We start from the raw sequence: 54850 nt of genomic DNA, 5'->3' as shown, positions 1-54850 counted from the left end.
CCTGCCCACCGCGGCGAGCGAGGACTGAGACGGCGCACCGTGACCGGACGTACGGCGCTCTGCCGGGCGGCCTTCCGCTCCACCGCGGGAGGCCGCGGTCCGTCAGCGCTGCTCGTGCCGGGCCGTCAGTTCGCCGGCGACGTGCGCCGCCCACTCCTCGATGCGGGCGAAGTCCCGGAAGTCGCCGCCCTTGCCGTTGCGGATGATCATCCGCGCGAGGCGGCCCTTGGCGCCCTCCTCGAGGCAGCCGCCGAAGGTGATGTGCTCGCGGGCGTCGAGCCGGGCCATGGCCCGCCGCACGGCGGGCACCGGCGGGATGTCCCGTTCGGACGCGGAGGCGTCGAGCGGGCCGCTGCTGAACAGCCACAGCGGGCGCTCCGCCAGGGCCCGCCGGTTCCGTTGCAGGAACCGGCGGGCGTCCCGGTGCCAGCGTCCGGCGTACAGTGCGCCGCCGACCACGACGGCGTCGTACGCGGTCACGTCCCGGACGCCGGCGGCGGGCAGCGCCTCGGCTGTCAGGCCCTCCTTGCCGAGCACGTCTGCCACGCTCTCGGCGATCCGCGCGGTCGACCCGTTCTTCGTGCCGTAGGCCACCAGTATGTTCGCGGTCATGGCGGTCCGCCTCCCTCGTATCGCTACAGCCTGCGCAGCCACTGGTCGGCCACGCCGTGCAGGGCTTGCTCCTCCGGCTGGACGCGGGCGTCGTCCAGCCGGTAGGTCAGCTTGTCCACGACGTCGACGACGCCGTCGACCTGCCGGGTCATCGACACGGCGATCTCCTTCTCGCTCCGCCGCTCGAGAATGCCGGAGAGAGTCACCACGCCCTCGGTCACGGCGACGTCGACGCCGCGCGGCGGCAGCCACAGGGCGTGCACCAGCACCTCGTCGACGACCTCGGCGCGGATGTCGGCGTCCGGCCGCAGGAACACCTTCAGCAGGTCGCGGCGGGTGACGATGCCGACCAGCCGGTCCTGTTCGTCGAGGACGGGCAGCCGCTCCACATGACTGCCCGCCATCGTGCGGGCGGCCTCGACGATGGAGTCCTCGGCGTGCGCGGTGACGGGCGGCTCGGTCATCAGCTGGCCGGCCGTGCGGGCACCGGCCTTCGCGGCGCGCCTGCGGGCGGCGGGGGTGAGGTCCGCGATCCGCAGCCGCTTCCTCGGCTCGTACGGGTCGGGGGTGCCGGCCTGCCGGGCCATCAGGTCCGTCTCCGAGACGACACCGATCACCTTGTCGTCCTCGTCGACGACCGGAAGTCCGCTGATGCGGTGCTCACCGAGCAGCCGGGCGACCTCCTTGAACGGGGTACCGTACTCGGCGCGGACGACCTCCGTGGTCATCACGGAGCCGACCTTGTCATGCTTCATCGGGTGTCCTTCCTCGTCCGGGTCCTCAGCGGAGCCGGCGCAGATAGGGGTCCTGGGCCCTGCGCGGCAGCAGGCGGACGTGCGCGTCGAGCACGGTCACGCCGCCCGGTGTCGCGAGGACGGGGTTGAAGTCCGCCTCGGCGAGCTGCGGCAGGTCGGCCGCCATGCGGGACAGCCGCAGCAGCAGTTCCTCCAGACCCTGGAGGTCCACCGGGCCGCCGCCCTCGGCGCCGAACAGCAGCGGTGCGCAGCGCGGTGCGGTGATCAGGTCGTGGACGTCCAGGTCGGTGAGCGGGGCGAGGCGGGCCGCCTGGTCGGCGAGCACGTCGGCCGCGGTGCCGCCGAGCCCGAACAGCACCAGCGGGCCGAAGACCTCGTCCTGGGCGACCCCGGCGAACAGCTCGATGCCTCGGCGCGCCAGCGGCTGGACGACGACACCGGTCAGCAGGCCCGCGAAGCGGGTCTCCAGGTCGCGGAAGGCGGCGCGTACCTGGGCGTCGCCCCGCAGGTCGAGGTGGACGGCGTGCTGGGCGCCCTTGTGCACCAGTCCCGGCCAGTGGCCCTTCAGCACGACCCGGCCGTCGGCGCCGCGCAACCGGTCCGCGGCCAGCACCGCGTCGTCCTCGGTCTCCGCCCAGGCCCAGGGCAGTTGCGGGATGCCGTAGCAGCCGAGGAGTTCGGCGCACACCCGGGGGTCGAGCAGTCCGCCCTCCGGATGGGTGTCGAGGTAGGTGTCGACGACCGTGCGGGCCCGGGCGGTGTCGATCTCGTCGAGGGCGGGGACGGTGCCGGCGGGCCGGGCGAGCCAGGCCGCGCGGTCGGCGGCGTGGGCCAGCGCCCGCGCGGCGGCCTGCGGTTCGGCGTAGGAGGGGACGGCGGTGTCCGCTCCGGCCGGCAGCAGTTCGACCGGCACGGCCTGTTCGAGGCGGACCGCGAGGACCGGTTTGGTCCTCTGGCCGGCCGCGTCGGTGACGGCCCGGACGAGGTCCTCTCCGGTGGCCGCGGCGACGGCTGTGGGCACCAGTGCGACGAGGACGGCGTCCGTGCCGCCGCTGCGGAGCAGCCGGTCCACGCAGGCCCGCAGCCGGTCCTCGGTGACGGCCGCGGTGGTGGTGACCGGGTTGCCGGCCGTGGCGCCCTCGGGCAGCACGGAGAGCAGTTCGTCGGCCAGGTCGGGGGTGGGCGGCGGCAGGGTGAGCCCGGCCTCCGCGCAGGCGTCGGCGGCGAGGACCCCGACGCCGACGGCGTTGGTGACGACGGCGACCCGGGCCCCGGCGGGCAGTGGCTGGGAGTGCAGCAGGGCGGCCGTCCCGGTCAGTTCGCCGCAGGAGCGGGTGGCGGTGATGCCGGCCTGGGTGAACAGTGCCGCCCGGGTCATGGTGCGGGGGGCGCCGGCCGCGGTGTGCGCGGCGGCGGCGCGCCGGCCGGCGTCGGTGCGGCCGGCGTCCACGGTGAGCACCGGCAGGCGTCGGGTCACCCGGCGGGCGGTGCGGGAGAAGGCACGCGGATTGCCGAACGACTCCAGATGCAGCAGGGCGAGGTCGGTACGGCCGTCGCTCTCCCACCACTGGAGCATGTCGTTGCCGCTGACGTCGTACTTGTCGCCGAGCGAGGCGAAGGAGGAGACGCCGATGCCGAGCCGGGACAGCCCCTCCAGCAGTGCGATGCCGACGCCGCCGGACTGCACGGCGACTCCCGCGGTGCCGGGGCGGGTGTGGCCGGCCGCGAAGGTGGCGTTCAGGCGGAGCTCCGGGTCGGTGTTGGCGACGCCGAGGCAGTTGGGTCCGGCCAGGCGCATGCCGTGGGTGCGGCAGGCCGCGAGCAGCGCGCGGGCCTGTTCGGCGTCGAGGCCGGCGGTCACCACCACCAGGGCCCGCACACCCGCCCGGCCGCACTCCTCGGCGGTGGCGGCGACCGAGGGGGCCGGCACGGCCAGCACGGCGAGGTCGGGGGTGCGGGGCAGGGCGGCGACGGAAGGGTAGGACGGCACCCCGAGGAGGGAGGTCACCGCCGGGTTGACGGCGAACAGGCGGCGGGTGAAGCCGCTCGTCCTGAGCTGGTGCAGTACGGCCCGCCCCACCGAGCCGGGTTTGCGGCCGGCGCCCACCACGGCGACCGCCTCGGGCCGCAGCAGGGGGCGCAGGCTGGCGACGTCGGCCGCCCGGCCGCGTGCCTCCACGGCGCTGAGGTAGGTGTCGTCCTGCTCGAGGGCGATGGTGCAGCGCACCTCGGGTCCGTCGAAGCGGCGGGTGACGCGCAGGCCGAGGTCGGTGAAGAGGCCGAGCACCTCGTGGTTCTCGCTCAGCGCGTCGGCCGTGAAGGCGGTGACGCCGTCCGCGCGGGCGGCGGAGATCAGGTGCTCGACGAGCAGGGTTCCGACGCCGCGGTGGTGCAGCCCGTCGGCGACGGCGATGGACATGTCGGCCTTGTCGCCGGTGCCGCCGGTGTCGTACTCCGCGAGTCCGATCACCTGCCCCTGCCGTTCGGCGAGCAGGGCCCGGTAGCCGGGGTGGGGGGCGGCGCAGGCCCGGTCGGCCGCGTCCTGGGCCGAGCGGGTGCTCGCGGAGAAGAACCGCAGCCGCAGGTTCTCCGGGGACATCTCCTCGTACAGGCCCCGGAGCTGCTCGCGGTCGCGCGCCTCCGGGGCGCGGATGCACGCCGTGGTGCCGTCCGCGAGCAGGGCGTGCACCGGTGTGCGGGTGAGCGTGTCGTGGTCCGTCATCGCGGCTTACCTCCGGCTTCTCTACACTTCGAGCGTCCAGCGGAACGCGTGCGGGTCCCATGGGCTGGACGGCGGTGACAGGGGGGCCGGTCGGCCCCCGCGGTCCCGCCTCTCGTCGAGGACGTCGAAGGAAGGGGCCGCATGGCCGGCCAGGGGAAGAAGGCGGCGAGACTGCCGCGCGGGGTCTATGAGGCGGAACTCAGCCGCTTGCAGGGCGAGTTGGTCAAGCTGCAGGAGTGGGTGCGGGCGGAGGGGGTCCGCCTGGTCGTCGTGTTCGAGGGGCGGGACGCGGCGGGCAAGGGCGGAACCATCAAACGGGTGGCCGAGCATCTCAACCCGCGGGTGGCGAGGATCGCGGCGCTGCCGAAGCCGACCGAGCGGGAACGCACGCAGTGGTACTTCCAGCGGTACGTCGAGCATCTTCCGGCCGCCGGGGAGATCGTCCTGTTCGACCGCTCCTGGTACAACCGGGCCGGCGTGGAGCATGTGATGGGCTTCTGCACCAAGGAGGAGCACCAGCTGTTCCTGCGGCAGTGCCCGATCTTCGAGCGGATGCTGGTGGAGGACGGCATCCTGCTGCGCAAGTACTGGTTCTCGGTGAGTGACACCGAGCAGCAGGAGCGTTTCCGGCGCCGGCTGGAGGATCCGCTGCGGCGCTGGAAGCTGTCGCCGATGGACCTGGAGTCGATCACCCGCTGGGAGGCGTACTCGCGGGCCAAGGACGAGATGCAGGTGCACACCGACATCCGGGAGGCTCCCTGGTACGTCGTCGAGAGCGACGACAAGCGCCGGGCCCGGCTGAACATGATCGCCCACCTGCTGGACTCGGTGCCCTACCACGAGGTGTCGCCGGCGGTGCCCGAGTTGCCGCCGCGTCCGCCGTCGACCGGCTACGTGCGCCCGCCGCGCGATCTGCAGACCTACGTCCCCGACCACGCGGCGGACCTGTGAGCGGCGGACCTGTGAGCGGCGGACCTGTGAGCGGCGGCCGGTCGCGGCGGGCCGGCACCGGTGCGGGTGGGGACGGCCACGGGTAGGGGCGGATGGGGGTAGTGGCGGACGGGGGGAGGCCGCCGCGGGCGGCCCGGCGCGACTCCCCCGCCGGGCCGCCCGATGCGGCTCCCCCGCAGGCCTGCACGACGCCGCCCCCGGCGGCCTGCCCGGACGGCCCACCGGTACCGGCCGCCCGTCCCGGCTCCGGTCAGGAGTGCGGTACGACGGCCACGGGGCAGCCGGAGCGGTGCAGCACCCCGTGGGCGACCCGGCCGAGCCGCGACCCGTGGTGGGCGGGCCGCCGCCGGGCTCCGACGACCAGCAGGTCGGCCTCCCACGAGGCGTCGGCCAGCACCCGGAGGGCGTGGCCCTCCACGGTGTGCCGGCGCACCGTCACCTCCTCCGCGACACCGGCGAGCGCGGCCTCCAGTGCGGCGACGGCCCGTTCCTCGTGGGGGCGGGCCGGGTCGCCGGTCAGCAGCGGATGCCCCGAGGCCTCGTGCGCCGGCCGCTTCCAGGCGCTGACCGCGTCCAGGGGCACACCGCGGCGCCGGGCCTCCTCCGCGGCGAACCGGACGACGTCGGTCGCGCCGGGCCCTTCCCCGACGCCGACCACCACCCGGCCGCGGAGAGCGCGTCGCGCCTGGTTGTCGTGGCTGCCGCGGACCACGACGACCGGGCAGTCGGCGTGGCCGGCCGCGGCCAGGCTGACCGAGCCCAGCAGTGCCTCGGCGATGCCGCCGCGACCGCGGGTGCCCAGCACCAGGGCGGCGGCCCGGCGACCTTCGGCCACCAGCGCGTACTCCGGTTCCTCGGGCAGCACGTCCCCGGTGACCTTCAGGTCCGGCTGCCGGTGCTCGGCCCGCCGGACGGCCGCGGCGACGAGATCCCCGGCGGTCACCTCCCGGTCCGGCCCTCCGATGTCACGGGCCAGCGCGTCTCCCTCGTAGCGCTCCCACAGGGAGGCGTACACGACGCGCAGCGGCAGGCCGCGCAGCGCGGCCTCGTCGGCCGCCCAGTCGACGGCCCGCAGACTCGCTTCGGAACCGTCCGTTCCCACGACGACTGGCAGGTCCATCGAGGTCACCTCCTCACGGCCGCCGCGCCACCGGCCCGCCCGGGTGGGTTCCCCCGGTCGCGGTGGGCACGGTGCGGGCTGCGGCGGCGCTCCGTTGATCCGGTTCGGCTGCGCGCCCACCGGCGCCCGGTCAGCCGTGTGCGACGACGGCGACGGGGGCGGTGGCGTGGTGCAGGACGCCGTGGGCGACGGAGCCGATGTGGGCGCCGAACGGGCTCCGGCGGATCCGTCGGCCGACGACGACCAGGGAGGCTTCCCGGGCGGCGTCGATGAGTTGCACGGCGGCGCTGCCGGGGCTGCACTCCTCGACGACCTCGACCGACGGGTGCTTCCGCCGCCAGGGGCGCAGTACCTCGGCGAGTTGCTCGGCCTTGCTCTGGGCGATCTCCTCCTGCAGTCCGGGATCGGCGGACAGGCCGTAGGTGTAGGAGACGGGGAAGTTCCAGCTGTGCAGGACCCGCAGCGTGGTGTCGCGCCGGGCCGCCTCCTCGAACGCGAAGGCGATGACCGCGTCGTCGGGGCTGCCGACGTCGAGCCCCAGCAGCACGGGGCGGAAGGCGGTGGAGGTGGTCGGGACCCCGGCCGGGTCGAGTTCGTGCTCGTCGGCCGCCTGCTCGCCGGCCCGCACCAGCACCACCGGCACCTCGGTGTGCGCGATGACGGCCTGGCTGACGGAGCCCACCAGGAAACCGCCGAACCCGCTCATGCCGCGGGACCCGAGGGCGAGCAGTTCGGCACCGTCCGCGGCGTCGGCGAGGACCTCGGCGGCCCGGCCGCTGTGCTGTTCCACGGTGACGTCGAGGCCGGGGTGGCGCAGGCCGATGCCCTCGGCCGCCTCCCGGGGGATCCGCTCGGTCCAGTGGGCATGGGTCTCGGTGCCGAGCAGCGGCGCCTGCGCCATCGGCTCGGGCACCGGCTCCCAGATGTGGACGATCTTCAAGGGCAGGCCGCGCAGTTCCGCCTCGCGGGCCGCCCATTCGGCAGCCGCGCGGCTTTCGGGTGAGCCGTCCAGACCTGCGACCACTGTGCGGACCATGATGTGTGCCTCCTGATCGGGTGTCTGGCCCCAGCCTCCCGGTGGCGCGGCGGGGGCAGCAGGGGCCGCAGGTCCCCGGCCGGGACCGACCGGCCCAGTGGGCCCGGCGCGCCTCCCCCTGCCGCGCCGGCCGTGTCCGCGGAGGGTTCGGCGGCCCCGCGGCCGGGCCGCCGGTCGGCCCGCCCGCGGGGCCGGGTGGCCCATGGCCGTCGCCGGGGGGCGGCGGCCAGGCTGGAGGTGGTCATCCGGTCGGCCCTTTGGAGGCGTGCCATGAACGCACCCGTCACGACGAGCATGTCGCGGGCGCTGCCCGCCGAACACCGGCAGCGGTTGATGGAGAGCGCCCACGAGGTGGCGTTCCCACAGGGCACACGTCTGTTCGAAGAGGGCGGTCACGCGAACCGGTTCTGGATCGTCAGGACCGGCACGGTCGAACTGGACATGCGGGTGCCGGGCCGCCGGCCCGCGGTCATCGAGTCGCTCGGCCACAACGACCTCGTCGGCTGGTCCTGGCTGTTCCCGCCGCACGTCTGGCACCTGGGCGCGGAGGCGGCGACGCCGCTGCGGGCCTACGAGTTCGACGCGACGGTGGTACGTGAGGAGTGCCGGCGGGACCCGGACTTCGGCCGGAGCGTGGCCGAGTGGGTGGGACGCGTGGTGGCGCACCGGCTGCACGCGGCCCGGACCAGGCTCCTGGACCTGTACGGCCCCTACGGCAGCGGAGGCACCCGGTGAGCGCGACCGGCATCCCGGGCGGTGCGGGGGACGGCGGCACGGCCGCCGCTCCCGGCGCCCCGCACGTCGTGGCCGACGTGATGACGCGTGACGTGGTCACCGTGGAACGCGGTACCGCTTTCAAGGATCTCGTGCTGACGCTCCAGGAGCACCGGGTGAGCGCCCTGCCGGTGGTGGACGGCGCGGGGCGCGTCGTCGGGGTCGTCTCGGAGGCCGACCTGCTGCCCAAGGAGGAGTTCCGGGACAGCGACCCCGACCGGTCCACGCAACTGCGCCGCCTGTCCGACATGGTCAAGGCGGGGTCGGTCACCGCGGAGGAGCTGATGACGTCCCCGGCGCTGACCGTCGGCCCCGACGCCACGCTCGCCCGGGCGGCGCGCGTCATGGCGCGGGCCGGCGTCAAGCGGCTGCCGGTCGTCGGCGAGGACGGCCGGCTCGTCGGCATCGTCAGCCGCGCCGACCTGCTGAAGGTGTTCCTGCGGGACGACGAGGCGATCGCGGAGGAGGTCCGGCGCGAGGTGGTGGCCTACCTGTTCCCCGGGCCGGCGTCGTCGGTGCGGGTGACGGTCCAGGACGGTGTCGTCGTCCTCGCCGGACGGATCCGGGACAGGTCCCTGGTGCCCGCGGCCGCGCGGTTGGTCCGCGGCGTCGAGGGCGTGGTGGACGTGCGGTTCGACCTGGCGGGGGACGCGGCGCCGGCACCGTGACGGGGCACGGGGGCAGGAAGCCCCCGGGGCGTGACGGCTCCGGAGGGGGATGCGGCGGGAGCGGGCCGCGGTGCGAGGCGGCACCGCGGCCCGCTGCGTGCCCGGTGGACGCACGGCGTGCCGGAGGAGTGCTCCCGGGGGCAGGTCCCGGTCCCGCTCTCCCGCGGTGCCGGACCTGCCCCCTTGCCCGGGAGCCGCCGGGCGGCCGGGCCGTCCGGCGCGGCGGCCGGGACCGTACGGCCCCTGCCCCGCCCGGGACCGCGGAGGCACCGTGGTGACCAGCACGCAACTCAGACCCAGCAACTCAGACCCAGCAGCTCAGACCCACATGTCAGCCCGACCGCCGCGACGGCACTGGGCGGGGAGGAGTACCGATGACGACCACCGTGCTCGACGCCGCGACGCTGGAGCGGTTGGTGTCCGCGGCCGTGGCCGCACCCTCGGTGCACAACTCGCAGCCGTGGCGGTTCCGGCTGGACCCGGACACGGTCACCGTCGAAGTGCGCGCCGAGACCCGTCGGGCCCTGCCGCGCCTCGACCCGAGCGGCCGCGCGCTGCACGTGTCGGCCGGGTGCGCGCTGCTCAACCTTCGGGTCGCGGTCGCGCACCTGGGCTGGCAGCCGGTGACACGGCTGCTGCCGCGCCCCGAGGAGCCGGAACTGCTGGCGACGGTCCGGCTGGCCGGAGCCGCCCGGCCCCCTGCCGACGGGGCGCTGCACGACGCGGTGTGGCGCCGGCACAGCAGCCGGATGCCGTTCTCCGCCCATCCGCTGCCCGCCGCGCTGCTGGCGGAACTCGCCGACGCCGCCCACGCCGAGGGAGCGTCGCTGTACCGTCCCGGGACCGCCGGGACGGAGCGGCTGCTGGGACTGACCCGGCAGGCCGAGCGGCGCAGCGCGGCCGACGCCGACCGGGCGGCGGAGAGCCGCCGCTGGGTGCGCCGGCCCGACGAGTCCGGGGTCGGTGTCCCGCCGTCCGCGGTCGGGCCGCAGGACTACCGGGAGCGGATGCCGATGCGGGACTTCGGCGCCCACCGCCACACGTCCCTGCTGCCCGCGCGTCCGTTCGAGGAACGCCCCGTGATCGTCCTGCTGTCCACCGCGCACGACCGGCGGGCCGACTGGCTGCGGGCCGGCCAGGCACTGGAACGGGTGCTGCTGCTGGCGACCGCGCACGGAGTGCGGACCTCGATGCTGCACCAGGCCCTGGAGTGGCCGGACCTGCGCGCGGCTCTCACCGGCGAGGACGCCGAGGGCCGGCGGCACGCGCAGATGCTGCTGCGGCTGGGGTACGGCCCCGAGGGGCCGCGCACGCCGCGCCGTGCGGTGTCCCGGACGCTGGAGGGCGCGACGGAGCCGGTACCGGCCCGCGCCTGACCGGGTGCCGCGGCTCGCACCGGGCCCGGGCGGTCGGACTCCCCGCCGACTCCTCGGACCCGTCGGTAGGGGCGTCTCCCGCCCGGCCCGGTCCGACGGCGCCCGGCCCGGTCCGGTCCCGCCCGGCACTGGGCCGTACGGGCCCAAACCGCACACCGTCCGGCCCTCCCGGGGCGCCGGCGGCGCGCGAACGCTGGAGGTGGGATCGTGCGAACGGCGGTGCTCCAGGCGCCGAGAACGGGAGGTGTGGCATGACCGGACCCGTCGTCGTCGGGCTGGACGGCTCCCCCGAGAGCATGACGGCCGCGTGGTGGGGTGCCCGCGAGGCGAGGGACCGGCATCTGCCGGTGCTGCTGCTGCACTCCTGGACCACCCAGCCGCTGGACGTGCCCGTCGCCCAGGAGGCCCTGAGCAAGCAGCGGTACGGCGCCCGGGTGCTGCAGCGGGCCGAGGCGGAGCTGCTGCACCGTTACGCGGACCTGGATCTGGGCACCGAGCTGGTGTCCGCGCCGGCCGCCGACGCGCTGCTGGAACGCGGGAAGTCCGCGGCGATGCTGGTGCTCGGCTCCCGCGGGCACGGCTCGATCGCCGGCTTCCTGCTCGGTTCCATCAGCCTGCACGTGCTGGGACTGGTGCGCTGCCCGGCGGTCACCGTCCGGTCCGGCGACCCCGCCGTCGAGGAGGGTTGGGGGCGTCCGGCGCCGGACGCCCGCGGGGACGTCGTCGTCGGGGTGCACGAGGTCGGCCCGGCCGCCGAACGGCTGCTGGAGTTCGCGTTCGCCTCGGCCGCGGCGCGGCGGGGCCGGGTGCGCGCGGTGCACGCCCTGCCGCTGTCCGCGCGGGTGTCGCTTTCGCTGCCCGCGCACGGTGCCGACGGCGGCTACGAGGAGGAGGAACGCGCGCGGCTGGCGGAGATGCTCGGGCCGTGGCGGGAGAAGTTCCCCGAGGTGCCGGCCTCCGCGGAGGTCTCCGAGGGGGCGGGGGCACCGGTCCTGCTGGCCGCCTCGGCACGCGGCGGGCTCACCGTCGTCGGGCGTCGCCTCCACCCCTCCCACCTGACGTGGAAGCTCGGCCCCGTGACACACGCGGCCCTGCACCACGCGCCGTGCCCGGTCGCCGTCGTCCCACATGACTGATCCGCTTCCGCCGAGTGGGGGTATGCCATGGACCGAAGCCCTGCGCAGGGACCGTCGCGTGAGGCGGGTACCGCAACGGACCGGCCGGCGCGGATCCTGCTGGTCGTCACCGCCGCCGCCCTGACGGCCGGCGGCATCGCCTGGCTGACGGGGGCGTCCGGGGCCGCCGACCTGTGCTGGGCCGTGGGCACCGTCGCCGCCATCGTGCCCGCCGTCGGGTGGGTGCTGGGCCAGCTGCGACGCGGCCGGGCCGGCGTGGACCTGATCGCGGTGCTGGCCCTCGGCGGCACCCTGGCCGTGGGCGAGTACCTGGCCGGGGCGCTGATCGCGCTGATGCTGGCCACCGGCCGCACTCTGGAGGCCGCCGCACAGCGGCGTGCCTCGCACGATCTGCGGGCGCTGCTGGAGCGGGCGCCGCGCACCGCGCGGCGGCGGCAGGACGGCGAGGTGCTCTCCGTGCCCACGGCGGACGTAGCGGTCGGGGACCTGCTGGTGGTGGGGCCGGGTGAGGTGGTGCCGGTCGACGGCCGGCTGGTCGGGTCCGGCGCCGCACTGGACGAGTCGGCGCTCACCGGGGAACCACCGGCGGTGCGGCGTGCGGAGGGGGAGGCGGTGTGCAGCGGGGTGGTGAACGCCGGCGCCGCCTTCGAGCTGCAGGCCACGGCCGTCGAGGCCGACAGCACCTACGCGGGGATCGTGCGGCTGGCCCGCCGTGCCGGGGCGGAGTCGGCGCCGGTGGTGCGCCTGGCCGACCGCTACGCGGCCTGGTTCCTGCCGGTGTCCGTGGCCGTCGCGGGGCTGGCCTGGCTGGTGAGCGGTTCGGCCGTGCGGGCGGTGGCGGTGCTGGTCGTCGCCACGCCGTGCCCCCTGCTGCTGGCGGCCCCGGTGGCGGTGGTGTCGGGCCTGTCGCGGGCTTCCCGGATGGGCGTGGTGATCCGGGACGGCGGCGCTCTGGAGAACCTGGGCCGGGCCCGCACCCTGCTGCTGGACAAGACCGGCACCCTCACCGGGGGCCGGCCCCGTGTCGTGGACGTGGTCGCCGGACCCGACTGGCGGCCGGACCGGGTGCTGGGGCTGGCGGCCTCCGTCGACCGGTACTCCCCGCACGTTCTGGCGCGCGCGATCGTGGCCGCGGCCCGGGAGCGGGGCCTGCGGCCGGACGAGCCGGAGGACGTGACCGAGCGGCCCGGTCTCGGCGCGGAGGGCACCGTCGCCGGCCACCGGCTGGCGGTGGGCCGCCTCGACCCGGACGTGCCGCCGTCCGCGTGGATGCGGGCCGTCGACAACCGGGCGCTGCTGGACGGGGCGGCGGTCGCCTGGCTGACCGTCGACGGCCGCGCGGTGGGTGCGGTGCTGCTGCGGGACCCGCCGCGCCCCGACGTTCCGCGCACCCTGCGCCGGCTGCGGGCGGCCGGGATCCACCGGCTGGTGATGCTCACCGGGGACCGGGACGAGCCGGCCCGCGAGGTGGGTGCGGTGCTCGGCCTGGACGAGGTGCGTGCGGGTCTGTCGCCCGCCGGCAAGGTGGCCGCGGTGCACGAGGAGCGGGACCGGGCGGTGACCGCCATGCTGGGCGACGGCGTCAACGACGCGCCCGCGCTGGCCGCCGCGGACATCGGCGTGGCGATGGGCGCGCGGGGTGCCACGGCGTCCTCCGAGGCGGCCGACGTGGTGCTGACGACCGACCGGGTGGACCGGCTGGCCGACGCGGTTGTCCTCGCCGTCCGGGTGCGCCGGATCGCGGTGCAGAGCGCGCTCGGCGGGATGCTCCTGTCACTGGCCGCCATGGCGGCGGCCGCCGCGGGCCTGCTGCCGCCGGCCGTCGGCGCGCTGCTGCAGGAGGGCATCGACGTCGCGGTCATCCTCAACGCGTTGCGCGCCCTGCGTGCGGACCGGGGGACGGGTCCGGAACTGCAGCCCGCCGCACGGGACCTGATCCGGCGTTTCGCGGCCGAGCACGACGACCTGCAGGACGTGCTCGAGGCGGTACGCGCCGCGGCCGACCGGCTGTCCGACAGCAGCGGCCCGGAGGCGCTCGCGTCCGTGGCGCAGGTGCACCGGCTGCTCACCGAGCGGCTGCTGCCGCACGAGTACGCCGAGGAGCACCAGTTGTACCCGGCGCTCGCCTCCGTGCTGGGCGGGCCGGAGGCCACGTCGACGATGAGCCGGGCGCACGCCGAGATCGAGCGGCTGGCCCGCCGGATCGCCACGCATCTCGCCCTGGCCGGTTCCTCCGGCTCCGTCGCGGCGGAGCAACTCGACGATCTGCGCGCCTGCCTGTACGGACTGCACTCGGTGCTGCGGCTGCACTTCGTCCAGGAGGAGGAGGCCTACTTCTCGCTCGCCCAGTGACCCTGCGGCGGTTCACCCGGTGGCCCGACCCTGCGGCGGCCGGTGGCCCCGACCCTGCGGCGGCTCACCCGGTGCCCCCGAAACCCTCGCCCGGTCCTGACACGGCAGGTCCCGCGGGGGCGCACCCCGGTGAGGCCTCGGGGTGCGGGACACCCGGGCGGGGTCACCGCACTCCCGGCGGGGTCACGCCATCTCCAGAATCACGCCATCTCCAGAACCTGGTCGACCGGCCTGCGCGGGGTCGCACGGCCGGGGGGACCGTAGCCGAGACGCAGCACCATGTGCACGAAGCCCATGGCGGATTCGGGATCCCGGGCGAGCTCGCGCAGGTCGGGCTGCTCCAGGGAGTGCGAGGTGAGCGAGGTGGCCAGGCCCTGGCGGGTCGCCACCAGCAGGATCCGTTCCAGTCCCTGGCCCGCGCGCAGCCAGTCCACGGGCCGGTCCCGGGCGGTGCCCAGCAGCGCCAGGTTCGGGAACGTCTCGAACACCGCGGCCGGCCGGCCCGGCACGGCGCGGCGTCCGGCGAAGTCCCGTACCGGAGCGCGGCCGCCGCGCCGGGTCGGCCCGAAGGCGTAGTCCGGGATGCCGTCGACGACGGCGGTGCGTACGCCGATCCGGGTCCAGCGGCGCACGTCCTCGAACCGCTCGGGTGCCATCTCGTCCCGGCCCTCCGCGTCGCGGACCTGGTCCAGCAGCGCCTCGACGTGCCACACCTCGGGGAAGACGAGCTGGACCTGCTCTCGGTCGGCGGCCTCGCGCAGTACGAGCTGGACCTCGCTCGGCAGCGGCTTCTGCTCGAAGGGGTGGCGGCTGGTGTGCCGCCGCTCCAGCACCGGGAACAGCCCGGCCAGGTCGGTGTCGGGCGGGGCGGTGGTGTCGTCGAGGTGCACCGTGGCGAGGAACCACCGGTCGTCCGGGTCGGGCAGCAGCCGTACGCGCGCCTGCAGGCCCGCGCGGGCGGCGGCGACACGCAGGTTGAACAGGGCGGCGCCGCAGCCGATGTGCAGCCCCCGGTGCTCGGGGTCCAGTCGCGGGATCGCTCGGTCCGGGTCGGCACGCAACTCGACGGTGCGTCGGTCCGGAAGGCCGCGGAACCGCCAGGGCTGGGCGTTGTGCAGCGACGGAGCGGTCGTGGCGGCGCTCACCAGCGCCCTCACGGTCTCGTGGTCGAGCGGTTGCGCCGGCATCGACGCACCTCCTCCCGCGGGGCTGGGTGGGGTGAGGCGGCACTCGCCTCACCCCCCAGCATCGCCCCGCGGCGGGGGTTCCCGGTAGGGCCTTGAGGGTCCGGCGGGGACCATCCGGCCCAGCCGGGCCCTCAACGCCACGCGGGGCTGGGCGGGGGGGCGGGTGCGCGGGTCAGTCCGGGAGCACCAGGCGGGCCGTCTCCCCCGGCTGGAGGGGGACCGACCGGTCCGGCAGGCGGATCTCGATCGCGGACGCGTCGGAGGACGGCACGGCGACCTCCAGCAGGCCGCGTTCCAGACGCAGCCGCACACCCCAGTGGCCGCGGTAGCGCAGGGAGAAGCCGTACGAGGACAGCTCCGGCAGCGGCACGGGGTCGAGGCACAGCGATCCGCCGTCGGCCTCCAGCCCGGTCAGCCCGCGCTGCACGAGGTCGAGGGTGCCGGCCATGGCGCCCAGGTGGATGCCTTCGCCGGTGGTCCCGCCCTGCACGTCCGCGATGTCGCCCTGGAGTGCTTCCTGGCAGAACTTCCAGGCCTCCCCGCGTCGGGCGCGGGCGAGCACCCAGCCGTGCACGAGACCGCTGAGTGTGGAGCCGTGGCTGGTGCGGCGCAGGTAGTAGTCGACGGTGCGCCGCCAGGTCTCGTCGTCGAGCCGCAGTCCCAGCCGACGGAACAGACCGTGCAGTTCGGCCGGGGAGAACAGGTAGCCGAGCATGAGTACGTCGGCCTGCTTGGACGCCTGGTAGCGGTTGACGCTGTCGCCCTCGGCCTCCAGGATCCGGTCCAGCCGGCGGATGTCGCCGTACCGCCTGCGGTAGCCGTCCCAGTCGAGTTCCGCGAGATCGCGGTAGCCCTGGAACTGGCTGACGACGCCGCGGTGGAAGGGCACGTGGAGGGTTCGGGAGACGTCCTCCCACTGTTCGAGTTCGCCGCCGTCCAGACCGATCTGCTCGACGAGTTCGCGCCGACGCGGCTCGGGCAGCACCTCCAGCAGTTGCAGGGCGCGGGCCAGCGTCCAGGCGGCGGTGACGTTGGTGTAGGCGTTGTCGTCGAGGCCGGGGGACGCGGCGCCGGGATAGGCGTCGTGGTACTCGTCGGGGCCGACCACGCCCCTGATCCGGTGCCGTCCGAGGCTTTCGTCGTAGGTGGCGGCGTCCGCCCAGAACCGGGCGATCTGGAGCATCATCTCCGCGCCCTTGGTGTGCAGGAACTCCGCGTCGCCGGTGGCCCGGTAGTACTGCCACACGTTGTAGGCGACGGCCGACCCGACGTGGTGCTGGAGCCTGGAGTGGTCGGGGAGCCAGCGGCCGGAGCGCGGGTTCAGGTGCAGTTGCTGGGTCTCCTCGCGGCCGTCGCTGCCGCTCTGCCAGGGGTACATGGCGCCTTGGCGGCCCGCCTCCCGGGCGGCGGTGCAGGCCCGTTCCAGCCGCACGTGGCGGTAGCGCAGCAGGGCGCGGGAGACTTCCGGGAAGTGCAGGTTGAGGTAGGGCAGGACGAACAGTTCGTCCCAGAAGACGTGGCCGCGGTAGGCCTCGCCGTGCAGTCCGCGGGCGGGCACTCCGACGTCGAGGTCGGCGGTGTGCGGGGACAGCGTCTGCAGCACGTGGAACAGGTGCAGCCGCAGGATGCGGCCGGACTCGCCGGGCACGTCGACGTCGGCGCGCCGCCACAGCCGGTCCCAGGCGCTCAGATGGGACTCCAGCAGTTCCTCGAAGCCCGGGGCGCGGCCCACCCGGGCCACGGCGGCGTGGAGGGGGTCGCTGATCGCCGGGTCGCGCGAGGTGTGCAGGGCGACCGTCTTGTCGACCGTGCTGGGACGGCCGTCCGTCAGCGGCAGCCGCATCCGCTGCACGGCCCGGCCTTCCTCGTGCCGGACGGTGACGGGCCCGGCGACGGCGAGCCGGGCGGCCATGCCGACCCGGATGTCGGAGGTGCGGGTGCGGCAGCGCAGCCACACCGTGTCGTCGTCCGCCTCTCCGGTGTGGACATGGGTGAGGTGGCGTCCGTCCAGGTCGCGGTAGCGCGCCACGCCCTCGTTGACGACACGGCCGTCGAGGGCCGCCTCCACGTCGAGCGGCCCGGAGAAGCCCTCGGCGGTGAGCTCGGTGCGCTGGGCCGCCAGGTGCGGGTCCGCCATGTGCACCAGGCGCTGCTGGCGCACCGTGAGGGTGCGGCCGTCGCCGAGGCCGTAGCGGGTACGCCGCTCCAGGAGCCCGGAGGACAGGTGCAGCCGCACGCGGTGGTCGAGCACCGGAGCGGTGTCGGGGTGCAGCCACGGTCCGCCGGCGACGCGGAACCGCAGCGGCAGCCAGTTCGGCAGGTTGACCATGTCCTCGTTCTCGACCCGGCGGCCGGCCACCTCGGAGGTGAGCCGGTTGTAGCAGCCCGCCACGTAGGTGCCCGGGTAGTGCACGTCGTCCGCGGCGCACTCGGGGAGCGCCCCGCGTGTGGCGAGGTAGCCGTTGCCCAGTGTGCACAGGGATTCCCGCAGCCGCTCGTCCGCGGGGTCGTAGCCTTCGTACTCCCAGCTCCAGCCCGTCACCTCGGCGCTCCTCACAGCGGCGTGTCTCCTGGTGTGCTCCTGCATGTGCTCCTGATGTGCGGACGTGCGGTTGCCCGGTCGCCCCGGCCCCGCCGCGGGTTCCCCGTCCCGGCCCGGTCCGGTCCGCGCCGGGGACGCGGGCGGCGTGCTCGCGCGGGTCAGGACTGCTGCGGTACGACGGCCACCGGGCAGGGCGCGTGGTGCAGCAGGGTGTGCGCGACACGGCCCAGTTGGAGGCCGAAGCGGCCGGTGCGGCGGCGCGCACCGATGACCACCAGGTCGGCGGCGGCCGCCCGGTTCAGCAGGACGGCGCGGGCCGGGCCCTCGACGGTCGCGGGCCGCACCCGCACCGAAGGGTGCTCGGCCTCCGCCTCGTGCAGGGCCGCGTCCAACAGGGCGCGCGCCTCCTCCTCGTGCCGGTGCGCCGGGTCCCCGGCGAGCATCGGACGGTCGGCCGGCTCGTGCGCGGGGGAGCGCCAGCCGCGTACCGCGTCCAGGGTGCAGCCGCGGGCCTCCGCCTCGCGGAAGGCGAACCGTACGGCGTCGCCCGCTGTCGCGGGTTCGCCGACACCGAGCAGGATCCGCTCGTGGGTGCCGGCCAGGCCGGCCTTGTCGCCGCGGACCACGACGACGGGGCAGTGGGCGCGGGCCGCCACCGCCAGCCCCACCGAGCCGAGGAGCAGACCCGCGACCTGCCCCCGGCCGCGGGAGCCGGTCACCAGCACGGAGGCGTTGCGGCCTTCGTCGAGCAGGACGTCCACGGCTTCGGCGGGGACTGCCTCGGTGGTCAGCTCCACGTCGGGGGCCCGGCGCCGGACGCGTTCGGCGGCCGAGGCGAGCAGGGCGTCCACGGTCACCGCTTCGGGCGGGTGGGCTGCCGGGCCGACCGGGAGGCTGCCCTCGTAGCGCTCCCACAGCGACCCGTAGACCAGCCGCAGCGGCAGACCGCGCCGGACGGCCTCGTCCACCGCCCAGTCGACTGCCGTGAGGCTCGGGTCGGATCCGTCGACGCCCACGACCAGGGGCAACGCCATGTCCCTCACCGCCTTTCCGGGCTGCGCCGCCGTACGGCACGGGACGCAACCCCTCGACCGTCAGCCTCGCATCGGCGGCGGGACCGCAGCAGGGGCGATTCGGCCCCCGCCGGGGACCTTCGGCCCAGCCCGCCCGGCGGGCTGCCGCGGTGCGGCCGGAGCGGGGCGGCGCCCGGACGGGCGAGTGCGGGCCGGTCGGCCCCGGGGCCTGCCCGGTCAGCCCCTGTGCCGCCGCCCGGTCGGGCCGGACGCTGGATTGGTAGGGAGGTGCGCCGTGGCCGTGAACCGGTTCCGGCTCCCGGACGCCGCGTCTGGCGGGGCGTCCGCCTCCCGTTCCGGCACATCGAACCGCGCGAACGAAGGGGTACACGCGATGACGGCTCCGTTCCTGCTGCTCGTGGCTCTGGGGGTGGGCACCTGGCTGGTGTTCCACAGCGGGCTGGTCCTGGGTCTCGTCCTGATGGGCGCCGGTCTGCTCGGGCTGATGCTCTTCATGGCCACCGTGGGCGGCCGGCAGCGGCCCGGTGAGAACGAGACGGTCATCGAGGAGCGGCACTACATCGGCCGCCATGACGACGACCACCAGCACTACCGGCACTGACCGCCCCGGCCGCTGCCTTCACCCCTGTTCGTCCCTGCTCGTGCGAGGGAGCCGCACCGTGTACACCGAAACCGTGAGACCGCCGCAGCCGGCCCGGCTGACGGCGCAGTTGGACGAACCGCTGTCGCGCTGGCTGTGGCTGGTCAAGTGGCTGCTGGCGCTTCCCCACTACATCGTCCTGGCGTTCCTGTGGGTGGCGTTCGTGGCCGTGAGCGTGGTGGCGTTCTTCGCGATCCTGTTCACCGGCCGCTATCCGCGCTCGCTCTTCGACTTCAACGTCGGGGTGCTGCGCTGGAACTGGCGGGTGGCCTACTACGCCTACGGTGCCCTGGGCACCGACCGGTATCCGCCGTTCACGCTCGCGGACGTGCCGGACTATCCGACGCACTTCGACGTCGAGTACCCGGAACAGCTGTCCCGCGGCCTGGTCCTCGTCAAGTGGTGGCTGCTGGCCATCCCGCACTACCTGGTCGTCGGCCTGTTCCTGGGAGGAACACGGGCGCCCTGGGCCGACTTCGGGCTCATCGGGCTGCTGACGCTGGTCGCGGCGGTGGTCCTCGCGTTCAACGGCAGGTATCCGCGGGACCTGTTCGACCTGGTGATCGGGCTGAACCGCTGGGTGCTGCGGGTGGCCGCCTACGCGGCCCTGCTCACCGACGAGTACCCGCCGTTCCGCCTCGACCAGGGCGGCGACGAACCGCCCCGGCCGGCCGGCGGCGCATCGCCGGGGGCGGCGGACGGTCAGCCGCCGAAGGAGGCGTACGACGAGCAGCCCGGAACGGCGGGCGGGGAACCGCCGGCGGCGGGCGGCGACGTGCCCGGGAGGCCGGCGTGAACGCCGGCGCCGGACTCCGCCTTCCGGTTCCCGCACGGCTCGGTGGGCCCTCCGGTGGCCGCCGCCGTGCGGGGACCGTTCGGCGGCGGGGCGGACCGCTCGGCCCACTCGCCGCCGGCCCGGACCGGCGCACGGTGGAACCCTGAGGCAACGGGGAGGCAGCCATGGACGAACAGACCGACGACAAGGGCATCGTGGTGGGCGTCGACGGGTCGGCGGCGTCTGTCGCCGCGCTGCGCTGGGCCGCCCGGCAGGCGCGCGCACTGGACGTGCCGGTGGTGGCTGTGCACGCGTGGGAACCGGCCGCCGAGCCTGCCCCCTACGCACCGGCCTCGGCGCGGCTGTCCGTCGCCGAGCGACGGGAACGGGCCGCCGAGGCGCTCGCCGGGACGGTGAGCGCCGCCTTCGGCCCGCAGGCGGGACCCGGGGTGCGGGCCGTCCTCGCGGAGGGGCCGGCGGCGCGGGTGCTGTTGCGGCAGGCGCAGGGTGCGGTGCTGCTCGCGCTGGGGCGCCGCGCGCACGGGCGGTGGGAGCTGCCCGCGGTGGGCGCGGTGGGCCGCGAGTGCCTGCGGCACGCGCGGGTGCCCGTGGTGACGGTGCCCGTGACCGAGGGTTCGGTCCCGCGGCCCCGGATGGCCGGCACGCCCGCGCTGACCGGCAGCGGTGCGACCTGAGCCGTCGGACGGCCGGGGCGGCACGGCCGCCGGGCGGGGCCCGCACCCGAGTGGGAGCCCGAGCAGGATCGAGGTAGAGGAGATCATGGACGTTCTCGTGGGATACGCCACCGCCCACGGTTCGACGCGCGGGATCGCCGAGCGGCTCGCCGCCCGGCTGGCCGCCGCGGGCCTCACGACGGAGGCGAGGGATGTGCGCGAGGTCGACGACGCCGACGCCTACCGGGCCTTCGTGCTCGGCAGCGCCGTGCACGGGCAGACCTGGCTGGAGCCGGCCAGGGCGTTCCTGCGGGAGAACGCCGACATCCTGGGCGAGCGCCCCGTGTGGATCTTCAGTGTGGGCATGCCGGCCGCGCTGCGCGGTCCGTGGCGGCGGATGGGGCCGCAGGAGATACCGGTGATCGCGCAGAGCCTGCCCAGTGCCCTGCCCTACCGCGATCACCGCCTGTTCTCCGGCGCGGTGCGTCCGGAGCAGCTCCCGCTGCGCGGGCGGTTCGTGTTCCGTCTGCTGGGCGGCCGGTTCGGCGACTACCGGGACTGGGAGGCGATCGACGGGTGGGCCGGCGACATCGCCGGGGCGCTCCGGCACGGCCGGGCGGCAGGGCGGCCGTGAACACGCGGCCCGGCCGGGCAGCCCCGCGGCGGGCCGACCGCCCCTGCACCGGGGCCGGTCGGCCCTGGTGACCGGCCGTCGGGTGTGGTGTCCTGGAATTGACGGGAAGGACCCGACCGAGGCGCGGGGAAGCGGTTGACGGACGCGCACCGCGCAATGAGGATCCGCAAGAAGCGGATGAGTCCTTCCCGCCCCTTTCGTGTCTCCTGACTCTTGTCTCTTGACTCCTGTCGGTGTCGTGCTCGGACCCGCCGGCACGGCCGCACCGCGCTCCGCGGCACCGCCAAGGCCTCGAACGGCGGGCGGCACCCCCGTACCCCTCCCGGTCGCCCTCGGTGGTCCCGCGCAGTGCGGGCGGACGAGTCCGCCGCGTGCCCGGCCGCGGCACGGCGTGCCCGGCGTCCCGGGCCCAAGGGCCCGGCACCGGGACCCGGTAGGCCCGCGCCGGGCGGTCGCACGGGCGGTGCAATGGAAGTACGGCAGGCTGGTATGCGCGCCCACGCGGCGCGCGCGCCGGAGGAGGTGGCCCATGCGGTTCCGGGATCGTACGGATGCGGGTCGTCGTCTCGCCGCGCGACTGGAGCACCTGCGCGGGGCGGACCCGGTGGTGCTGGGTCTGCCGCGCGGCGGTGTGCCGGTGGCCCGGGAGGTCGCCGACGCCCTGGGCGCGCCGCTGGACGTTCTGGTGGTTCGCAAACTGGGTGTGCCGTGGCGGCCGGAGCTGGGCTTCGGCGCCGTCGGCGAGAGCGGGGTACGGGTGCTCAACCGCAGTGTGCTGGCCGAGACCGGGCTGCGGCCGGCGGGGCAGGCGGCCGTCGAGGAGAAGGAGCGGGCCGAACTCGACAGGCGTGTCGCGGCCTACCGCCGGGGCCGCCGGCCGCGTCCCGTGACGGGACGCACGGCGGTCGTCGTGGACGACGGCGTGGCCACCGGCGCCACCGCCGAGGCCGCCTGCCGGATCGTGCGCGGCCAGGGCGCGGCCCGGGTCGTGCTGGCCGTACCGGTCGGCGCGGAGGAAGCCCTGCGGCGGCTGGCGGGGGCGGCGGACGAGGTGGTCTGCCCGGAGCGGGCGCAGCGGCTCGGTTCGGTGGGCGCCTGGTACGACGACTTCACGCAGGTCGACGACAGGGAGGTGACCGTGCTGCTGGCGGAGGCGGGGAACGCGGCGCCCGCGGCGCCCGCCGCACCGGCCGAGCACGGTCGGGTCGTGGTGCCCGCCGGGCGGGTTCGGCTGGCCGCGCGGCTCGACGTACCCGAGTCCGCGCCGGCCGTGGTCGCCTTCGCACGCGCCGCGGACGGCGGTCCGGACGGCGACGGGGCCGCCGACACGTTCGGCCGGGCCGGACTGGGCACGCTGGTCCTCGATCTGCTGACCGAGGACGAGCAGCGCAACCGGCACAACGTCTTCGACATCGTGCTGCTGGCCCGCCGGCTGTCCGCCGCCACGCTGTGGCTGCGCCGGCGCACCGGCCTGCCGGTGGCGTACTTCGCCGAGGGCACCGGCGCCGCGGCGGCACTGGAGGCGGCGGCCGAACCGGCTGCGGACGTCCGGGCGATCGTGAGCGTGGACGGCCGCCCCGACCTGGCCAGGCCGGCGGCTCTCGCCCATGTCCGCGCGCCCACCCTGTTCCTCACCGGCGCGGAGGACGCGCGGCTGCCGGGAATGTGCCGGCTCGCCGGCGACTGGATGGACTGCGAGAACGGGACCGTCGTGCTGTCCGGGGCCGGGGCGTCGGTGGTCGAGTCGGCCCGCGACTGGTTCACCGGGCACCTGCTGGGCGTGGCTTCCTGACGGCTGCGCCGTCCTCGGGCCCCGGCCGACGGGCGCGGGTCGGAGGACGCGGGCCGTGATCGGTGGCCGTCAGGGGTGGCCGGGCCCGGCCGCCCAGCGGCGGCGGACCGCGTCCTCGTGCTCGGCCTGCTCCAGGGCCGCGTCCGCGTCCGCCAGGGCCGCCTCCAGCCGGGGGATCCAGTGGCGGCGCAGCGCCCGGACCCGGCGGCGGGTGCTGCTCATCTCCTCCTCGACTGCGAGGACGGCCGCCCGGGCCGCCGCGTGGTGGCCTGCCGCGCGGAGCGCCTCCGCGTAGGCCGCCGCGGCGTGCAGCAGGGCGGTGTTCGCCGGGTCCGGCAGGTCCGGGTCGCGCTCCCCCGCGGTGCACGCCGCGTCCTGCGGGTGCCGGACGCCCATGGTGGCGGTCCAGGTGACGTCCAGGCGGGCGGGGCTCACGGCGGCGTAGGCGCCGAGGGCGTCCTCGCCGTCGAGCAGCAGTCCGCGTCCGAACCAGCGTTCCGCCCGCCTCAGCCCGGTGTGCCAGCGTTCCCGCTCCGCCTGTTCCGCGCGGACGAGGACCTCGTGCCGGGAGCGCAGGACCCGCAGCTTGCGGTCGAGCAGGTCCGCGCCGCGCCGGGCCGCGGCGAGGCTGCGGTGCGTCCGGGCCCGGCCCGCCCGGCCGGGCGCGGTCCGCGGTTCGGCCATGCGATCACCCCTCCTCCGTCGCGCCGTGGGCGTCCAGGAAGGCCTCGGGCAGCATCGTGAGCTGGCTGCGCGGCAGGGTGAGCAGCACCCGCCAGGCCCGCTCCAGGGTGTCCGCCAGCGGGCGCACCTCGGATCGCCCCTGGTCGACGAGGCCGCGGGCGAACGCGTCGTCGAAGTGCAGGTAGCGCTCGTCAGTCGGGCTGAGCGCGGCCTGTCCGACGAGGTCGGCGAGCTCGCGGACCTGGCGGGCGCGGGCCAGCGCGGACAGCAGTTGCGCGGCGACGTCGAGGTGGTCGTCGCGGGTACGGCCCGGTCCCGCGCCCTTGCGCATCAGCCGGGACAGCGAGGACAGGGCGTCCACGGGAGGGTAGACGCCCTTGGCGTGCAGGGCGCGGGAGAGCACGACCTGCCCTTCGGTGATGTAGCCGGTGAGGTCGGGCACGGGGTGGGTGATGTCCCCCGCGGGCATGGTGAGCACGGGCAGGACGGTGACGGATCCCGGCAGGCCCCGGATGCGGCCGCAGCGCTCGTACAGCGAGGCCAGGTCGCTGTAGAGGTAGCCGGGGTAGGCGCGCCGGGCGGGGACCTCGCCGCGGGCCGCGGAGACCTCCCGCAGCGCCTCGGCGTAGCTGGTCATGTCCGTCATGACGACGAGGACGTGGCGGCCGCCGCCGAAGGCGAGTTCCTCGGCGACGGTGAGGGCGATGCGCGGGGTGAGGATGCGCTCGATGACGGGGTCGTCGGCGGTGTTGAGCAGCAGCACCAGCGCGCCTGCGGCGGACCGTTCGGCGAGGCCGTCGCGGACCAGGGCGGCGTCGGCGTGGGTGACGCCCATGGCGGCGAAGACGACGCTGAACGCCTCGTCGCCCACCGTCGACTGGGCGGCGATCTGCACCGCAAGTTCCAGGTGCGGCAGGCCCGCGGCGGAGAACACCGGGAGCTTCTGCCCGCGTACCAGCGTGGTGAGGGCGTCGACGGCGCTGATCCCGGTCAGGACGGCGTCGGCGGGCGGCTCGCGGCGCACCGGGTTGAGGGGCAGCCCGCCGACGGCGGAGGTGGAGTCGCCGAGGACGGGCGGGCCGCCGTCCAGGGGTTCGCCGCGGCCGTTGCAGACCCTGCCCAGCCAGCCCGCGCCGACCGGCACGCGCAGCGGCGAGCCGGTGAAGGCGGCGCGCAGCCGGGCCGGGTCCAGTCCGGCGGTGCCCTCCATCACCTGGACGACGGCCGTGCCGCGGTCGCTGTCCAGGACGAGTCCGTGCCGTTCTTCCCCGGTGTCGGTGGTGAAGCGTACGAACTCGTCCCAGCCGACGCCGTCGACCTTGTCGACGACGGCGAGGGGCCCGCGCAGTTCCCGTACGGACGTGTACTCGACGCGTCCCCGGTCCACCGGTCCGTTCACTACGCCTCCCCGAGCCGGTTCAGCAGGCTCTCGCAGCGGTCGCGGACCGTGGCCGCGTCGTGCGGCCCGGCCTCCTCGCGGGCGCGCAGGAGGGGGGAGAGGTCCATGGCCTCGATACGGGCCGCGGGCACGCCCCGGGCGACGAGTTCGCGGCAGCGGGACACCACCGCCAGGACGGAGTCGGCGAGCGCGGCGGTCTTCTCCGGCCCGCTGTGGGCGTCCCGTGCGGACAGTGCGCTCTGCTGGAGCAGCGCCTCGCGGGCCAGGCGGCCGCCGAGGACGGTGATGCGTTCCTCGTCGGGCAGGGCCGTGATGCCGAGCAGGTCGACCAGGTCGGCGAGCCGGTCGGCGTCGGCGAGCAGGCCTGCCACCCGGGCGCGCCGCGCGGGGCCCTCCGGGTCGCCGGTCTCAGCCGTCCGGGCGCCGAGCGGCTCGGCGTCGCGGGAGAACGACTCGGCCCAGCCGACGGCCGGGTAGTGGCGGGCGTAGGCGAGTTCCCGGTCGAGCGTCCACAGGCAGCGGACGAAGCGCTGGGTGTGGGCGGTGACCGGTTCGGCCATGTCGCCGCCGGGCGGCGAGACGGCGCCGACGACGGTGACGGAACCGGTGCGTCCGCCGAGGGTGGTCACCGCACCGGCCCTCTCGTAGAAGGCGGCGATCGCGGAGGCGAGGCCGGCGGGGTAGCCCTCCTCGGCGGGCAGGGCGCCGGTGCGGGAGGCGAACTCGCGCAGCGCCTCGGCCCAGCGGGAGGTGGAGTCGGCGATGACGACGACGTCGAGGCCCAGGTCGCGGAAGTACTCGGCGACGGTGACGCCGGTGTGGATGCCGGCCTCGCGGGCCATCATCGGCATGTTGGAGGTGTTCGCGACGATCACCGTCCGGTCGGCGAGCCGCCCGCCGGTGCGCGGGTCGGTCAGCTCGGCGAACTCGTCGATGACGTCGGCCATCTCGTTGCCGCGCTCGCCGCAGCCGATGTAGACGATGGCGTCGGCGTCGCACCACTTGGCGATCTGCTGGAGCAGCATGGTCTTGCCGGTGCCGAAGCCTCCGGGTACGGCGACCGTGCTGCCCAGGGCCACCGGGAAGAGCAGGTCGATGACGCGCTGCCCGGTGTGCAGGGCCCGGAGGTCGTCCCGGCGTTCGCGGATCGGTCGCGGCCTGCGCACGGGCCAGTACTGGGTGAGGCGGATCTCGGTGTCCGCCACGGTCGCGACGACGTCGTCGGCGGCGAGCGGGCCGGGGCCGGCGACCCGCCGTACCGGACCGGCGCAGCCGGGCGGGACGAGGACCGGCAGGGCGAACGGTGCGGCGTCGCGCACCTCGCCGAGGACGTCCCCCGGACCGAGACGCTCGTCGGGGACGGCCCGCGGTGCGAAGTCCCAGCGGCGCGGGTCGTCCCGCGGGCCGCCGACCGCACCGGGTGCCAGCCGGGTGCCCGCCGTCGACAGGGGGCGCAGCAGTCCGTCGAACACGCCGCCGAGCAGGCCGGGGCCGAGCGGCACGGACAGCGGCCGGCCGGACGCCCGGACGGGCATGCCCGGCGCGAGGCCGCCGGTGTACTCGTAGGCCTGCACGGTGACGACGGCGTCGCGGATCGCGACGATCTCCCCGGGCAGCCGGTGCGGGCCGAGCGCGACCAGGTCGTGCATGGCGGTCCCGCCGTCGAGTTCGGCCTCCACGAGCGGGCCGGCGACCCGCAGGATCCGGCCGGCGGCCCGGTCGGGCCGCGTCAGGGGGCCCACAGTTCCTCCACCTCGTGCGCCGGGACCAGGTCGAGGGTGCGTGACGCGAGCGCGGTCAGGCTGCAGTCGATACGGCGGCCGGGGGCCCGGCCGGTCACCCCTCCGCCGGGAGCTTCGCCGATCCGCGCCCCGGGTCCCAGGGCCTGCCGCGCGTGCGCGGCCAGGCGGCGGCGCAGCTCCGGGTAGGCGGGGGTGCCTTGCAGGGCCCGGGCGCCGTCCGCCACCTGGCGCCGCAGTTCCTCCCAGCAGGCGCGCCGGGCGGCGAGGTCCCGGGCGCGGGCGGCCCGTGCGGCGCGGGCTAGCTGCGCGCCGCGTACGGCCTCGGCGTCCGCGGCGCCCTGGCGGCGGGCCTCGGCGAGGATCCCCGCGGCCTGCTCCTCGGCGGCGGCGCGCCGGGCGGCGGCATCGGCGTCCGCGGCGGCCAGCAGCGCCTCGGCGTCGGCCCGGGCGTCCGCGAGCAGGCGTTCGCGGACCGGGGCCAGGGCGGCGTCCGCCCCGGCGGGCAGCGGGGTCCTCATGGGGGCATCACCGCGGTGAGCGGTTCCTTCGCATCGACCCGCGCCGGGCCGAGCGCGGCGGCCGCGGCGGGGGTGACGATCACGAGGCCGACGTCGGCGGGCAGGGTGTCCCAGGCGGCGACCACGCGGTCCGGGGTGTCCGCCGGGAACACGGCGACTCCGGCCGCGGACAGGCCGAGCACCCTCGGTCGTTCTCCGATGGCCGCGATCCGGGCCATGGTCAGGCCTTCCCGATCAGGATGACGGCGACGACCAGCCCGTAGATGGCGATGCCCTCGGCCAGGCCGACGATGACCATGGCCCGGCCGAACAGTTCGGGTCGTTCGCTCAGCGCCGCGAGTGCGGCGGCGCCGGTGTAGGCGACGGCGATGGCCGCGCCGATGGAGGCTCCGGCGACGGCGATGGCGGCGCCGATGAGGGCCGCCGATCCGGAGCCGGAGCTCTGGGCGGCCGCGGCGGTGGCGGCGTCGGCCTGCGCCGAGCCGCCGCTCAGTGCGGTCAGCAGCAGTGCCAGGCCGCCGGCGAGCAGCGCCGCGTCCGCCGCGAGGAGCGTGCGCAGGGCGGAGCGTGTACGGCGGCGCAGCAGTCGGCGGGTCGCGGCGAAGGCCGCGAGGAGCACCGGCAGGGCGATCAGCCAGGCGATCACGTCGTCACCTCCGTGGTGGGGGTACGGGTACGACCGCGCGCCGGGTGGGCGCGGAGGTTCGGGAGGCGGGGGCAGGAGGGTCGGGGGCGGACACCGGGGAATCGGGGGCGGAGGCCGGGGAGCCGGGTGCAGGCGCCGGAGGGCCGGGCGCGTCCGGGGGCCGGGCGGGCGGCTTCCCGTGCTGCACCGGCGGGTGCCAGGGGCGGAAGGGCCGCCCCTCGGCGTCGAAGACCCGGGAGAACAGTTCGTAGAACTCCAGGCGCAACGCCTGGACTCCGGCGACCAGCGCTTCCAGGGCGAAGGTGAGCGCGTTGCCGGCGGCGAAGACGACGACCGCCGCGGCGAAGGCCGCGGGACCGGCGCCGGCCAGGGCGGTGGTGCCGGCCCAGACGATGCCGCCGAGGGCGGCGTGCGTCAGCCCGAAGGCGGCCAGCCGGGCGAAGGAGACGGTGTTCGACCCGATGCGCACCACGATGTCGAAGAGCTGGACCCCGGTCTGCAGTGCCCCGCCGGCGCCACCGCCGGACGCGGTGTAGAGGCCGATGGCGGCCAGAGCCAGACCGGCGGTGCCGAGCAGTCCCCCGCAGGCCGTGAGGACCGGCGTGTGCAGCGCGAGACCGCCGATGACGCCGGCCAGGCCGAGGAAGACGGCGGCGCCGGCGACGCCGGATGCCGCGTACAGGGCCCGGCCCGGGCCGCCTTCGCGCCACCGGTTCGCGATCCCGCCCGCGTACGCCAGAGCCAGCAGGACCGCGCCGAAGGCGACGGCCCAGCCCAGCAGCCGCAGGGGCTGGTCCATCGGGTCCAGCCACAGCGCCGGCAGCACTCCGGTCGGACCGAAGAACTCGCCGTACGCGATCCCGGCGAGCATGCTGGTCAGGCCGGCCCCGGCGAGGAGCGGCCAGGCCCGGTGCAGTGCAGGCCACCGGCGGGGGCGGCCGCCGCGGATCAGCAGCGCGCCGACGAGCAGCAGCAGTCCGTGGCCGGCGTCCCCGAACATCAGGCCGAACATCACCAGGTAGGCGACCGCGGCGGGCCAGGTGGGGTCGACGTCCGCGTAGGGGACGGTGCCGTAGGTGCGGACGAGGGGCTGCAGGGAGCGCCGTACCGGGCCGGTGTCGGGCAGCCGGGTCGGCGGGTCGATTCCGCGCGGGCCGCGCAGCGGCACCAGCGAGGCTCCCGCGGCGGCCAGCAGGCGGCCGAGCCGGGGTACGTCGGCGGCCGGGCACCATCCGGCGAGGGCCGCCGTCGTTCCGCGCCGCACCGCCGCGGCACGCAGGCCGTCCAGCTCCGCCTCCCCCGCCAGCAGGTCGGCACGGCCCTGCCGCTGCAGGGCGCCGAGGTCGGGCGGCACGGCGGCCAGACGGGGAGGCGCGGCGGCTTCCGCTGCGGGCACGGGAGGCGCGGCGGCTTCCGCTGCGGGCACGGGAGGCGCGGCGGCTTCCGCTGCGGGCACGGGAGGCACGGGAGCCGCGCCGAGTGCGCGGAGGCGGCGGGCGGCCTCGCCGTGCTCCTCGCGGCCGGCGTCGCCGGGGCGGTCGAACTCGACGCATCCCGCCTCGGCGACCCGCACCAGCGCGGCGCGCAGCGCGGCCTCGGGAGCGACGACGGCGACCCGCCGCATCCGGGTGGGGGTGAGGGACTCGGCCCGGTCAGCCCAGGAGCTCATCGAACGCCTCCCGTGCCCGGCCGCCGTGGGCGGCGCCGGCCAGCGCGGCGCGCACCCGCCAGGCGTCGGCGCGCAGGACGGCGACCGCGCCCACCACGGTCGCCAGGTCCTGCCGTGCCGCGCCGAGCAGCCGCTGCCCGTCCCGCTCGACGCAGGACCACCGGCGGGCCTCGGCCCGCCACAGGTCGTCGGGCCGCTCGATCCCGTCCAACACCCAGCGGGCGGCCGCGGGGAGCCGGGCGCGGAAGGTGTCGAAGTCCGTCGCGCGCACGGTGTGCGGGCCGAGGAGGACCGCGGCGTGCCGGGCGGCGGGGCCCGTCGGGGGGCGTCCGGACAGGAAGATCTGCCGGGCCGCGAGCAGGGCGGCGTCCCCGGCCGCCCACCGGGCCGCCGGGGGGCAGACCACGGCGGTTCGGGCGGACGCCGACAGCCGCATGGCGGTGATCATCGCGGCCGGGGACTGCGTCCCGGGGTCGCCCCAGCGGGAGGTTGCCAGCACGGCGCGCACCTCGGCCGCGGTCCCGGCCCGGGCGAGCCGCGGCCAGGCCGTGGACAGCGCGCCGAGCGGGTGCGGCGGGGGCTGCGGCGCACCGGTCAGGGCGAGCAGATGGGCGCGGGTGTTGTCGATCTCGAAGTCGGCGGCCAGCGCCCGGACCGCGGTGGAGCCCGGCCGCGGTTGCCAGCCGGCCAGCACCCGGAGCTGCCAGATCAGCGCGCCGGACACCGCGTGGCCGGCCGCGGCGGCGTCGGCGTGCACGTCCAGGCCGCGCCGGTAGGGGGTACGGGCCAGCGCGCGCAGCGCTTCGGTCAGGGACGGGGCGGCCGCCACCCGCCGTACCGTGTCCGGTCCGGCGCGCCCGGCGGCCATGGCCCGGGCCCGGGTCACTCCGGCGACCCATCCCGCGCCCACGGCGCCTCCTGAGCCGACCCGTCCGCCCCGGCGTCGGAGCGGTCCCGTCCGGGTCGGTCCGGGTCGCTTGCCAGTTCGTCCGCCATCCTCGACACCAGGCGCGCGGCCAGGTCCGGGGTGCGGTCCCGGGCCCGCTGCCGCAGTCCCTCCGCCGAGCGCTGCGCCGCGCGGTCGATGCGCGCGGCCTCGGCGGCCGCTTCCTGCCGGGCCCGTTCCGCCGTCTCCCGCCGGATGCCGGGGGCGCGCTTCCGTGCGGCGCGTACGATGCTCTCCGCGCTCTCGGCCGCGGCGCGCCTGCGTGCGGCCGCCTCCCGTTCGGCGGCGGCGCGGATCGACGCCGCCTCGGCCTCGACGGCGTCGAGCAGGGCGAGCGGCGGCTGGAGTTCGGCGGTGATCTCGGCGGTGCGGTCGGCCGGCACGGCTCCGCCGACGGCCGGCCCGGGTGTTCCGGCCGGCCGGAAGCGCGCGAGGAGTTCTCGGAACCCGGGCATGCGCACCTCCCGACGCCTCGTGCGGGGCCGCTGGTGAGCCGGCTCGTGCGCGTCGTCGTCCGGCTCGTACCACGTCCTCGGTTCACGCTAGGCCGGGGGCCCTGGGCGGCCACAGGGGCCGAGCGACCTGCGGAAGGGGCCGGGCGGCCCTGTGTCCGTCGGCACCCGACGCGAGGGTGCACGAAGCGCGGGCATGTCCGAGCGGGCTTCGTGCAGGTGCGAGGCGGTCCGGTCCCGGCAGCGGCAAGCGCCTTGGCACCGGGTTCCCGGACCGGGACCCGCCAGGGCGACGAGGGTTCCGCGGGAGTCCTGGGGGCATACCTGTTTCCCCTGTCCTGGCCGATACCGCCGACATCGACCCGCCGGGGTCCGCGTACCCTGCCCGTGGCGCAGTGCGACGGTTTTCCGCAATGTGTCGCACTCTCAGTCGGTGCCCCGGTCCAGCACCCGGCCGGTGTCGGCGATCCGGCAGACGAGTACCACCGTCACCAGGAAGGCGGCCGCCGCCGCCAGCAACGTCACCTCGTAGTACGGCCCGGCACCGAACCGGGTGACCGCGTAGGCCGCACCCGTGCCCACGAGGGCGGCGCACGCCAGCCTCCCCACCAGCACGACGGCCGGCGGCCGCCGGCGAGTGTCACCGCTCCTCCTCGCTCCCGGCCCCTCGGCCAGAGCCTCCCGCCCCGCCGTCACGCAGGCCGCCGCGGCCAACACCGCGGCGGCGCCGGCCGACAGCGCCGGCGTCCCGAACATCACGCCGTACCGCACGGCCAGCGCCGGCACGAGGAACAGGGCGAGCCAGGCGCCCAGGCCGTGCCGCAGGAACGACAGCGCCAGACCACCGAAGGCCGGGCCGCCACCGAGCCGCGATGCTCCGCGGCGCAGGCCCGCCAGTGCGCCGGCGGCCCCGAGCAGCACGGGCAGTCGCTCTCCCAGTCGTCCCAGGTTGTAGAGCAGAGCGGTGTCGTACACGACGAGCACGAGCACGCCCAGAGCACCCAGCGAACCGACCAGGACGAGCAGGCCGGAGACGGTGGCGGGGGTCCGCCCCTCCCCCGCGTCCCGCGCCGCCATACGTGCGATGCACCACGGCGTGACGACGGCGGATACGGCCCGCACGACGAGGTCGTCGACGGTGTACGGGTTGTACAGGTCCCACTCGACCAGGCAGAAGACGGCGGTGTACGACACGGACGCCAGCGGCAGCAGCACGGACCGGGCCAGTCGCCGGTACAGCCCGGCGTCCAGCCAGCGCACCACCGTCATGAACGCCAGCAGCACGAAGGGAAGTTCGAGGAAGGCCTGCACCCGGAGCACGGAGGGCGCGAGGAGCGCCGGCGCCGGCCACACTTCCGCCAGCCATCGCAGCACCGGCTCGCCGGTGGCCGTGTCGAACCACCCGGCCGGAAGGTACCGCGCGACGAACGCCGGGTCACCCCCGTGCACACGCAGCACGTACACCGTGAACAGCACCTGGTTGACGTAGATCACCCCGGTCACCACGGCCAGCGCGCCGAAGGGCGCGAGGGAGCGGCGCCGCTCGGGCGCGAGAGCCCGGGGGCGGCGGGCCGGGACGCGCGGGGCGAACCCGAGGGCCGCCGCGGTCGACGCGAGCACCACTGCGTCGACGAACCCCCGCACGGTCATCGCCGGGGATTCGGATCGAGAGGGCTCACGGCCGCTCCACGCTGAGACCGACCCGCCTCGAGTCATGGGGGAACTTCTCGGAGACGACGACACAGGAGCCCTTACCGCCCCGGAACTTCAGGGACGCACACCTGCCCTTCAGCCCGTCGGGGAAGCACTCGTCCCTCCCCGACTGCTGCCATCGGGTGGTGACCGAGTCGAGACATGACGAGCCGGACACATCGCCTGAAAGACCGGAGTCGGCACACCCGGCAACAAACAGAAACGACACCGGGACCGAGCTGATCACCCTGGCCGAATGCCGCACAGCACCCCCCTGTCGCCCATCGATACTCAACAGTACGAGGACCCTCGACGGGACGCCTCACAGGGGTCGGCACAGGGATCGCAGCCGCCGACCCCAAGCCACCGGGGAAACCGGGAAGTGCAGCCGACACGCAACCGGCGCCCCGAGGATGTCGACCGGTCCGCTACCGCCTACCGGCTGCCGGCGCGTTCCACCAGGAACGCGACGGCGCCGTCCAGGGTGTCCAGGCGCGGATAGTCGTCCTCGTCGATCGGCAGGCCGGTGCGCTCGGAGAGGATCTCGACCAGGCTGAGGAAGTCGAGCGAGTCGAGTTCGAGCACGTCCCGGAGGCGTTCGTCGGGCCTTACCTGGCTGAAGTCGGCGTCCGGGACGATCCGGGTGACGGATTCGCGGACGATGGTGCGTGCCTCTTCGGCGTCGATGGTCTGCATACGGCTCACAGCTCCTCGGGGGTGTGCAGCAGTCGGTCGACCGCGGAGAGGTAGCGGGCGCCGACGGCACCGTCGGTGGCGCGGTGGTCGGCGGAGAGGGTGGCGGTCACGACGGGGCGCACGCCGAGCAGCCCGCCTTCCGCCCAGGGGCGTTCCACGACCGCGCCGAACCCGACGAGGGCCACCTGCGGAGGGTGGATCACGCCGAACACCGCCTCGGTGCCCTGATCGCCCAGGCTGGTGACGGTGAGGGTGGCGCCGGCCAGCTCGCTGCCGCGCAGCCGTCCCCGGCGGGCCCGCTGGACGAGGTCCCGTAGCGCGGCCATGGTCTCTTCCGGGGTCAGCGTGTCCGCGTCGTGGATCACGGGGGCCATGAGTCCGCCCTCGCGGAGCGAGACGGCCACCCCCAGGTGCACTCCGCGGCCGGGGACGAATCCGCCGTCCTGCCAGAAGCCGTTGAGCTGCGGTACGGCTCGCGCCGCGGCGGCCGCGGCTTTCAGCAGCAGCGCCGCGGGGACCATTCGTTCGGGCGGCGGCCTCCCCCGGTCGTGGCGCTGCCGCCATTCCTCGGCCGCGGCGAGATCGATCGTGGTGGAGAGGTAGTAGTGCGGGATCTCCCGCTTCGAGCGTGCCATCTGGGCGCCGATGGCGTGCCGCATCGCTTCCGTACGTGCCGCGGCATCCGCGGGCGGCGGTGCTGCGGGAGCGGTCCGCGCGGCGGGCTGTCGCGCCGCCCCTGCCCCTGCCGGAGCTTCGGCGGCGGAGGCTCGTACGTCGCCGGCCCGGACCGCGCCGCCCTCCCCGCTGCCGTGCAGGGCCTTCAGGTCGACGCCGAGTTCGTGGGCCAGCCTCCTCGCATAAGGGGTCGCGCGCACCCGGGACGAGGAAACCGGTGCGGCCCGCTCGACGTCGGCGCGGGTGATCCGGCCGCCGCGGCCGGTGCCGTGCACGAAGGCCGTGTCGACGCCTCGCAGTTCGGCGAGGTGGCGCACCAGCGGCCCGGCAACGGCGGGCGGTTCGGCGCCGGTGCCGGGCGCCTCGGCGGGCTCCCGGGGCTCGGCCGGTGCCGCCGTACCGGGCGTCTTCGGCGGAGCGGGGCGCTCCTCCCCCCTCGCGAGAGACGGCTCCTCCCGCGCGGGCACCTGCGCTGCGGGTTCCGGCGGCGCGGGTTCCGGCGGCGCGGTCGCCGACGGCGCCGGTCCCGGTGGGGCCGGTTCCGGTGGGGCCGGTTCCGGTGGGGCCGGTTCCGCCGGGGCCGGTTCCGCCGGGGCGGGCGTCGCGCCCGCCTCGATCAGCGCGAGCGGCGTACCGACCGGCACCCGGGTGCCGGGTGCGACGAGCAGCCGTCGCACCGTGCCCGAGGTGAACGACTCGACCTCGATGGCGGCCTTGTCGGTCTCCACGACGGCGACCGCGTCGCCCTTGCGCACCGCGTCGCCCGGACCGACCAGCCACTCCTGCAGCAGCCCTTCGTCCATGTCGGCGCCGAGCGAGGGCATGGTGAACTCGGCCATCTCAGCCCGCCCTCCGGTCGGCCGGCCCGCCGGTGGCGCCGCCGGTGAAGGGTGCGGGCCGCACGGTGCGGCGGGCCGCCGCGACGATGTCGCCGGCCTGGGGCAGCGCGGCCTCCTCCAGCCGGCGCGCGTACGGGATGGGTACTTCGGCGCTGCACACCCGCTCCACGGGCCCGTCCAGGTCGTAGAAGCACTGCTCGGTGAGGCGCGCGGACACCTCGGCGGCCAGACTTCCGGTACGCCAGCCCTCGTCCACGACGACCGCGCGGTGGGTACGTGCCACCGAACCGGTGAGGGTCGCGTCGTCGAGGGGGCGCAGGCTGCGCAGGTCCACGACCTCGGCGCTGATGCCGTCGCTCGCCAGGTCCTCCGCGGCGGCCAGCGCCTTGGGCAGCGAGCCGCCGTAGGTGATGACGGTGACGTCCGTGCCGGGCCTGCGTACGGCGGCCCGGTCGAGGTCGACGGGTCCCGCGTCGACCGGGAGGTCGTCGGAGGTGTTGTAGAGCCCGCTGTGCTCGAAGATCAGCACGGGGTCGGGGTCGGCGAGTGCCGGGGCGAGCAGGTGGCGGGCGTCGGCGACGGTGGCCGGTGCCAGTACCCGCAGCCCGGGGATGTGGGCGTACCAGCCCTCGAGGCTGTGCGAGTGCTGCGCGGCGAGTTGGCGGCCCGCGCCGGTGGTCATCCGGATCACCACCGGTACCGGCAGCTGACCGCCGGACATGTGCAGCAGGGTGGCGGCGTTGTTGAGGATCTGGTCGAGCGCCAGCATGCTGAAGTTGACCGTCATGATCTCGACGATCGGCCGCATCCCGGCCAGGGCGGCACCGATCCCGGCGCCGACGAAGGCGGACTCCGACAGGGGTGCGTCCCGGATCCGTTCGGGTCCGAACTCCTCCAGCAGTCCGAGGCTGACCCCGAAGCAGCCGCCGTAGCGGCCGACGTCCTCGCCCATGAGGAACACCCGTTCGTCGGCGCGCAGCGCCTCCCGCAGGGCCTCGCGCATCGCCTCGCGGTAGGTGGTCTTGCGCTCGGCGGGGTCACCGGTGGTCGCGGCCATGGTCAACTCGCCTCCCGGGCCGGGCTGGTGACGTAGCGGAGCAGGTCGGAGACCGGCTCCTCGGGGGCCTGTTCGGCGCTGAGCACGGCCGCGTCGATCTCCGCGGTCACCTTCTCCTCCAGGCGGTCGAGGCCCTTGGCGGTGAGGACGCCCTCCTCCCTCAGGCGCGCGGCGAGCAGGTCGACGGGATCGCGCTCCTTCCAGCGTGCGATCTCCGCCTTGTCGCGGTAGCGGTCGGAGTCGTACATCGAGTGGGCCCGGAAGCGGTAGGTGCGCATCTCCAGGAAGTGCGGCCCGCTCCCGTTGCGCACGCCCTCCGCGGCTCTCCGCGCCGCGTCCGCCACGGCCGTGACGTCCATGCCGTCGACGGCCCGGGCCACCATCCCGTACCCGGAGGCGCGCAGTGCCAGGTCGGTCTCGGCCTGGTGGCGGGCGAGGGCGGTGCCCATGGCGTACCGGTTGTTCTCGCAGACGAACAGGAGGGGAAGTCTCCACAGTGCGGCGAGGTTGGCGGTCTCGTGGAACTCGCCCTCCGCGAAGGCCCCGTCGCCGAAGAAGCAGCAGGTGACGCGTTCTCGGCCGGACATGCGGTCGGCGAGGGCGAGCCCGGCGGCCAGAGGCAGGCCCCCGCCGACGATCGCGTTGCCGCCGTAGAAGCGGCGCTCCGCGTCGAAAAGGTGCATGGAGCCGCCGCGGCCGCGGCTGCACCCGGTGGCCTTGCCGAACATCTCCGCCATGACCGCCTCGGCGGGGATGCCGCGGGCGAGGGCGTGGCCGTGCTCGCGGTAGGTGGAGACGACCGCGTCGTCGGCGGTGAGGGCCTCGTTCACGCCGACGGCGACGGCCTCCTCGCCGATGTACAGGTGCATGAAACCGCGGATGCGCGCGGCGCTGTACAGCTCCACGCAGCGCTCCTCGAATCGGCGGATGCGCAGCATGGCGGCGAGCAGCGCGAGCCGTTGGTCGCCGTGCTGTCGGGCCTTCCGCGCGGGCCGCGGCCCGGCGGCCCCGGTCTCCTTCCGGCGTGCCGTGCTGCTCATGACTGCTCCTCCGCCTGCTCCAGGGTGGACGTGTCGCCTTCCGGCAGGCCGAGTTCGCGGGCGCGCAGCAGCCGGCGCATGACCTTGCCGCTGCGGGTGTGCGGCAGGTGCGGGTCGAAGGCGATCTCCCGGGGTGCGACGGCAGAGCCGAGCCGGCGGCGGGCGAAGGCCAGCAGGTCCTGCCGCAGCGCCGTGGTCGGCGGATGGCCGGGACGCAGGCTGACGAAAGCCTTGACGATGTTCCCGGCGACCGGGTCGGGACGGCCGATCACTCCGGCCTCGGCAACGGCCGGATGCTCCATCAGCGCACTCTCCACCTCGAACGGGCCGACGAGGTGTCCGGCCGACTTGATGACGTCGTCGGCGCGTCCGACGAACCAGTACCAGCCGTCGGCGTCGCGCCGCGCCAGGTCTCCGGTGAGGTACCAGCCGTCGGCGAACGCCGCGGCGGTCCGCTCCTCGTCGTGCAGGTAGCCGCGGAACATGGACGGCCAGCCGGGCCGCAGGGCGAGTTCGCCCTCCTCGTCGGGTTCCCGGAGTACGGTGACGCGTCCGTCGGTGATCGCGGCCCGTCCGTCCTCGCCGCGGCGCAGCACCGCGGCCTCCACACCGGGCAGCGGCCGGCCCATCGAACCGGGGCGGATGTCGCAGGCCGCGAAGTTGGCGATCATGATGGCGCCGGTCTCCGTCTGCCACCAGTTGTCGTGCACCGGCAGGCCGAGGACGTCCCGCCCCCACAGCACGGCCTCCGGGTTGAGGGGCTCGCCGACCGAGGCGACGAACCGGAGCGCGCTCAGGTCGAAGGAGGCGGGCAGGTCGTACGGCCCGGTCCGCGGCGTCGTCCGCATCAGCATCCGCAGCGCCGTGGGCGCCGTGTACCAGACGGTGACCCGCTGCTCGGCGAGGATGCGGTACCAGCGGCGGGCGTCGTAGTCGCCCTCGTCGACGACGACGGTCACGCCGTGGAGGAGGGGGGCGATGATGCCGTAGGACATGCCGGTGACCCATCCGGGGTCGGCGGTGCACCAGAACACGTCGCTGTCGTGCAGGTCGAGGGCGTAGCGGGCGGTGGCGTAGTGGGCGACGGCGGCCTCGTGGACGTGGACCGCGCCCTTGGGGGTGCCGGTGGTGCCGCTGGTGAAGTGCAGCAGGGCCATGTCGTCCGGCGAGGTCGGCGGGATGGTGAACTCGTCGGGGGCGGCTGCGGTGAGCGCCGTGAGGGAGCGGGTGCCGGGCAGGTCGTCCGTGCCGTCGCCGACGAGCAGGACGTGCTCCAGTCCGGGCAGCCGGTCGCGCACGCCGGCGACCTTGCGGCGGTACAGCTCGGCGGTGGTGACCAGGACCCGTGCTTCGCTCAGCCGGATGCGCTGGGCGACGGGGTCGGGGCCGAAGGCGGAGAACAGCGGGCAGAGCACGCTGGTGTTCTTCAGGGTGCCGAGGACGACCGTGTACAGCTCGGGGCACCGCCCGAGCAGGGTGGCGACCCGGTCGCCCCGCCCGACGCCGAGGGTGCGCAGCACGTGGGCGAACCGGGCCGTGGAGTGGGCCAGGTCCCCGTAGGTCAGGCAGGTGACGGTGTCGTCGCGGGCCACGCAGCGCAGGGCGACCGCGCTGCCGCGGCCGTTGCGGGCGTGCCGGTCCACGGCCTCGTGGGCGATGTTCAGCCCCCGTCCGTCGGGCAGCCCCTGCAGCCGGGCGCGCGCGTCCGACCAGGAGAAGGTGGCGCAGATCTTGTCGTAGTCGTCCAGGTGGGGCGGCACGCGCTGCGGCGCGTCCTTGCGGATCGTCTCCCAGGGCATGTCGGGTCCCCTTCCGTGGCTTCCCGTCTCATCCGTGGTCGTCCGTGGCGTGCAGGGCCTTTCGTGGGTCCCCCCGGTTCTCCGGGGGGGGTGCGCCGGCTCCTCGGGTCTCCCTCTCCGACCTTCGCGCGCCGCGGTGTGCCTCGCTGCGCTCCCTCGGTCCATCGGAGCGTCCTCAGGCTCACGGCCCGGCCCTCTCGGAGCCTCCCGATCCGCTCCCGGACCGCTTCCGGGCTTCTTGCGGGCCCACTGGGCCTCCGCGGGCCCCTGTCGGTTCCCGTCGGCCTCCGTCGACCTCCGTCGACCCGGGCGGGCGGGTTCCCCGAGGCCGCTCCGGTGTGCCGGGGCCCGCACTTCGACCCTCCGTCCGCGGGGCGGGGCATGCACTGGGCCGAACGGCCCGCACTGCGGGCCGGGCGGATCCACTCGGTTCGACGGGCGCCAGCGGGCGTGACGGAGGTGGTTCTTGGGCACGAAGGGATCGAGGGCGCGGATCGCCGCGGCCGGCGACCGAGGGGGTGGCGTCATGCAACGCATCCGGGTGGAGCGGCGTGTCAGGGAACCGCGGCGGCCGGAGCCGCCCGACCTGCGCACCCCCTCCGGGCGGCCGCTGCCCTACTGACCGGGCCCGCCGCGCACCGAACGCACCGGTCCGGGTGCCGGCCGGAGCGAGGGGCGCCGGCCGGTCCGCGGCCGGCCCGGGGAGCGGCGGCCGGTCCGGAGGCCCACGCGGGCCGTCGCCGCCCGACCCGGCACCGCGGTTCGCCCGCACCCCGGTCTCGCGCCCCGGGCGGGCATGGCACCGCGCGGCCGGCGGGGCCGGTCGCGCGGGTCGCACCTGGTGCGTGGCGGGCGTTCAGCCGTGCCGCACCGGGATGGTGGTCGTGCCCTCCTTCTTCTCCGGGACCGGGACCTTGATGGTCAGGACTCCGTCGCCGTACTCCGCGGTGGCCTCTTCCCCCTTGGCTCCGGACGGGAGTCGCACGGACCGGGTGAAGGTGCCGTAGCGGAACTCGGTGCGGTGCTTGTCCTCCGTCTCCTCGGTGCGCTCCGCCCGAAGCGTCAGCACCCCGTCGGTGACGGTGATCTCCACGTCCTTCGCGGGGTCGATGCCGGGAAGCTCGGCCCGCAGGACGTAGGCCTCGTCGGTCAGCTGCTCCTCGATCCGGATGCCGTGGGTACCCGGGACGGTGTGGGCCGCAGGGAATCCTCCCTCGACCCAGCCGAAAAGATCGGGAAGCGTCGGCCAACCCGGCAGCCGCTCGATCATGCCGCTCATGTCGCCCTCCTCTTCTCTCTCACCTTCAGGGTCTCGCTGCGGGGCGGGCGCCGCCTGGGCCGACCGGTCCGGTGACGGGCCCTGTAGGCCCCTGTCAGCCGCTGATCTCCTTCCTCCACCTCGGCCCGACCCGCGCCCATTCGGCGCCCCATTCACGCAGCCGCCGGCGGTCCAGGCCTGCTCGTGCCAGCCGTCCGGCGGCAGCGGCCGCGGTCGCCGCGGTGATCGCGGCGGCGGCACCGATCAGCACGGACTGCGACTGCGCCTCCAGCGCCGAGGGCGGGTTGCGGACCAGTGCGCCGCCGGCGTCGGTCCACACCGTCACCCGGGTGCCCGCCGGGCTTCCGGGCTCGGCCTTCGCCAGCCCGGTGTGCACGGCGCCGTCCGGCGCCGTCCAGCGGACCTCCGACCACACCTTCCCCTGGGACGTTCCACCGGTCGCCAGGGCGGGGGTGCTCCCCGCGTCCTGGGTGAGCACGGCGGCGACGGGACGGGAAGCGGCCCGGCGGGCCGCCAGGTCGTCGCCGACCGCCGTGGCCGCCGCCGCGCCGGCGGCCGGGGCGCCCAGCAGGGCGGCGATCCACACCAGCAGGACGATCCAGGCCTCCACCCGGTCGCTGCGCCGCCGCAGGCTGTTGCTGCGCCAGCGCCAGCCCCGCACTCCGGTCGCCCGGGTGCGCTTGGTCCGCCTCATGGCACGTCACCTCCTGCCGCCGAGGCCGCGGCGGCCGCTCCCCCGGGCAGGTCGGGGTCCAGGGCCGGGCGGCGCCGCGGCCCGCCGAGTGCGCACTCCACGTCCACCACACCCGCCACGGACCGGGCCAGGCGGACGGCCAGCGGGACCTGCGCGGTGTCCCGCACCCGTCCGCCGAGCCGCACCACTCCGTCCCGTACCGTCACCCGCAGCGGCCGCACCGGTTCGGGGACCAGGCAGGCGGCGAGTTCGCGGTCCACCTCGCGGGCGATGTCCTCGTCGGTGCGCAGGAACACCTTCAGCAGGTCGGACCGGCTGACGATGCCCTGCAGCAAGCCGTCCGCGTCTACTACCGGCAGCCGTTTGACCTGATGGCGCGCCATGCTCCGGGCGGCCTGGGAGAGGGTGTCCTCGGCCCGGGCGGTGACGGCGGGCGCCGTCATCAGCTCCTGGGCGGTGCGCGCCCCCGCCTTGGCGAGGTCCGCCAGGCGGTGCGGCCCGGCGTCCGGGTCCGGTCCGCGCAGCGGCAGCCGCACCTTGGGCAGCAGGTCGGTCTCGGAGACGACGCCCACCACCCGGCGTGCGTCGTCCACCACCGGCAGGGCGCTCACCCGCCATCGGCGCATGGCCTTGGCTATGTCCTTGAACGCCGTCGCGGAGGCGAGCGCGACGACGGTACGGGTCATCACGTCGCCGACGCGGTACTGGTTGCCACCCATGAGGGCCTCCGACGGGTGCTTGGCCGCGGGGCGCGGCCGGGCCGGTACGGGACCGGTACGGCTCAGCCGCGGGCTCCGCTGCCGTAGGGCGCGTACAGGTCGAGCAGGCGGGTGCGGGCCGCGCGCAGCCGCCGGGACAGCGCCGAGCCGACCCACAGCGCGATCACCTGTCCCATGGCCGGATCGTCCGCGCACATGGCGCGTACGGCGGCCGCGTCGAACTCGTGGGCCCGGACGGGGCCGACGGTCCGCGCCCCGAACTGGTAGACGTGCGGGAGGAACAGCCAGGACCAGCCGAGCAGCTCACCGGGGCCGACGGTCTCGATCACGGTGGCGCGACGACCGGGCACCCGCATGTCCACCGCCACGGTGCCGGCCTGCAGGATCCAGAAGCGGTCGGCACGTCCGCCCTCCCGGAACAGCTGCGTGTTCTGGGGACACCGCACCTCGCGGGCGGCGCCCATGAGTCTGCCGCGGTACTCCACGGGCAGGGTCCGCGTCGAACGGGGCGTGAACGCGGTGGTCATGGCTGCGCCTCCTCGTGCAGGGCGGAAGCGGCGGGCGGGGGAGCCTCACCGGCGCCCGTCCTTCTCTCAGCGTCGGCCGCGGGGGCGCGCGGCGCTTGGGCCGTTCGGCCCCTGGCGGGAATCCGCCCGGGCACTCCTGGCCCGGGCTCGCCGGGGCTGCCCGACGGGTTCCGGCGGGGCCGCCCGACCGGCCCGGCCGCGGTGCACCTCGCGGACCCGGCCGAGGTGTACACCCGCGGACCCGGCCGAGACGTGCCCGAGGGTTCGGCCGGGTCCGGACGGTCAGGTCCTGCCAGGGCAGACGGTCAGGTTCGGTACGAATTCGTCAAGTAAGCGACATGAGGGTATGGCCTGGGCCCAAAAGCGCTGTGATGGCCCGACACCCGGCACGGATGGGGGCAGGACATGGCCGACATGGTGTTCCGCGGGCTGCTGGAGGCCGCACCGGACGCGATGGTCATCGTCGACGACACGGGCACCATCAGGCTCGTCAACGCGCAGACCGAGGCGATGTTCGGCTACCGCCGCGAGGATCTGCTCGGCCGACCGGTCGAGCTGCTCATCCCCGGCCGGTTCCGGTCCCAGCACACCCGGCACCGCCGCGGATACGCGGCGAACCGGCAGGTCCGGCCGATGGGAGCCGGACTGGAACTGCACGGGCTGCGCAAGGACGGCACCGAGTTCCCCGTCGAGATCAGCCTGAGCCCGCTGGAGACGGCGGACGGGCTGCTGGTGTCCGCGGCGGTGCGCGACGTCAGCGACCGGAAGGCCGCCGAGGCCCGGATCAACGAGCTGGCCGCGATCGTGGAGTCCTCGCAGGACGCCATCCTCGCCAAGACCCTCGACGGGTACATCACCTACTGGAACGCGGCCGCGCAGCGGCTGTACGGTTACACGGCCGAGGAGGCCATCGGCCGGCACGTCGCCCTGCTCGCCCCGGTGGAGCTGCAGGACGAGGTCGGCGGGCTGCTCGAGCGGCTGCGGCACGGCGAGAAGGTGGAGCACTACGAGACGCTGCGGGCCACCAAGTCGGGGAGACTGCTCGACGTCGACGTGACGCTGTGGCCGACCCGGGACAGCGCCGGCACGGTGGTCGGGGCCTGCGCCATCGTGCGAGACATCAGCGACCGCAAACGCGCGGAGGCCGAGCTGACGGCGTTGTACGAGCAGCAGCGGCACATCGCGCTCACCCTGCAGCGCAGCCTGATGGGTACACCGCCCGCCCTGCCCGGGCTGGCCACCGCCAGCCGCTACCGGCCCGCCACGCAGGGCGCCGGTGTGGGCGGCGACTGGTTCGACCTGGTGCCGCTGGGCGCCGACCGGGTCGGGGTGCTGATCGGGGACGTGATGGGGCGCGGTCTGGAAGCGGCTGCGGTCATGGGCCAACTCCGGTCGGCGGCCCACGCGCTGGCGAAGACCGGTATGGAGCCGAGCCGGCTCCTGCAGGCCCTGGACACCTGCGTCGCCGACCTGGACGTCCCCGACCAGTTGGTGACCTGCTGCTATCTCGTGATCGCGCCGGAGACCGGCACGGTGACCGTGTGCTCGGCCGGGCACCTGCCGATCCTGGTCGCCGGGGCGGACCCGGGGGTGCGCCGGCTGCCGTGCCCGGTGAACGCGCCGCTCGGAGTGGGTGACGTCCTCTACGAGCAGTCCTGCGCGGAGATACCGCCGGGCGCGACCCTCGTGCTCTACACCGACGGGCTCGTCGAGACGCCCGGCAGCGACATCGAGGGCCGGATCGGCGAACTCGGGCTGGCCCTGGAGGAGTTCTTCACCGCGGCACCGTCGCTGGAGACCGCCGCGGACCAGGTGCTGGCGCGCATGCTGCCGGACGCGGAAGGCCACAACGACGATGTGACCCTCCTGCTGGCGCAACTGCCGCCCGCCCCGCTGGCGGCCCGGACCGTGCAGCTGCCCGCCGTTCCGGAGTCGGTGCCGGAGGGCCGCGCGTTCCTGCGCAAGACGCTCACCGCGTGGAACTGCGCGGCGGACGCCGACGACGCCCTGCTGCTGCTGTCGGAGACCCTCACCAACGCCGTCCAGCACGGGGAGGGCCCGATCGGGCTCCAGCTCCGCCGCACCGCCACGGGCCTCACCGTCGAGGTCACCGACCGCAGTCCGCGGCTGCCGCGGCCGCGGCTGGCCCGCGCGGACGAGGAGTCCGGGCGCGGCCTGCTGCTGGTGCGTTCGATGGCCGGAAGCTGGGGTGTGCGCGCGACCGACGAGGGCAAGACCACCTGGTTCACCCTAGGGCTGTGAGCCGCCCCCACCGGCACGTGCCCCGGCAGCGCCGCCGGTGCCGTCGCCGGTGCGGCGTGACGGGCACGCCCGGACGGGGGACACCGGCGCGGCGGCCCGGCCGCCCGCGGGTGGAGGGGCGATCCTTCACCTGTGCGGACCCCGCCGCCCGACGGACCCCGCCGCCCGACGGACCCCGCCGCCCGACGGACCCCGCCGCCCGACGGACCCCGCCGCCCGGCGGACGTCGGCGCCCGGCGGACGTCGGCGCCCGGCGGACGTCGGCGCCCGCCGCCGGCACCGCGGCCGGCGGCGGCCCTCGGCCCCGTGACCGCGGGCACCGCACCGGCCGTGCGTACCCCGTCGGCGGACGGCCCGGCCCCGCTCGGATGCCCCGCATCCGCCGGGGCACCCGAGCGGGAAGCAACCTTCCGCGGAGCACGCGGACGGAAGTACGCAGAGGGGAGCAGTCGTGCCGGAGACGGACGTGGTCGTGGTGGGCGCCGGAGCCGCGGGGCTGTCCCTCGCGCATCGGCTGGCCGGGCGCGTTCCCGGCGCGCGTACGCCGTCCGTGGTCCTGGTGGACGCGCCACCGGGCCCCCTGCGGCCGCCGCCGCGGACCTGGTGCTTCTGGGAGGAGGGACGCGGCCGGTTCGATGCCGCGGTGCGCGCCGACTGGGGGCGGGTGCGGGTGCGGCCGCCCGCGGGCGGCCCGCTCGGCGGGGACATCGCGCCGATGCGGTACAAGATGATCCGCTCGGACGACTTCGCGTTCCTCGTCTCCCAGCACCTGGCGGACAGCCCGAACGTGCGGCGTCTGGAAGCGACCGTCGAGACCGTGGAGGACGTCGAGGACGGTGCCCGGGTGCACGTGAAGGACACCGACGGCGGTACGCGGACCCTCCACGCGCGCTGGGTCTTCGACTCCCGCCCGCCGGGCAGTCTGCCGGCCGCCCGCACGACTCTGCTCCAGCACTTCCACGGCTGGTTCGTCCGCACCGCCAGGCCCGCGTTCGACCCGGGCACCGTGGACCTGATGGACTTCCGCACTGCGCAGCCCGGCCGCGGCCTGTCCTTCGGATACGTTCTGCCTCTCGGGTCGCACACCGCGCTGGTCGAGTACACGGAGTTCTCACCGCGGACGCTCACGGAGTCCGGATACGAGTCCGCCGTGCGGCAGTACGCCGACGAGGTGCTGCAACTCGGTGAACTGCGGGTCCTCTCGACGGAGACCGGGGTCATCCCCATGACCGACGGGGCGGTGCCGAGGCGCGTGGGGGCCTCCGTCTTCCGGATCGGCGCCGCGGGCGGCGCCACCCGACCCGCCACCGGCTACACCTTCGCCGGCCTGCAGCGTCAGACCCGCGCGGTCGCCGCCGCCCTCCGCCGGGGTCGGCGGCCGGTGCCCCCGGACCCGCACTCCGCACGTTCGCGTGCCATGGACGCGGTGTTGCTGCGCGCCCTGGACGGCGGCCGGGTGGACGGGCCCGCCCTGTTCTGCCGACTGTTCGGGCAGGTTCCGCCGGGTCGGCTGCTGCGCTTCCTCGACGGGCGTACCCGCCTGCACGAGGACCTCTCGATCGGCCTGCACACCCCCGTCGGGCCGATGCTGCGGTCCGCACTGGACCTGTTCCGGCTCCCGCGCCGCCCCTTCGACTGACCGCCGTCCGTCCGGCACCGCCGACGGCTGCACTCACCGCCCTCACCGCCCCGACCCGCCTGTCGCACGCTCCGGGAGACCGTATGACCCTGCCGCACGACGAGATTCGCACCGATCAACGGACGTCCACCGCCGCGGCGGGTGCCCGGTGAGCGGCCGCTACCGCCGTCCGAGCGGCGCCCGGCGGGGCCGGGACCGGCGGGCCCGCCTGTTGCCGGCCCGGCCCGGACGCCCTCGCGTGGAGGGGGCCGCGCCGTCCGTCGCGGTGGTCGGCGCCGGCATCGCCGGACTGGCCGCGGCAACGGCACTGGCCGAGCGCGGCGTGGACGTGACCCTGTACGAGCGGCGCCCCTACCTGGGCGGGCGCGTCGGCGGCTGGCCCACCCGCCTGCGCGACGGCACCACGGTCACCATGAGCCGCGGCTTCCACGCGTTCTTCCGGCAGTACTACAACCTCCGCGGTCTGTTGCGCCGGACGGACCCGGAGCTGGCCCGGCTGACCGGCCTGCCGGACTACCCGCTGCTGCACGGCAGCGGACTGAGCGACAGCTTCCGGCACGTCCCGCGGACCCCTCCGTGGAGCGCCGCCGGGTTCGTCGCGCTCAGCAGCACCTTCCGGCTGCGGGACCTGCGGGCCATGGATCCGGTCGCCGCGCTGCCGCTGCTCGACGTGCGCGTGCCCGAGGTCTACGACCGGCTCGACGCCACCAGCGCGCACGGCTTCCTGGAGGCCGTCCGCTTCCCGGAGCGCGCCCGGCACCTGGCATTCGAGGTGTTCTCCCGGAGCTTCTTCGCCGATCCGCGGGAGCTGTCGGCGGCGGAGATGGCGCTGATGTTCCACATCTACTTCCTCGGCTCCGCCGAGGGGCTGCTGTTCGACGTGCCCCGCTCGCCCTTCCCCGACGCACTGTGGGACCCGCTGGCCGGCTACCTGACCGGCCACGGTGCCCGGCTGCGCACCGGCACGGCGGTCGAGCAGGTCACTCCCGGGCCGGCCGGCGGCCACGCCGTCGCCACCGGCGGGGACGAGCGGATCCACGACGGCGTCGTCCTCGCCCTGGACGCCGCTGGGCTGCGGAACCTCGTCGCGGACAGCTCGCTGCTGGGCGACGCCCCGTGGCGGGAGCGGATCGCCCGACTGCGCACGGCTCCCCCGTTCCTGGTCAGCCGCCTGTGGCTGGACCGGCCGGTCGCCCCGGACCGGCCGGGGTTCCTGGGCACCAGCGGGTTCGGCGGCCTGGACAACATCAGTGTGCTGGAGCGCTGGGAGGACGAGGCCGCCCGGTGGAGGGGGCGCACCGGAGGGTCCGTGGTGGAGCTGCACGCCTACGCGGTGCCGCCGGGGGCGTCCCGCGAGGTCGAGCAGAAGCGCCTGCTGGAGCAGTTGCACCGCGTCTATCCGGAGACCCGGACGGCCGAGGTCGTCGACGCCCGTCACGAGTGGCACGACGACTGCCCGCTGTTCCCGGTGGGCGGCTACACGGACCGGCCCACCGTGCGGACGCCGGATCCGGGCCTGGTGGTGGCCGGCGACATCGTGCGCACCGACCTTCCCGTGGCGCTCATGGAGCGGGCGGCGACGACCGGGTTCCTCGCCGCGAACGCGCTGCTGGAGCGGTGGGGGGTGCGGGGGCAGACGCTGTGGACGGTGCCCGCCCGCGGCCGCAGTGCGGCGCTGCGGGGACTGGCCGGGTGGGCGGGCCGGTGAGCACGGGCCGGGCGCCCGTCACCGGACGGCTCCGGACCCGGCCGCGTCCGGACTGCCCCGGACCCGGCCGCGAGGGAGCACCATGGACCCAGTGCCCGTGAGCCGCCGCCGCGCGACCGAGGAGGATGCGGCCCCATGACTCTGCTGCCGGACCTCGCCCCCCTGCGCGACCGGGTGGGCGAGGCGATCTTCTCCCGGGTGGCCGGGCCCGACGGCGCCAGGAACCGGGCCCGCATCCACGGTGCGCCCGGGCCGCGCTGGTTCGGCCCCGACCGGCCGGTGCGCCGGGTGCACGGGGACGCCTCGATGTTCATCGGCGGCCTGTCCGCGCTGCTGCTGCAGTCCCTGCACCCGCTGGCCATGGCGGCGGTGGCCGCCCACTCGGGCTTCCGCGGCGACCCGTGGGGGCGGCTCCAGCGCACCAGTACCTTCCTCGCCGTCACCACCTACGGGCCCGCCGACGCCGCCCAGGAGGCCTGCGACCGGGTCCGCGCGGTCCACCGGCGGGTACGCGGCACCACGTCCGACGGGCACGCCTACGCGGCCTCCGACCCGCACCTGCTGACCTGGGTGCACATCGCGGAGGTGGACAGCTTCCTGCGCGCCCACCAGCGCTACGGCGCCCGGCCGCTGGACGAGGCCGGCTGCGACGGCTACGTCGCCGACACGGCGCGCATCGCGCGTGCGCTCGGGGTGCCCGACCCGCCGACCGACCTCACCGGTCTCGGCGAGCGGCTGGCGTCCTACCGCGGCGAACTGCGGGCGACACCGGAGGCGCTCGGGGCGGCGCGCTACCTGCTGCTGCGCCCGCCGGTGCCGTTGGTGGCCCGCCTGCCCTACGGCGCCGTGGCCGCCAACGCCGTCGCTCTCCTGCCGCCGTGGGCCGCGCGGGCGCTGTGGCTGCCCCGGCTCCCGCTCGCCGAGGACCTGTGCGTCCGCCCCCTCGGCAGCGCCGTGACGGCGGGGATCAGGTGGGCCATGGCGCCGGGCCGGGAAGCGGCCGGCGCGGACACCGCCTGACCGCGCTCGCAGCACCCGCGGCACGGGCGGGCGGCGGGGGCGCGGCGGGCACGCGCCGCAGCGCCCCCGCCCGCCCGGCACCCAAATCGCGCGTTCCCTCCGATCGCACCCGGGCCGGTGCGCCTCGGCGTCCGCCCGGAGGCCGCCGTTCGGCCGCACGGGTGATTTCCGCATCCGTCGCGCCGCCGGGCCGGGAACCGGGGGTGGCGGTCCTCCGGGCCGGTACCCCCGAGCCGGGACCGGAGGCCACGTAGCGCGAGGTGCCGGACCACCGGCCTCGCGCCGTTTCGCGGCGACGCCTTCCGCCGGCCGGGCCCACCAGTTCCGGCCCGGGACCATCGGCCCCTTACCCGCCCCGCGTGCCGGGCCTTTCCTGGAGGGGCGGGTGAGGCTCTCCCCGCAGGCACGTCCGCCCGCCGGCACGTCCGCCGGCACGTCGAGGAGGCGAGCGGCGATGACCGCAGCGAAGCAGGACAGCGACCGGACGGCCGGGAGCTTCGCCCCCGACGTGGCGGGCCACGCCATGCGCGCCCGGGTCGGCGACGAGATCGTGGTGCGCGGCACCACCTCCGGCGTCGTCACCCGGGACGGTGAGATCGTCGGCCTCCACCACCCGGACGGCAGCCCGCCGTACGACGTGCGCTGGGCGGACGACGGGCGGGTCACGCTGTACTTCCCGGGCTCCGACGCCTACGTACGGCATCCGGCGCCCGCGGCAGGGCCCGGCACCGGGGCCTGAACCGCCACCGCTCCCGTGTCCCCCGTCCCCGGAGTGGGGCGATCCTTCGGGGGTCGCGGCGGCCGCCCCTGCGGGGGTCGCGGCGGCCGCCCGGGCCGCGCCGGGCGTGGGCCACCCGCCGGGCGAGGGCTGCGGCGGCGCCGGGACGGGGGCACAGTGGTCATATGGCTGATGGTCCTCCGGTGGTGGTACTGCCCCCCGCGCCGGACGGCGGGCGGCAGGTGACGGTCCGCGGCGAGCGAGTCGGCACCGCGTTCACCCTGTTCGACGTGCTCGACTTCGTGCACCGTGCCGGGCTGCCGGTCGAGAGCACCGCGGTGGACGATCCGGAGCTGATCGAGTGGCGCGGCGGCGGCCCGTACGACTGGAACGGGTCGTCCTGAGCGGCGGCCGGGTCAGCCGACGAACTCCGCCACGGCCGCCTTGAGGTCGGCGAGGCCCTGCTTGGCGTCGGTGAAGAACATGCCGGTCTTCGCGTCGGTGTACAGCTCGTTGTCGATGCCCGCGTAGCCGTGTCCCATGGAGCGTTTGATGACGACGACGCTCCGGGCCCGGTCGACGTCGAGGATCGGCATGCCGGAGATGGCGTTCCCGGGGCGGCGGGCGATCGGGTTGGTCACGTCGTTGGCGCCGACCACCAGAGCCACGTCCGCCTGGGCGAACACCGCGTTGGCCTCGTCCATCTCGGCCAGCTGCGTGTAGGGCACGTTGGCCTCGGCCAGCAGCACGTTCATATGGCCCGGCATCCGCCCGGCGACCGGATGGACCGCGTAGCTGACGTCGACGCCGTGTGCGGTGAGCAGCTCGGCCAGGTCCGCGAGTTCGTGCTGGGCCTGCGCGGCGGCCAGACCGTACCCCGGGACGAAGATCACTTTGCGGGCGTAGGCCAGTTGCACGGCGACGTCGTCCGCGGACACCGAGCGCACCGCGGCCCCCGGCCCGCCCGCTCCGGCCGCGGACGGTGCGCCGTCACCGGTGCCGAAGCCGCCGACGAGGACGGCCGCGACGGAGCGGTTCATGGCCTCGGCCATCAGTTTGGTGAGGATGCCGCCGGAGGAGCTGACGAGCATGCCGGCGATGATCAGGGCGGTCTCGTCGAGCACGAAGCCCGCCATCGCAACGGCGGACCCGGTGAAGGCGTTCAGCAGGGCGATCACGACGGGCATGTCGGCGCCGCCGATCGGCAGCACCATGGTCACCCCGAACAGCAGCGCCACGGCGAGCAACCCGCACAGGGCCGCGCGGGAGCCGGGCTCCAGGACCAGCCACACCGTGCCGGCGGCGAACGACACGGGAAGCAGCACGTTCAGCAGCCGCGCCCCGGGGAACGCCACCGGCGCGCCGGGGACCAGGCCCTGGAGCTTGCCCGCCGCGACGAGCGAGCCGGAGAAGGTGACCGCGCCGATGACGATGTCCAGCGCGCCGGGCAGGGAGACCCGGGCGCCCAGGGCGGCGGGGTCGTCGGTCTGGAGCAGGTCGTTGACGGCGATCAGCGCGGCCGCGCCGCCGCCGACGGCGTTGAACACGCTCACGAGCTGCGGCATGGCCGTCATGCGCACCTCGCGCGCGGCCCACAGGCCGAGCGCGGCGCCCACCAGGCCGCCCGCGATCAGGACCGCCCAGCCGGTGGCGGTGATCCGGCCCTGGTGGATCACCAGCCACACGGTGGCGGCGATGGCCGCGGCCATCGCGGCGGCGGAGACGGTGTTGCCGCGGCGGGCGGTGCGCGGGTGGTTCATCAGGTGCAGACCGAGCACGAAGCAGGCGGCGGCGCCGAGGAAGACGTAGTGGACGGCGTTGGAGACGGTGTCCATGCGCCTCACTCCCCCGCCGGCCGGTCCGGGGCGCCCGCTCCGGGCCCGGGGGGCGGGCCCGGCGGCGCCGGCGTTCCGGCTCCGGCGGCCGGCTCCGGCGCGGTGGGCTCCGAGCGGCCGGGCGGCTCGGGCCGGGCGGACTTCGGTTTGAACATCTCCAGCATGCGGTCCGTGACGGCGTACCCGCCGACCACGTTCATGGCGCCGAAGACCATGGCGAGGAACGCCAGGGTGTAGCCGAGCCAGGTGTGCGACTCGGCCGCGATGAGCATGGCTCCGACGACCACGATGCCGTGCACCGAGTTCGAGCCCGACATCAGCGGGGTGTGCAGCGTCGCGGGCACCTTGCTGATCACCTCGACGCCGACCAGCACACTCAGCACGAAGACCGTGATCGCGGTGAGCAGGTCGAGATTGTTCATGATCCGCCTCCCAGCAGTGCGGCCGTGATCTCGTCGGCCGGGTCGAGGACGAGCGCCCCGTCGCGTACCAGGTGGCGCAGCAGGGCGACCAGGTTGCGGGCGTAGGCCGTGGACGCGGCGGTCGCCATCGCGGACGGCAGCCGCCCGGCGCCGATGACGGTGACGCCGTTGTCCAGCACGTTGGTCTTGTCCGGCTCGGATCCCTCGACGTTGCCGCCGAGGTCGCCGGCAGCGAGGTCGACGACGACCGAGCCCGGCCGCATCCGGGCCACCGTCTGCGCGGTCACCAGCAGCGGGGGCCGGCGGCCGGGCACCTGCGCGGTGCAGATCACGATGTCGGTGCGGGCCAGGTGCGTCTGCAGTTCCTCCCGCTGCGCGTGCTGCTCCTCCCGGGTGAGTTCACGGGCGTACCCGCCCTCGCCGGAGCCGGCTCCCTGCCGGATGTCGAGGAACCTGGCGCCCAGCGACTCCACCTCGCCGCGGGACTCCGGCCGTACGTCGTAGCCCGTGACCACGGCGCCGAGCCGGCGTGCGGTGGCGATCGCCTGGAGGCCGGCCACTCCGGCGCCCAGGACGAGCACCTGGGCCGGGCGCATGGTGCCCGCGGCGGTGGTCAGCATCGGGAGGAAGCGGTCGTAGCGGTCCGCGGCCAGTACGGCCGCCTTGTACCCGGCGATGTTGGCCTGCGAGGTGAGCGCGTCCATGGCCTGGGCCCGGCTGAGGGTGCGCGGCAGCAGGTCGAGGCTGACGGGGTGCACCCCGCGTGCGGCCAGTCCCCGGACGAACTCGGGGTGGCGCCGGGGCTCGAGCAGGCCGGCGAGTACCTGTCCGGGGCGCAGCGCTTCGGCGTCACCGGGATCGGGCGGGCCCACGCACAGCACGGCGTCCGCCCGCCGGTACAGTTCGGCGGCGGGCACCACGTGCGCGCCCGACTCGGTGTAGTCGGCGTCGGCGAACCAGGCGCCCGCGCCCGCTCCGGTCTCGACGAGCACCTCGACGCCGGCCCGGCGCAGCAGGGTGACGGCCTCGGGGACGAGGGCCACCCTGCGTTCTCCCGGTGCTCGCTCCCGTACTGCTCCGACGGTGACGGTTCCCATGACCACCAGCCTTCCCTGCGGCCCGGGGATCGCCCGGGCCTCGGCTGTACACGGTTTCGAAGATCGGCGCGTTGCTGGGAGCATTCTCCGCGTGCCGGGCGCACTTGACCAGACGTCAACCGCGGTTCGGGAGCCGGTGCCCCCGATCGGAGGACCGGCGGGACGATCGGCGGGAGGACCGGCCGCCGGGGGTCCGGGGGGCGGGGCGCCCGATCACTCCACTACCGCGGCGGCAGCGGCACCCGCCACAGCAGTTCGGTGCCGCCGCCTTCGGGGGTCTTCCAGTCCAGGCCGCCGCCCACCTGCTCGGCCCGCTCCCTCAGGTTGCGCAGGCCGCTGCGGCGGCCCTCTGGCGGGATGCCCACCCCGTTGTCGGTGATGGACAGCCGTACCTCGCGGCCGTCGGTTCGCAGGACGACGTCGACCCGGTCGGCGTGGGCGTGGCGGGCCACGTTGGTCAGGCCCTCGGAGAGCACGGCCACCACGTGGTCGGCGATGTCCCGGGGCACGTCGGTGTCGACCAGTCCCTCCATGCGCACGCTGGGTGCGAACCCCAGCACGGGGCCCGCCTCGCCGATCGCCCGCACCACCCGGGTCCGCAGACCCGCTCCGTCGGAGTCGCCCTCCCGGGCGCGCAGGCCGAAGATGGTCGAACGGATGATCTTGATGGTCTCGTCGAGGTCGTCCACGGCGCGGACCACCCGGTCGGCGGCCTCCGGATGGTCGATGAAGCGGCCCGCGCTCTGCAGCGTCATACCGGTCGCGAACAGCCGCTGGATGGCCAGGTCGTGCAGGTCGCGGGCGATGCGGTCGCGGTCCTGGAGCACGGCGATCTGCTCGCCGTCGCGGCGCCGCTCGGCCAGTTCCATCGCGATCGCCGCCTGTGCGGCGAAGTGCTGCAGCTGTCCGATCTCCTTCCCGGAGAACACCGGCCGCCCGGTCCGGCGGGCCAGCAGGAGGACGCCGCGCCGCCCCTCCTCGCCCGTGCCGATGGAGACGGCGACCGCCGGACCCAGTCCGGCGAAGCGCGGCGGCCCGGCCGACACCCTCGGGTCGTTCTGGACGTCCGCGCTGGTGACCGGCGCCGCGATGGAGAAGGCCTCCCCCGTCAGGGTGCCGTGCACCGGCAGCACCAGCCCGCGGTGGGCGTCGGCCTCCACGCCGATGGCCAGCTCCACGTTCAGCGCCTCGGTGTCCTGCATGGGCACGGCGACCGCGGCCAGGTCGGCCTCGGTGATCTCGCGGGCCCGCTCGGCGATCACCCCGAGGATCTCGGTCTGGTCCGTTCCGGACATCAGGCTGTGGGTGATGTCGGCGTTCGCCCGCAGCCAGCGCTCACGCAGGCGGGACTCCTCGTACAGGCGGGCGTTGTCGATCGCGACGCCCGCCGCCACGGCCAGCGTCGACAGGACCGACTCGTCCTCCTCGTCGAACTGGACGCCGCCGCGCTTCTCCGTCAGGTAGAGGTTGCCGAAGACCTGGTCGCGCACCCGGATCGGCACTCCGAGGAAGGTGTGCATCGGCGGATGGTGGGCCGGGAAGCCGTAGGAGGAGGCGTGCTGGGAGATCTTGCCGAGCCGCAGCGGCTCGGGGTGGCGGATCAGTTCCCCGAGGATGCCGTGCCCCTCCGGGTAGTGGCCGATCTCCGCGATCTGCTCGTCGTCGACGCCGACGGTGTAGAACGCCGACAGAGACTCTCCGTCGGGGCTGATCACGCCCAGCGCGCCGTACTCGGCGTCCACGAGGGCCGTGGCGGCCTCCACGATGCTGTGCAGCGCCTGCTCGAGATCGAGTTCCCGGCCGACGGAGAGCACCGCTTCCAGCAGGCTGTGCACCCGGTCGCGGGTTCCGCGGGCCGCGTCCAGCCGCGCCTGGAGCTCCTCCAGCAACTCGTCCAGGCGCAGCTGCGGAAGCCTGAGCCGGGCCTCTTCCATGCCGTCGGAGCCTGCCACCGCTGATCCTCCCGAGCTCTCGCCGCACCGGCAGCCGCCGTGCCGGCCGCGTACCGGCTACCTGCCACGGTAGTCGTCTCATGCGCACGGTGGCACCAGCCCTCTGCGGTTGGCACCGTCGAATGGCCGAATCATACGGGCGACGGGCGGGTGGGCGGGAGGCCGGGATGGGCTGTTCAGTGCGCTCGGGCCCCGGGCAGCCGGGTGAGAGCGGCCGGGTGAGGCCGATGCGTCGTCCCGTACGGCCGTCCGGGGGAGGTGCCGCGGCAGGCCGGGCGGCGCAGGTCCGGCCGCGTGCACGGGGACGCGCGGCCGGACCTGGGGGGGGGGGGGGGGGGGGCCTC

General features: G+C 75.7%; 47 protein-coding genes and 1 pseudogene. 17 read left to right on the top strand and 31 right to left on the bottom strand.

From position 1 onward, the window contains the following. Window positions 1-102: 102 nt before the first annotated feature. Genes ACL02U_RS24975 through ACL02U_RS24965 form a run of 3 tightly spaced genes read right to left on the bottom strand, consistent with a single transcriptional unit; the run spans window position 103 to window position 4089 of the window. Window positions 103-612: a flavodoxin domain-containing protein gene (locus ACL02U_RS24975; protein ID WP_412793167.1), complete on the bottom strand. Its 510-nt coding sequence runs from the start codon at window positions 610-612 to the stop codon at window positions 103-105. Window positions 613-635: 23 nt separating this feature from the next. After that, on the bottom strand, window positions 636-1367 hold the full coding sequence (locus tag ACL02U_RS24970; RefSeq protein ID WP_412793166.1) for a CBS domain-containing protein: 732 nt from the start codon (window positions 1365-1367) through the stop codon (window positions 636-638). Between the two features lie 25 nt (window positions 1368-1392). Next, window positions 1393-4089, bottom strand: a complete 2697-nt coding sequence (locus ACL02U_RS24965) for a GNAT family N-acetyltransferase (RefSeq protein WP_412793165.1) — start codon at window positions 4087-4089, stop codon at window positions 1393-1395. Between the two features lie 141 nt (window positions 4090-4230). Between ACL02U_RS24965 and ppk2 the strand changes: the two genes are divergently transcribed. Further along, the gene (gene ppk2 / locus ACL02U_RS24960) at window positions 4231-5040 is read left to right on the top strand and encodes a polyphosphate kinase 2 (protein ID WP_412793164.1); all 810 of its coding nucleotides are present in this window, start codon (window positions 4231-4233) and stop codon (window positions 5038-5040) included. Between the two features lie 250 nt (window positions 5041-5290). Here ppk2 and ACL02U_RS24955 read toward each other — a convergent pair whose 3' ends face one another. Both ACL02U_RS24955 and ACL02U_RS24950 read right to left on the bottom strand, forming a co-directional pair. Beyond that, on the bottom strand, window positions 5291-6160 hold the full coding sequence (locus tag ACL02U_RS24955) for a universal stress protein (RefSeq protein WP_412793163.1): 870 nt from the start codon (window positions 6158-6160) through the stop codon (window positions 5291-5293). Between the two features lie 130 nt (window positions 6161-6290). Beyond that, complete coding sequence (locus ACL02U_RS24950) at window positions 6291-7196, bottom strand: universal stress protein (protein ID WP_412793162.1); 906 nt, start codon at window positions 7194-7196, stop codon at window positions 6291-6293. Between the two features lie 270 nt (window positions 7197-7466). Between ACL02U_RS24950 and ACL02U_RS24945 the strand changes: the two genes are divergently transcribed. The 5 genes from ACL02U_RS24945 to ACL02U_RS24925 all read left to right on the top strand — a co-directional run bounded on the left by ACL02U_RS24945 (window position 7467) and on the right by ACL02U_RS24925 (window position 13502). Continuing rightward, window positions 7467-7931 (top strand): Crp/Fnr family transcriptional regulator, encoded by a 465-nt coding sequence (locus ACL02U_RS24945; protein WP_412793161.1) that lies wholly within the window; start codon window positions 7467-7469, stop codon window positions 7929-7931. A gap of 80 nt (window positions 7932-8011) precedes the next feature. Continuing rightward, entirely contained in the window at window positions 8012-8638 is a 627-nt protein-coding gene (locus tag ACL02U_RS24940; protein ID WP_412793171.1) for a CBS domain-containing protein, read from the top strand. A 374-nt stretch (window positions 8639-9012) separates the two neighbouring features. After that, window positions 9013-10014: an Acg family FMN-binding oxidoreductase gene (locus ACL02U_RS24935; protein ID WP_412793160.1), complete on the top strand. Its 1002-nt coding sequence runs from the start codon at window positions 9013-9015 to the stop codon at window positions 10012-10014. 251 nt (window positions 10015-10265) lie between these two features. After that, a complete protein-coding gene (locus ACL02U_RS24930) occupies window positions 10266-11150 on the top strand; it encodes a universal stress protein (RefSeq protein WP_412793159.1) in 885 nt (294 codons plus the stop codon). A 27-nt stretch (window positions 11151-11177) separates the two neighbouring features. Beyond that, entirely contained in the window at window positions 11178-13502 is a 2325-nt protein-coding gene (locus tag ACL02U_RS24925; RefSeq protein WP_412793158.1) for a heavy metal translocating P-type ATPase, read from the top strand. A gap of 200 nt (window positions 13503-13702) precedes the next feature. Here ACL02U_RS24925 and ACL02U_RS24920 read toward each other — a convergent pair whose 3' ends face one another. The 3 genes from ACL02U_RS24920 to ACL02U_RS24910 form a co-directional block, all read right to left on the bottom strand. Beyond that, window positions 13703-14689, bottom strand: a complete 987-nt coding sequence (locus tag ACL02U_RS24920) for an Acg family FMN-binding oxidoreductase (RefSeq protein WP_412793157.1) — start codon at window positions 14687-14689, stop codon at window positions 13703-13705. A gap of 172 nt (window positions 14690-14861) precedes the next feature. Then, window positions 14862-17231 (bottom strand): glycoside hydrolase family 65 protein, encoded by a 2370-nt coding sequence (locus ACL02U_RS24915; RefSeq protein ID WP_412793170.1) that lies wholly within the window; start codon window positions 17229-17231, stop codon window positions 14862-14864. 158 nt (window positions 17232-17389) lie between these two features. Then, window positions 17390-18265 carry a universal stress protein gene (locus ACL02U_RS24910; RefSeq protein ID WP_412793156.1) on the bottom strand — a complete coding sequence of 292 codons (876 nt, stop codon included), beginning with the start codon at window positions 18263-18265 and terminating at the stop codon, window positions 17390-17392. A gap of 373 nt (window positions 18266-18638) precedes the next feature. Here ACL02U_RS24910 and ACL02U_RS24905 point away from each other — a divergent pair, with 373 nt between their 5' ends. The 5 genes from ACL02U_RS24905 (at window position 18639) to ACL02U_RS24885 (ending at window position 22780) form a co-directional block, all read left to right on the top strand. Continuing rightward, on the top strand, window positions 18639-18866 hold the full coding sequence (locus ACL02U_RS24905; protein ID WP_412793155.1) for a hypothetical protein: 228 nt from the start codon (window positions 18639-18641) through the stop codon (window positions 18864-18866). 73 nt (window positions 18867-18939) lie between these two features. Beyond that, window positions 18940-19701, top strand: a complete 762-nt coding sequence (locus ACL02U_RS24900; protein WP_412793154.1) for a DUF4389 domain-containing protein — start codon at window positions 18940-18942, stop codon at window positions 19699-19701. Window positions 19702-19865: 164 nt separating this feature from the next. Further along, window positions 19866-20375, top strand: coding sequence for a universal stress protein (locus ACL02U_RS24895; protein ID WP_412793153.1), 510 nt, complete (start codon window positions 19866-19868; stop codon window positions 20373-20375). A gap of 85 nt (window positions 20376-20460) precedes the next feature. After that, complete coding sequence (locus tag ACL02U_RS24890; RefSeq protein WP_412793152.1) at window positions 20461-20988, top strand: flavodoxin domain-containing protein; 528 nt, start codon at window positions 20461-20463, stop codon at window positions 20986-20988. 529 nt (window positions 20989-21517) lie between these two features. Beyond that, a complete protein-coding gene (locus tag ACL02U_RS24885; RefSeq protein ID WP_412793151.1) occupies window positions 21518-22780 on the top strand; it encodes a phosphoribosyltransferase in 1263 nt (420 codons plus the stop codon). Between the two features lie 69 nt (window positions 22781-22849). On the opposite strand, the gene ACL02U_RS24880 is transcribed toward ACL02U_RS24885, so the two are convergent. The 19 genes from ACL02U_RS24880 to ACL02U_RS24790 all read right to left on the bottom strand — a co-directional run bounded on the left by ACL02U_RS24880 (window position 22850) and on the right by ACL02U_RS24790 (window position 41853). Continuing rightward, the gene (locus tag ACL02U_RS24880; RefSeq protein WP_412793150.1) at window positions 22850-23464 is read right to left on the bottom strand and encodes a V-type ATP synthase subunit D; all 615 of its coding nucleotides are present in this window, start codon (window positions 23462-23464) and stop codon (window positions 22850-22852) included. Window positions 23465-23468: 4 nt separating this feature from the next. Next, entirely contained in the window at window positions 23469-24863 is a 1395-nt protein-coding gene (locus tag ACL02U_RS24875) for a V-type ATP synthase subunit B (protein ID WP_412793149.1), read from the bottom strand. Next, complete coding sequence (locus ACL02U_RS24870) at window positions 24863-26605, bottom strand: V-type ATP synthase subunit A (protein ID WP_412793148.1); 1743 nt, start codon at window positions 26603-26605, stop codon at window positions 24863-24865. The genes ACL02U_RS24875 and ACL02U_RS24870 overlap by 1 nt, the downstream gene beginning before the upstream one ends. Beyond that, window positions 26593-27123, bottom strand: coding sequence for a hypothetical protein (locus ACL02U_RS24865; protein ID WP_412793147.1), 531 nt, complete (start codon window positions 27121-27123; stop codon window positions 26593-26595). Before ACL02U_RS24865 ends, ACL02U_RS24870 begins: the two co-directional genes overlap by 13 nt. After that, window positions 27120-27341, bottom strand: a complete 222-nt coding sequence (locus tag ACL02U_RS24860) for a V-type ATP synthase subunit F (protein ID WP_412793146.1) — start codon at window positions 27339-27341, stop codon at window positions 27120-27122. Before ACL02U_RS24860 ends, ACL02U_RS24865 begins: the two co-directional genes overlap by 4 nt. Before the next feature lie 2 nt (window positions 27342-27343). Further along, on the bottom strand, window positions 27344-27769 hold the full coding sequence (locus tag ACL02U_RS24855) for an ATP synthase subunit C (RefSeq protein ID WP_412793145.1): 426 nt from the start codon (window positions 27767-27769) through the stop codon (window positions 27344-27346). Between the two features lie 4 nt (window positions 27770-27773). Beyond that, window positions 27774-29438 carry a V-type ATPase 116kDa subunit family protein gene (locus ACL02U_RS24850; RefSeq protein WP_412793144.1) on the bottom strand — a complete coding sequence of 555 codons (1665 nt, stop codon included), beginning with the start codon at window positions 29436-29438 and terminating at the stop codon, window positions 27774-27776. Then, window positions 29422-30348, bottom strand: coding sequence for a hypothetical protein (locus tag ACL02U_RS24845; RefSeq protein ID WP_412793143.1), 927 nt, complete (start codon window positions 30346-30348; stop codon window positions 29422-29424). The genes ACL02U_RS24850 and ACL02U_RS24845 overlap by 17 nt, the downstream gene beginning before the upstream one ends. After that, entirely contained in the window at window positions 30321-30839 is a 519-nt protein-coding gene (locus tag ACL02U_RS24840) for a hypothetical protein (protein WP_412793142.1), read from the bottom strand. Before ACL02U_RS24840 ends, ACL02U_RS24845 begins: the two co-directional genes overlap by 28 nt. A 423-nt stretch (window positions 30840-31262) precedes the next feature. Further along, a complete protein-coding gene (locus tag ACL02U_RS24835) occupies window positions 31263-32486 on the bottom strand; it encodes a hypothetical protein (protein WP_412793141.1) in 1224 nt (407 codons plus the stop codon). 477 nt (window positions 32487-32963) lie between these two features. Further along, window positions 32964-33224, bottom strand: a complete 261-nt coding sequence (locus ACL02U_RS24830) for an acyl carrier protein (RefSeq protein WP_412793140.1) — start codon at window positions 33222-33224, stop codon at window positions 32964-32966. A 5-nt stretch (window positions 33225-33229) separates the two neighbouring features. Further along, a complete protein-coding gene (locus ACL02U_RS24825; RefSeq protein ID WP_412793139.1) occupies window positions 33230-34738 on the bottom strand; it encodes a dihydrolipoamide acetyltransferase family protein in 1509 nt (502 codons plus the stop codon). A gap of 1 nt (window position 34739) precedes the next feature. Beyond that, a complete protein-coding gene (locus tag ACL02U_RS24820; RefSeq protein ID WP_412793138.1) occupies window positions 34740-35795 on the bottom strand; it encodes an alpha-ketoacid dehydrogenase subunit beta in 1056 nt (351 codons plus the stop codon). 2 nt (window positions 35796-35797) lie between these two features. Further along, on the bottom strand, window positions 35798-36835 hold the full coding sequence (gene pdhA, locus ACL02U_RS24815) for a pyruvate dehydrogenase (acetyl-transferring) E1 component subunit alpha (RefSeq protein WP_412793137.1): 1038 nt from the start codon (window positions 36833-36835) through the stop codon (window positions 35798-35800). Then, window positions 36832-38634, bottom strand: a complete 1803-nt coding sequence (gene acsA / locus ACL02U_RS24810) for an acetate--CoA ligase (protein ID WP_412793136.1) — start codon at window positions 38632-38634, stop codon at window positions 36832-36834. Before acsA ends, pdhA begins: the two co-directional genes overlap by 4 nt. Window positions 38635-39490: 856 nt before the next feature. Further along, on the bottom strand, window positions 39491-39913 hold the full coding sequence (locus ACL02U_RS24805; protein WP_412793135.1) for an Hsp20/alpha crystallin family protein: 423 nt from the start codon (window positions 39911-39913) through the stop codon (window positions 39491-39493). A 94-nt stretch (window positions 39914-40007) separates the two neighbouring features. Further along, window positions 40008-40607: a hypothetical protein gene (locus tag ACL02U_RS24800; RefSeq protein ID WP_412793134.1), complete on the bottom strand. Its 600-nt coding sequence runs from the start codon at window positions 40605-40607 to the stop codon at window positions 40008-40010. Further along, window positions 40604-41326 carry a CBS domain-containing protein gene (locus ACL02U_RS24795; protein ID WP_412793133.1) on the bottom strand — a complete coding sequence of 241 codons (723 nt, stop codon included), beginning with the start codon at window positions 41324-41326 and terminating at the stop codon, window positions 40604-40606. The genes ACL02U_RS24800 and ACL02U_RS24795 overlap by 4 nt, the downstream gene beginning before the upstream one ends. A 62-nt stretch (window positions 41327-41388) precedes the next feature. After that, on the bottom strand, window positions 41389-41853 hold the full coding sequence (locus ACL02U_RS24790) for a cyclic nucleotide-binding domain-containing protein (protein WP_412793132.1): 465 nt from the start codon (window positions 41851-41853) through the stop codon (window positions 41389-41391). Window positions 41854-42258: 405 nt separating this feature from the next. On the opposite strand from ACL02U_RS24790, the gene ACL02U_RS24785 reads away from it, so the two are divergent. The 6 genes from ACL02U_RS24785 (at window position 42259) to ACL02U_RS24760 (ending at window position 49604) form a co-directional block, all read left to right on the top strand. Continuing rightward, window positions 42259-44115 carry a PAS domain S-box protein gene (locus ACL02U_RS24785; protein WP_412793131.1) on the top strand — a complete coding sequence of 619 codons (1857 nt, stop codon included), beginning with the start codon at window positions 42259-42261 and terminating at the stop codon, window positions 44113-44115. Between the two features lie 451 nt (window positions 44116-44566). Continuing rightward, window positions 44567-45754, top strand: coding sequence for a lycopene cyclase family protein (locus ACL02U_RS24780; protein ID WP_412793130.1), 1188 nt, complete (start codon window positions 44567-44569; stop codon window positions 45752-45754). Between the two features lie 208 nt (window positions 45755-45962). Then, window positions 45963-47462 (top strand): FAD-dependent oxidoreductase, encoded by a 1500-nt coding sequence (locus tag ACL02U_RS24775; protein ID WP_412793169.1) that lies wholly within the window; start codon window positions 45963-45965, stop codon window positions 47460-47462. 135 nt (window positions 47463-47597) lie between these two features. Continuing rightward, window positions 47598-48482, top strand: coding sequence for an oxygenase MpaB family protein (locus tag ACL02U_RS24770; protein WP_412793129.1), 885 nt, complete (start codon window positions 47598-47600; stop codon window positions 48480-48482). Window positions 48483-48936: 454 nt separating this feature from the next. Next, window positions 48937-49221 carry a DUF1918 domain-containing protein gene (locus ACL02U_RS24765; RefSeq protein ID WP_412793128.1) on the top strand — a complete coding sequence of 95 codons (285 nt, stop codon included), beginning with the start codon at window positions 48937-48939 and terminating at the stop codon, window positions 49219-49221. Window positions 49222-49385: 164 nt separating this feature from the next. Further along, window positions 49386-49604, top strand: a complete 219-nt coding sequence (locus ACL02U_RS24760) for a hypothetical protein (RefSeq protein ID WP_412793127.1) — start codon at window positions 49386-49388, stop codon at window positions 49602-49604. A gap of 12 nt (window positions 49605-49616) precedes the next feature. On the opposite strand, the gene ACL02U_RS24755 is transcribed toward ACL02U_RS24760, so the two are convergent. The 4 genes and pseudogenes from ACL02U_RS24755 to ACL02U_RS24740 form a co-directional block, all read right to left on the bottom strand. After that, a complete protein-coding gene (locus tag ACL02U_RS24755) occupies window positions 49617-51035 on the bottom strand; it encodes an NAD(P)(+) transhydrogenase (Re/Si-specific) subunit beta (RefSeq protein WP_412793126.1) in 1419 nt (472 codons plus the stop codon). 116 nt (window positions 51036-51151) lie between these two features. Continuing rightward, window positions 51152-51457 (bottom strand): annotated as a pseudogene (locus tag ACL02U_RS24750) (NAD(P) transhydrogenase subunit alpha); the annotation flags it as partial. After that, on the bottom strand, window positions 51454-52554 hold the full coding sequence (locus tag ACL02U_RS24745; RefSeq protein ID WP_412793125.1) for an NAD(P) transhydrogenase subunit alpha: 1101 nt from the start codon (window positions 52552-52554) through the stop codon (window positions 51454-51456). The gene ACL02U_RS24745 and the pseudogene ACL02U_RS24750, both read right to left, overlap by 4 nt. 221 nt (window positions 52555-52775) lie before the next feature. Beyond that, window positions 52776-54488 (bottom strand): GAF domain-containing protein, encoded by a 1713-nt coding sequence (locus tag ACL02U_RS24740; RefSeq protein ID WP_412793168.1) that lies wholly within the window; start codon window positions 54486-54488, stop codon window positions 52776-52778. Window positions 54489-54850: the final 362 nt, after the last annotated feature.

The sequence above is a fragment of the Streptomyces sp. MS06 genome (assembly GCF_047200655.1).
Classification (GTDB): Bacteria; Actinomycetota; Actinomycetes; order Streptomycetales; family Streptomycetaceae; genus Streptomyces.
This window is presented reverse-complemented; position numbering and strand designations above follow the sequence as displayed.

Excerpts from the sequence above, each read along its gene's own strand:
- ACL02U_RS24940 (WP_412793171.1), top strand. The coding sequence starts at position 8,012 with ATGACGCGTGACGTGGTCACCGTGGAACGCGGTACCGCTTTCAAGGAT.
- ACL02U_RS24745 (WP_412793125.1), bottom strand. The coding sequence starts at position 52,554 with ATGGGAACCGTCACCGTCGGAGCAGTACGGGAGCGAGCACCGGGAGAA.
- ACL02U_RS24740 (WP_412793168.1), bottom strand. The coding sequence starts at position 54,488 with ATGGAAGAGGCCCGGCTCAGGCTTCCGCAGCTGCGCCTGGACGAGTTG.
- ACL02U_RS24800 (WP_412793134.1), bottom strand. The coding sequence starts at position 40,607 with ATGAGGCGGACCAAGCGCACCCGGGCGACCGGAGTGCGGGGCTGGCGC.
- ppk2 (WP_412793164.1), top strand. The coding sequence starts at position 4,231 with ATGGCCGGCCAGGGGAAGAAGGCGGCGAGACTGCCGCGCGGGGTCTAT.
- ACL02U_RS24950 (WP_412793162.1), bottom strand. The coding sequence starts at position 7,196 with ATGGTCCGCACAGTGGTCGCAGGTCTGGACGGCTCACCCGAAAGCCGC.
- ACL02U_RS24805 (WP_412793135.1), bottom strand. The coding sequence starts at position 39,913 with ATGAGCGGCATGATCGAGCGGCTGCCGGGTTGGCCGACGCTTCCCGAT.
- ACL02U_RS24965 (WP_412793165.1), bottom strand. The coding sequence starts at position 4,089 with ATGACGGACCACGACACGCTCACCCGCACACCGGTGCACGCCCTGCTC.
- ACL02U_RS24955 (WP_412793163.1), bottom strand. The coding sequence starts at position 6,160 with ATGGACCTGCCAGTCGTCGTGGGAACGGACGGTTCCGAAGCGAGTCTG.
- ACL02U_RS24945 (WP_412793161.1), top strand. The coding sequence starts at position 7,467 with ATGAACGCACCCGTCACGACGAGCATGTCGCGGGCGCTGCCCGCCGAA.
- ACL02U_RS24755 (WP_412793126.1), bottom strand. The coding sequence starts at position 51,035 with ATGGACACCGTCTCCAACGCCGTCCACTACGTCTTCCTCGGCGCCGCC.
- ACL02U_RS24795 (WP_412793133.1), bottom strand. The coding sequence starts at position 41,326 with ATGGGTGGCAACCAGTACCGCGTCGGCGACGTGATGACCCGTACCGTC.
- ACL02U_RS24790 (WP_412793132.1), bottom strand. The coding sequence starts at position 41,853 with ATGACCACCGCGTTCACGCCCCGTTCGACGCGGACCCTGCCCGTGGAG.
- ACL02U_RS24890 (WP_412793152.1), top strand. The coding sequence starts at position 20,461 with ATGGACGTTCTCGTGGGATACGCCACCGCCCACGGTTCGACGCGCGGG.
- ACL02U_RS24905 (WP_412793155.1), top strand. The coding sequence starts at position 18,639 with ATGACGGCTCCGTTCCTGCTGCTCGTGGCTCTGGGGGTGGGCACCTGG.
- pdhA (WP_412793137.1), bottom strand. The coding sequence starts at position 36,835 with ATGAGCAGCACGGCACGCCGGAAGGAGACCGGGGCCGCCGGGCCGCGG.
- ACL02U_RS24935 (WP_412793160.1), top strand. The coding sequence starts at position 9,013 with ATGACGACCACCGTGCTCGACGCCGCGACGCTGGAGCGGTTGGTGTCC.
- ACL02U_RS24910 (WP_412793156.1), bottom strand. The coding sequence starts at position 18,265 with ATGGCGTTGCCCCTGGTCGTGGGCGTCGACGGATCCGACCCGAGCCTC.
- ACL02U_RS24970 (WP_412793166.1), bottom strand. The coding sequence starts at position 1,367 with ATGAAGCATGACAAGGTCGGCTCCGTGATGACCACGGAGGTCGTCCGC.
- ACL02U_RS24865 (WP_412793147.1), bottom strand. The coding sequence starts at position 27,123 with ATGAGGACCCCGCTGCCCGCCGGGGCGGACGCCGCCCTGGCCCCGGTC.
- ACL02U_RS24885 (WP_412793151.1), top strand. The coding sequence starts at position 21,518 with ATGCGGTTCCGGGATCGTACGGATGCGGGTCGTCGTCTCGCCGCGCGA.
- acsA (WP_412793136.1), bottom strand. The coding sequence starts at position 38,634 with ATGCCCTGGGAGACGATCCGCAAGGACGCGCCGCAGCGCGTGCCGCCC.
- ACL02U_RS24975 (WP_412793167.1), bottom strand. The coding sequence starts at position 612 with ATGACCGCGAACATACTGGTGGCCTACGGCACGAAGAACGGGTCGACC.
- ACL02U_RS24785 (WP_412793131.1), top strand. The coding sequence starts at position 42,259 with ATGGCCGACATGGTGTTCCGCGGGCTGCTGGAGGCCGCACCGGACGCG.
- ACL02U_RS24930 (WP_412793159.1), top strand. The coding sequence starts at position 10,266 with ATGACCGGACCCGTCGTCGTCGGGCTGGACGGCTCCCCCGAGAGCATG.
- ACL02U_RS24895 (WP_412793153.1), top strand. The coding sequence starts at position 19,866 with ATGGACGAACAGACCGACGACAAGGGCATCGTGGTGGGCGTCGACGGG.
- ACL02U_RS24850 (WP_412793144.1), bottom strand. The coding sequence starts at position 29,438 with ATGAGCTCCTGGGCTGACCGGGCCGAGTCCCTCACCCCCACCCGGATG.
- ACL02U_RS24770 (WP_412793129.1), top strand. The coding sequence starts at position 47,598 with ATGACTCTGCTGCCGGACCTCGCCCCCCTGCGCGACCGGGTGGGCGAG.
- ACL02U_RS24860 (WP_412793146.1), bottom strand. The coding sequence starts at position 27,341 with ATGGCCCGGATCGCGGCCATCGGAGAACGACCGAGGGTGCTCGGCCTG.
- ACL02U_RS24840 (WP_412793142.1), bottom strand. The coding sequence starts at position 30,839 with ATGCCCGGGTTCCGAGAACTCCTCGCGCGCTTCCGGCCGGCCGGAACA.
- ACL02U_RS24835 (WP_412793141.1), bottom strand. The coding sequence starts at position 32,486 with ATGACCGTGCGGGGGTTCGTCGACGCAGTGGTGCTCGCGTCGACCGCG.
- ACL02U_RS24825 (WP_412793139.1), bottom strand. The coding sequence starts at position 34,738 with ATGGCCGAGTTCACCATGCCCTCGCTCGGCGCCGACATGGACGAAGGG.
- ACL02U_RS24880 (WP_412793150.1), bottom strand. The coding sequence starts at position 23,464 with ATGGCCGAACCGCGGACCGCGCCCGGCCGGGCGGGCCGGGCCCGGACG.
- ACL02U_RS24820 (WP_412793138.1), bottom strand. The coding sequence starts at position 35,795 with ATGGCCGCGACCACCGGTGACCCCGCCGAGCGCAAGACCACCTACCGC.
- ACL02U_RS24925 (WP_412793158.1), top strand. The coding sequence starts at position 11,178 with ATGGACCGAAGCCCTGCGCAGGGACCGTCGCGTGAGGCGGGTACCGCA.
- ACL02U_RS24830 (WP_412793140.1), bottom strand. The coding sequence starts at position 33,224 with ATGCAGACCATCGACGCCGAAGAGGCACGCACCATCGTCCGCGAATCC.
- ACL02U_RS24765 (WP_412793128.1), top strand. The coding sequence starts at position 48,937 with ATGACCGCAGCGAAGCAGGACAGCGACCGGACGGCCGGGAGCTTCGCC.
- ACL02U_RS24920 (WP_412793157.1), bottom strand. The coding sequence starts at position 14,689 with ATGCCGGCGCAACCGCTCGACCACGAGACCGTGAGGGCGCTGGTGAGC.
- ACL02U_RS24760 (WP_412793127.1), top strand. The coding sequence starts at position 49,386 with ATGGCTGATGGTCCTCCGGTGGTGGTACTGCCCCCCGCGCCGGACGGC.